Source organism: Haladaptatus sp. R4, assembly GCF_001625445.1.
In the GTDB taxonomy this organism is placed as follows: domain Archaea; phylum Halobacteriota; class Halobacteria; order Halobacteriales; family Haladaptataceae; genus Haladaptatus.
In genome coordinates, this window is record NZ_LWHG01000011.1 from 112957 (window position 1) to 170297 (window position 57341).

At 60.4% G+C, this 57341-nt stretch carries 53 protein-coding genes, 2 tRNA genes and 2 pseudogenes (2 of these 57 only partly in view); 29 read left to right on the top strand and 28 right to left on the bottom strand.

The annotated features are described in order from the left end of the window. From A4G99_RS04260 to A4G99_RS04280, 6 genes are all read right to left on the bottom strand, one after another. Window positions 1–274: the 5' portion of a hypothetical protein gene (locus A4G99_RS04260; RefSeq protein WP_066142302.1), read on the bottom strand. The gene continues 65 nt to the left of window position 1, outside the view; 274 of the gene's 339 nt are visible here — the first part of the coding sequence; its start codon is at window positions 272–274; the stop codon falls past the left edge of the window. 35 nt (window positions 275–309) lie between these two features. Continuing rightward, the gene (locus A4G99_RS04265) at window positions 310–915 is read right to left on the bottom strand and encodes a hypothetical protein (protein WP_066139838.1); all 606 of its coding nucleotides are present in this window, start codon (window positions 913–915) and stop codon (window positions 310–312) included. A 214-nt stretch (window positions 916–1129) separates the two neighbouring features. Next, window positions 1130–1417, bottom strand: a complete 288-nt coding sequence (locus tag A4G99_RS04270) for a hypothetical protein (RefSeq protein ID WP_066139841.1) — start codon at window positions 1415–1417, stop codon at window positions 1130–1132. Window position 1418: 1 nt separating this feature from the next. Continuing rightward, window positions 1419–2306, bottom strand: coding sequence for a minichromosome maintenance protein MCM (locus tag A4G99_RS28565; RefSeq protein WP_082837701.1), 888 nt, complete (start codon window positions 2304–2306; stop codon window positions 1419–1421). Further along, a complete protein-coding gene (locus A4G99_RS04275) occupies window positions 2270–5101 on the bottom strand; it encodes an LAGLIDADG family homing endonuclease (RefSeq protein ID WP_082837702.1) in 2832 nt (943 codons plus the stop codon). Before A4G99_RS04275 ends, A4G99_RS28565 begins: the two co-directional genes overlap by 37 nt. 48 nt (window positions 5102–5149) lie before the next feature. Further along, a complete protein-coding gene (locus A4G99_RS04280; protein WP_190303683.1) occupies window positions 5150–5470 on the bottom strand; it encodes a helix-turn-helix domain-containing protein in 321 nt (106 codons plus the stop codon). 233 nt (window positions 5471–5703) lie between these two features. On the opposite strand from A4G99_RS04280, the gene A4G99_RS04285 reads away from it, so the two are divergent. Continuing rightward, the gene (locus A4G99_RS04285) at window positions 5704–5937 is read left to right on the top strand and encodes a hypothetical protein (protein WP_223301715.1); all 234 of its coding nucleotides are present in this window, start codon (window positions 5704–5706) and stop codon (window positions 5935–5937) included. A gap of 94 nt (window positions 5938–6031) precedes the next feature. On the opposite strand, the gene A4G99_RS04290 is transcribed toward A4G99_RS04285, so the two are convergent. Beyond that, window positions 6032–6104 (bottom strand) — tRNA-Pro (locus A4G99_RS04290). Between the two features lie 51 nt (window positions 6105–6155). Further along, on the bottom strand, window positions 6156–8210 hold the full coding sequence (locus A4G99_RS04295; protein WP_066139849.1) for a DEAD/DEAH box helicase: 2055 nt from the start codon (window positions 8208–8210) through the stop codon (window positions 6156–6158). Window positions 8211–8450: 240 nt separating this feature from the next. Between A4G99_RS04295 and A4G99_RS25690 the strand changes: the two genes are divergently transcribed. Continuing rightward, window positions 8451–8627: a hypothetical protein gene (locus A4G99_RS25690; protein ID WP_190303684.1), complete on the top strand. Its 177-nt coding sequence runs from the start codon at window positions 8451–8453 to the stop codon at window positions 8625–8627. On the opposite strand, the gene A4G99_RS04300 is transcribed toward A4G99_RS25690, so the two are convergent. Both A4G99_RS04300 and A4G99_RS04305 read right to left on the bottom strand, forming a co-directional pair. Next, window positions 8624–8986 (bottom strand): cupin domain-containing protein, encoded by a 363-nt coding sequence (locus A4G99_RS04300; protein ID WP_066139852.1) that lies wholly within the window; start codon window positions 8984–8986, stop codon window positions 8624–8626. The two genes, A4G99_RS25690 and A4G99_RS04300, sit on opposite strands and share 4 nt — an antisense overlap. Window positions 8987–9010: 24 nt before the next feature. Further along, window positions 9011–10222, bottom strand: coding sequence for an RNA-guided endonuclease TnpB family protein (locus tag A4G99_RS04305; protein WP_066139854.1), 1212 nt, complete (start codon window positions 10220–10222; stop codon window positions 9011–9013). Window positions 10223–10317: 95 nt separating this feature from the next. Here A4G99_RS04305 and A4G99_RS04310 point away from each other — a divergent pair, with 95 nt between their 5' ends. Together A4G99_RS04310 and A4G99_RS04315 are read left to right on the top strand one after the other, a co-directional pair. Continuing rightward, window positions 10318–11484: a CBS domain-containing protein gene (locus A4G99_RS04310; protein ID WP_066139858.1), complete on the top strand. Its 1167-nt coding sequence runs from the start codon at window positions 10318–10320 to the stop codon at window positions 11482–11484. A gap of 67 nt (window positions 11485–11551) precedes the next feature. Next, window positions 11552–12232, top strand: coding sequence for an SOS response-associated peptidase (locus A4G99_RS04315; RefSeq protein WP_066139861.1), 681 nt, complete (start codon window positions 11552–11554; stop codon window positions 12230–12232). A gap of 31 nt (window positions 12233–12263) precedes the next feature. Here the strand turns inward: A4G99_RS04315 and A4G99_RS04320 are convergent, their stop codons facing one another. The 4 genes from A4G99_RS04320 to A4G99_RS04335 are packed head-to-tail and all read right to left on the bottom strand — an operon-like array spanning window position 12264 to window position 14840. After that, on the bottom strand, window positions 12264–12998 hold the full coding sequence (locus A4G99_RS04320) for a hypothetical protein (protein ID WP_066139863.1): 735 nt from the start codon (window positions 12996–12998) through the stop codon (window positions 12264–12266). A 44-nt stretch (window positions 12999–13042) separates the two neighbouring features. Then, window positions 13043–13786: a hypothetical protein gene (locus tag A4G99_RS04325; protein ID WP_066139867.1), complete on the bottom strand. Its 744-nt coding sequence runs from the start codon at window positions 13784–13786 to the stop codon at window positions 13043–13045. Beyond that, entirely contained in the window at window positions 13783–14121 is a 339-nt protein-coding gene (locus tag A4G99_RS04330; RefSeq protein WP_066139870.1) for a hypothetical protein, read from the bottom strand. Before A4G99_RS04330 ends, A4G99_RS04325 begins: the two co-directional genes overlap by 4 nt. After that, the gene (locus A4G99_RS04335; protein WP_066139873.1) at window positions 14118–14840 is read right to left on the bottom strand and encodes a hypothetical protein; all 723 of its coding nucleotides are present in this window, start codon (window positions 14838–14840) and stop codon (window positions 14118–14120) included. The genes A4G99_RS04330 and A4G99_RS04335 overlap by 4 nt, the downstream gene beginning before the upstream one ends. Window positions 14841–15142: 302 nt before the next feature. Here A4G99_RS04335 and A4G99_RS04340 point away from each other — a divergent pair, with 302 nt between their 5' ends. Beyond that, window positions 15143–16606, top strand: coding sequence for a glycosyltransferase (locus A4G99_RS04340; protein WP_066139876.1), 1464 nt, complete (start codon window positions 15143–15145; stop codon window positions 16604–16606). Here A4G99_RS04340 and A4G99_RS04345 read toward each other — a convergent pair. The 5 genes from A4G99_RS04345 to A4G99_RS04365 all read right to left on the bottom strand — a co-directional run bounded on the left by A4G99_RS04345 (window position 16603) and on the right by A4G99_RS04365 (window position 21546). Then, on the bottom strand, window positions 16603–17409 hold the full coding sequence (locus A4G99_RS04345) for a ZIP family metal transporter (protein WP_066139879.1): 807 nt from the start codon (window positions 17407–17409) through the stop codon (window positions 16603–16605). The genes A4G99_RS04340 and A4G99_RS04345 overlap by 4 nt on opposite strands. 146 nt (window positions 17410–17555) lie before the next feature. Continuing rightward, window positions 17556–19346: an asparagine synthase-related protein gene (locus A4G99_RS04350; RefSeq protein ID WP_082837704.1), complete on the bottom strand. Its 1791-nt coding sequence runs from the start codon at window positions 19344–19346 to the stop codon at window positions 17556–17558. A 639-nt stretch (window positions 19347–19985) separates the two neighbouring features. Then, window positions 19986–20058, bottom strand: a tRNA-His gene (locus A4G99_RS04355). A gap of 85 nt (window positions 20059–20143) precedes the next feature. Further along, the gene (locus A4G99_RS04360) at window positions 20144–20551 is read right to left on the bottom strand and encodes a hypothetical protein (RefSeq protein ID WP_066139883.1); all 408 of its coding nucleotides are present in this window, start codon (window positions 20549–20551) and stop codon (window positions 20144–20146) included. 197 nt (window positions 20552–20748) lie between these two features. After that, on the bottom strand, window positions 20749–21546 hold the full coding sequence (locus tag A4G99_RS04365) for a CHRD domain-containing protein (protein ID WP_082837705.1): 798 nt from the start codon (window positions 21544–21546) through the stop codon (window positions 20749–20751). A 238-nt stretch (window positions 21547–21784) separates the two neighbouring features. On the opposite strand from A4G99_RS04365, the gene A4G99_RS04370 reads away from it, so the two are divergent. After that, the gene (locus tag A4G99_RS04370) at window positions 21785–22846 is read left to right on the top strand and encodes an ATPase domain-containing protein (protein ID WP_066139889.1); all 1062 of its coding nucleotides are present in this window, start codon (window positions 21785–21787) and stop codon (window positions 22844–22846) included. A gap of 69 nt (window positions 22847–22915) precedes the next feature. Here A4G99_RS04370 and A4G99_RS04375 read toward each other — a convergent pair whose 3' ends face one another. Beyond that, window positions 22916–25255 carry a hypothetical protein gene (locus A4G99_RS04375; RefSeq protein ID WP_066139891.1) on the bottom strand — a complete coding sequence of 780 codons (2340 nt, stop codon included), beginning with the start codon at window positions 25253–25255 and terminating at the stop codon, window positions 22916–22918. A 227-nt stretch (window positions 25256–25482) separates the two neighbouring features. Between A4G99_RS04375 and A4G99_RS04380 the strand changes: the two genes are divergently transcribed. From A4G99_RS04380 to A4G99_RS04395, 4 genes and pseudogenes are all read left to right on the top strand, one after another. Continuing rightward, a complete protein-coding gene (locus A4G99_RS04380; RefSeq protein WP_223301716.1) occupies window positions 25483–27381 on the top strand; it encodes a PQQ-binding-like beta-propeller repeat protein in 1899 nt (632 codons plus the stop codon). 69 nt (window positions 27382–27450) lie between these two features. Further along, a pseudogene (locus A4G99_RS04385) lies at window positions 27451–28634 on the top strand (aspartate kinase). Between the two features lie 284 nt (window positions 28635–28918). Next, entirely contained in the window at window positions 28919–30385 is a 1467-nt protein-coding gene (locus tag A4G99_RS04390; RefSeq protein ID WP_066139894.1) for an ATP-binding protein, read from the top strand. Window positions 30386–30446: 61 nt separating this feature from the next. Beyond that, window positions 30447–31787, top strand: a complete 1341-nt coding sequence (locus tag A4G99_RS04395; protein ID WP_066139897.1) for a glutamate-1-semialdehyde 2,1-aminomutase — start codon at window positions 30447–30449, stop codon at window positions 31785–31787. 192 nt (window positions 31788–31979) lie between these two features. Here A4G99_RS04395 and A4G99_RS04400 read toward each other — a convergent pair whose 3' ends face one another. Further along, window positions 31980–32519 (bottom strand): NUDIX domain-containing protein, encoded by a 540-nt coding sequence (locus A4G99_RS04400; RefSeq protein WP_066139900.1) that lies wholly within the window; start codon window positions 32517–32519, stop codon window positions 31980–31982. Window positions 32520–33501: 982 nt separating this feature from the next. Between A4G99_RS04400 and A4G99_RS04410 the strand changes: the two genes are divergently transcribed. Continuing rightward, window positions 33502–34335 carry a TrmB family transcriptional regulator gene (locus A4G99_RS04410; protein WP_190303685.1) on the top strand — a complete coding sequence of 278 codons (834 nt, stop codon included), beginning with the start codon at window positions 33502–33504 and terminating at the stop codon, window positions 34333–34335. A 6-nt stretch (window positions 34336–34341) separates the two neighbouring features. On the opposite strand, the gene A4G99_RS04415 is transcribed toward A4G99_RS04410, so the two are convergent. Beyond that, window positions 34342–34665, bottom strand: a complete 324-nt coding sequence (locus A4G99_RS04415) for a HalOD1 output domain-containing protein (RefSeq protein WP_066139901.1) — start codon at window positions 34663–34665, stop codon at window positions 34342–34344. Window positions 34666–34920: 255 nt separating this feature from the next. Between A4G99_RS04415 and hemC the strand changes: the two genes are divergently transcribed. From hemC to A4G99_RS04435, 3 genes are read left to right on the top strand one after another with little or no spacing between them, the layout of a single operon-like run. After that, window positions 34921–36021: a hydroxymethylbilane synthase gene (gene hemC / locus A4G99_RS04425; RefSeq protein ID WP_066139905.1), complete on the top strand. Its 1101-nt coding sequence runs from the start codon at window positions 34921–34923 to the stop codon at window positions 36019–36021. 2 nt (window positions 36022–36023) lie between these two features. Continuing rightward, on the top strand, window positions 36024–36767 hold the full coding sequence (locus A4G99_RS04430; RefSeq protein WP_066139906.1) for a uroporphyrinogen-III synthase: 744 nt from the start codon (window positions 36024–36026) through the stop codon (window positions 36765–36767). A 27-nt stretch (window positions 36768–36794) separates the two neighbouring features. After that, window positions 36795–38207, top strand: coding sequence for a DHH family phosphoesterase (locus A4G99_RS04435; protein WP_066139910.1), 1413 nt, complete (start codon window positions 36795–36797; stop codon window positions 38205–38207). Between the two features lie 819 nt (window positions 38208–39026). Here the strand turns inward: A4G99_RS04435 and A4G99_RS04440 are convergent. After that, the gene (locus A4G99_RS04440) at window positions 39027–39815 is read right to left on the bottom strand and encodes an N-acyl homoserine lactonase family protein (RefSeq protein WP_066139913.1); all 789 of its coding nucleotides are present in this window, start codon (window positions 39813–39815) and stop codon (window positions 39027–39029) included. A gap of 99 nt (window positions 39816–39914) precedes the next feature. Here A4G99_RS04440 and A4G99_RS04445 point away from each other — a divergent pair, with 99 nt between their 5' ends. The 4 genes from A4G99_RS04445 (at window position 39915) to A4G99_RS04460 (ending at window position 43368) form a co-directional block, all read left to right on the top strand. Next, a complete protein-coding gene (locus A4G99_RS04445) occupies window positions 39915–40253 on the top strand; it encodes a DUF5783 family protein (RefSeq protein ID WP_066139916.1) in 339 nt (112 codons plus the stop codon). A gap of 123 nt (window positions 40254–40376) precedes the next feature. Continuing rightward, window positions 40377–40733 carry a NifU family protein gene (locus A4G99_RS04450; RefSeq protein WP_066139919.1) on the top strand — a complete coding sequence of 119 codons (357 nt, stop codon included), beginning with the start codon at window positions 40377–40379 and terminating at the stop codon, window positions 40731–40733. Window positions 40734–40814: 81 nt separating this feature from the next. After that, window positions 40815–42317, top strand: a complete 1503-nt coding sequence (locus A4G99_RS04455) for a sulfatase (protein ID WP_066139923.1) — start codon at window positions 40815–40817, stop codon at window positions 42315–42317. Window position 42318: 1 nt separating this feature from the next. Then, the gene (locus A4G99_RS04460) at window positions 42319–43368 is read left to right on the top strand and encodes a flippase-like domain-containing protein (RefSeq protein WP_066139925.1); all 1050 of its coding nucleotides are present in this window, start codon (window positions 42319–42321) and stop codon (window positions 43366–43368) included. Between the two features lie 3 nt (window positions 43369–43371). On the opposite strand, the gene A4G99_RS04465 is transcribed toward A4G99_RS04460, so the two are convergent. Together A4G99_RS04465 and A4G99_RS04470 are read right to left on the bottom strand one after the other, a co-directional pair. Further along, window positions 43372–44271 carry a ketopantoate reductase family protein gene (locus tag A4G99_RS04465; protein WP_066139928.1) on the bottom strand — a complete coding sequence of 300 codons (900 nt, stop codon included), beginning with the start codon at window positions 44269–44271 and terminating at the stop codon, window positions 43372–43374. A gap of 47 nt (window positions 44272–44318) precedes the next feature. Continuing rightward, window positions 44319–44642, bottom strand: a complete 324-nt coding sequence (locus A4G99_RS04470; protein WP_066142317.1) for a rubredoxin-like domain-containing protein — start codon at window positions 44640–44642, stop codon at window positions 44319–44321. Window positions 44643–44804: 162 nt separating this feature from the next. On the opposite strand from A4G99_RS04470, the gene A4G99_RS04475 reads away from it, so the two are divergent. From A4G99_RS04475 to A4G99_RS04495, 5 genes and pseudogenes are all read left to right on the top strand, one after another. Continuing rightward, window positions 44805–45116: a hypothetical protein gene (locus tag A4G99_RS04475; protein WP_066139930.1), complete on the top strand. Its 312-nt coding sequence runs from the start codon at window positions 44805–44807 to the stop codon at window positions 45114–45116. A gap of 94 nt (window positions 45117–45210) precedes the next feature. Further along, window positions 45211–46017: a prephenate dehydratase gene (pheA, locus tag A4G99_RS04480; protein WP_066139933.1), complete on the top strand. Its 807-nt coding sequence runs from the start codon at window positions 45211–45213 to the stop codon at window positions 46015–46017. Between the two features lie 56 nt (window positions 46018–46073). After that, window positions 46074–46510, top strand: a pseudogene (locus A4G99_RS29375) (Hsp20/alpha crystallin family protein). A 102-nt stretch (window positions 46511–46612) separates the two neighbouring features. Next, window positions 46613–47065, top strand: a complete 453-nt coding sequence (locus A4G99_RS04490) for a peroxiredoxin (RefSeq protein ID WP_066139936.1) — start codon at window positions 46613–46615, stop codon at window positions 47063–47065. Between the two features lie 65 nt (window positions 47066–47130). Next, complete coding sequence (locus tag A4G99_RS04495; protein WP_066139939.1) at window positions 47131–47571, top strand: hypothetical protein; 441 nt, start codon at window positions 47131–47133, stop codon at window positions 47569–47571. 39 nt (window positions 47572–47610) lie between these two features. Here the strand turns inward: A4G99_RS04495 and A4G99_RS04500 are convergent, their stop codons facing one another. After that, window positions 47611–48078, bottom strand: a complete 468-nt coding sequence (locus tag A4G99_RS04500) for a hypothetical protein (protein ID WP_066139942.1) — start codon at window positions 48076–48078, stop codon at window positions 47611–47613. Window positions 48079–48200: 122 nt separating this feature from the next. Between A4G99_RS04500 and leuS the strand changes: the two genes are divergently transcribed. The 5 genes from leuS (at window position 48201) to A4G99_RS04525 (ending at window position 54015) form a co-directional block, all read left to right on the top strand. Continuing rightward, window positions 48201–51053, top strand: a complete 2853-nt coding sequence (gene leuS / locus A4G99_RS04505) for a leucine--tRNA ligase (RefSeq protein WP_066139945.1) — start codon at window positions 48201–48203, stop codon at window positions 51051–51053. A 139-nt stretch (window positions 51054–51192) separates the two neighbouring features. Beyond that, window positions 51193–52056: a polysaccharide deacetylase gene (locus tag A4G99_RS04510; protein WP_066139947.1), complete on the top strand. Its 864-nt coding sequence runs from the start codon at window positions 51193–51195 to the stop codon at window positions 52054–52056. Between the two features lie 78 nt (window positions 52057–52134). Further along, window positions 52135–52416 carry a GYD domain-containing protein gene (locus A4G99_RS04515; RefSeq protein ID WP_066139951.1) on the top strand — a complete coding sequence of 94 codons (282 nt, stop codon included), beginning with the start codon at window positions 52135–52137 and terminating at the stop codon, window positions 52414–52416. Window positions 52417–52499: 83 nt separating this feature from the next. After that, window positions 52500–52910 (top strand): phosphoribosyl-AMP cyclohydrolase, encoded by a 411-nt coding sequence (hisI, locus tag A4G99_RS04520; RefSeq protein ID WP_066139955.1) that lies wholly within the window; start codon window positions 52500–52502, stop codon window positions 52908–52910. Continuing rightward, window positions 52903–54015, top strand: a complete 1113-nt coding sequence (locus A4G99_RS04525; RefSeq protein WP_066139958.1) for a hypothetical protein — start codon at window positions 52903–52905, stop codon at window positions 54013–54015. The genes hisI and A4G99_RS04525 overlap by 8 nt, the downstream gene beginning before the upstream one ends. A gap of 29 nt (window positions 54016–54044) precedes the next feature. Here the strand turns inward: A4G99_RS04525 and glmM are convergent, their stop codons facing one another. Both glmM and A4G99_RS04535 read right to left on the bottom strand, forming a co-directional pair. Next, window positions 54045–55409, bottom strand: coding sequence for a phosphoglucosamine mutase (gene glmM, locus A4G99_RS04530; protein ID WP_066139961.1), 1365 nt, complete (start codon window positions 55407–55409; stop codon window positions 54045–54047). 47 nt (window positions 55410–55456) lie between these two features. Further along, on the bottom strand, window positions 55457–56692 hold the full coding sequence (locus tag A4G99_RS04535) for an MFS transporter (RefSeq protein WP_066142320.1): 1236 nt from the start codon (window positions 56690–56692) through the stop codon (window positions 55457–55459). A gap of 108 nt (window positions 56693–56800) precedes the next feature. On the opposite strand from A4G99_RS04535, the gene A4G99_RS04540 reads away from it, so the two are divergent. Then, a protein-coding gene (locus A4G99_RS04540) for a hypothetical protein (RefSeq protein WP_066139965.1) crosses the window boundary here: on the top strand, window positions 56801–57341 show its 5' portion. Its footprint extends 332 nt past the window's final position; the window shows 541 of its 873 coding nt (coding positions 1–541); the start codon lies at window positions 56801–56803; its stop codon lies off the right edge, out of view.

The window sequence follows — 57341 nt, forward strand, 5'->3', positions numbered from 1 at the left end:
ACGGCGTACTCGATTTGTCGCGCTTTTCGTACGCGCTGGCTGCCGAACGGATTGTTTCCGGCACATCACGAAACTCGTTCAGCGGTTCGGTGCGTTCCAGTTGTACATCGGCCCCGTGCTTCTCGTACAACCGAAGCGCGAGGAATGCACCCAACTCCGTCGATTCCAGGAGCGCTGCCCGCCCAAACCGCCTGACAACGCACGTTTCATGCGTCGTACAGACGTTCCGGAGCGTCTGCCGAGCGGCACGGGAGTACGTAATTATCAGCAACACACCATTCATTGGTGGATGATATGTTTTAAAATTAACTACCGCGTTCTCACGTTCCACTCGTTGCCATCGAATTCGGCAACGGCGTCGAACAGTGTTTTCAGCGTATTGACGGTTTGTGAGTCGTGGGCGTCCGGGTCGAGATGGAAGTGTGCGGTCACGTCCGCGGTAGTGAATCGACCGGTGAGGACGTGTAGAAACTTGTAGACGGTTTGAACGTCGGAGTACTGGAGCAGTGCCGTCAACGAGTGAAAACAGGCTACGGTCTTGTTGCCGTCTCCGTGCCATTGTTGGAGCACTTCGCTGATTTTGATACCAAGCCCGGTCAAATCACCGGGATTCGAGAGCGTGTCGATGACTGCGTCGGTCGGCGTTTCTCCCATCGATGCCGACGTTGCAACCGATCGTACCGTCTCCCCGACACTGAGGAATCGGAGGTTCGCGGGACGACCACCCGCATGAGCGAGCCAATCCTGTAGACATGCATCCGGTGAGCGTGTAAAAGTAACCCAGAGGACGTCTTCCTGTTCCGGTGGTGTCTTCGTGAGCATGTCGATACATGCTTCGTCGGTTTCCGAACGCATGGAGGGAGCGAGAACGAGAATACTGGCTTCGTCATCGAGCGCTGCCGAAACCCTACTCATCTCGGGTTGTCCTCGACGACGTTGTGCGTGCTCGCTACGTTGTCCATCCCGTACCATCGCTCGTGTATCATAGAGCCACCTGCATTATTATGGATTTAATAAACTTCTCGACACCTGTCGACCATGTCTCATCTGATACACCCTCGCACACGCGCAGTTGTTACTGTTCTACTATATCCAGAGCATGTTTATCTAGTTTTCTATCTCTGCTATATTATCGTTTATTGATACCCTTGATATCGAATTCTACCGTCTCGTCGTCGAGCAGTTCGGCTACCCGCTCGGTTGCTTCCGTTTTCGATTCCGCGACGACGGTGATTCCCGTTGCCCGTTCGTCGCCACACGCTCGATACACGGACAGATCACGTTCCGCTTCGAATTCGGTAGCGTACGTTTGCAAGACCGTCAGTACTCGTCGCTGTGTCTCACGTAACTCGTCCTCTCCGGATTCGAAATCCGAAAGTGCATTCTCTATATTTCTGAGTGCGGAGATTCGATCCATCTTACGTCGTTCGAAGATGATTCGTCGATGGCTCGTAGACCTCCCCTTTCTGTTTCAGCTTGTCGATCTCGTGTTCCGCCTTCGACGGGTCCATGTTGATCTCTTCCGCCCGATCGAGGACGACATCGACCGGTGCGCCATCGTCGTACTCCTCCTCGATACTCGCAATGAGCTGTTTGATGTTCTTGATTCGATCCCGTTGCGTTTTCGAGGTTCCCGTTTCCACCACGTCGGCGTCGAACTGCCCGGTTTCGGGGTCCACGCCGATATCTTGCATACAGGACCGAGCGATTTCGATGACGCGATCGGCGTCCTCCTGTTCGACCGTATCCGAAAGTCGAACGCGTGCGCTCGCCTCGGCGAGGCGGACGAGTGCCTCCAGTTTTCGGGCCGTGACCGGAATCGGCGCGTCCTCGTCCACCCCTTTCGACCGTAAATCCACGTAGAAGTCTTGAATCGCCTGCTGGGCCTCCGTACTCATCGTCGGATAGACGTTCGATTTCGAATAGGCGATGTACTTCCGCAGGAGTTCGGCGTCGATGGCCGGAGCCACCTCCTCGGTCTGGCTGTTGACCTGCTCTTCCGTGATGTTCGGCGCGTTGATTTCGGTTCGCTGTGTGTTCAACTCGCCCGCGAAGTTGGTCTGAAGGATGTGTTCCGCGAGTTGTGAGTCGTGATCCGGGTCCGGTTTGTCCGTCACCGTAAAAATCAGGTCGAACCGTGAGATGAGCGCCGGTTCGAGGTTGATCTGTTCGGCGATGGATTCGTACTGGTCGAACCGCCCGTACTTCGGGTTCGCTGCGCCCAGAAGCGAACAACGGGATTTTAACGTCGCGTTGATCCCGGCTTTGCTCACGCTGATCTTCTGCTGTTCCAGTCCCTCGTGCATCGCGGAACGTCCTCCGGACGCATCTTGTCCAACTCGTCCACCGCCGCGATACCCTTGTCCGCGAGGACGAGCGCACCGGCTTCGAGCGTCCACTGCTGGCCGTCCCCGAAGTCGTCGCGGACCGCCGCCGCCGTCAGCCCTGCCGAGGACGAACCCTTCCCGGAGGTGTAGACGGAACGCGGCGCAATATGTTGTATATATGACAACATCTGGGAGTTATGTGAGACGATGTTGTTCGTGAGATAGTTGTGCGTCCCTTCGATTTCGAGGTCGTACACCCACTCGTACTCAGGTGTGAGTTCTTCGACGGATTCGATTTTGTCCCACGAGATATCGCTCTCGGCTAGCCGACGTAGCGCATTCACATCCCCCGTGACTTCCAGTGCTTCGTCGATTCGATCGAGAACGACTTCCTTCGCATCAGCAACGTGCCCGCCATCCGGAGCGACCGCGTTTCGTTCATAGTAACTGATGGCCGTCTGCGTAACAGACATCTCGTCGGACAATTCCTTCTGCGAGATATCTAACTCGTCACGGACGGCGCTGATTTCGTCCCAGTTCCCATTTTCGATCCGCCTTCTGACATCTGCAAGCCAATCGCACCTGGTTTCGAACGCCGTAACTACTTTTTCGAGACTGGTTCGACTGGGATTTCTATCGCCCCGTTCGTAGTGTTGATACGTCGTCCGCGGCACACCACAGTCAAACTGCGATAGTGCGAGTGACTCCCGTACTGTTTGAAGTTCGTCAGACGTAACTGGAATTACATCGCGGTTCGTATTACCGATCGTCCCGTCAAACTCCATTGCTGTGAGCGGTTTTCTATCGGTAACGAATCCGATGTTCTCGACGTACGTTTCGAACTGTTTTCCACCGATCCGAAGCCGATAGCTCCCGTTTTTGCGTTCTTGGAGCGATGTCTCGATTCCCTCCGCGAGTAACAGACTTCGAACGTTTTCCAGTAGTATCTCGCTTGTCGATGCGACTGTAATTTCCCTCTGTGTCACCGAAACGTGGCACTCCGAATCGATGTACGCTTTCAGGAACGCCTGTTTGACTTCCGAACTTGCTCGCATGAGCGCGTCCGGAACTCGTTGGTTCGAGGATGACTCTAGAATCGATGGTTCGAAGCTCCGGAGGAAACTCACGAACTCGCCGGAGGAACACATCACCTCTTTCGCCGACTTTCCGTCGTGTGACTCTCGGATCGTGTAATTCAGCTTTAGCCGGTCGAGTGCATCGCACGCATCCTCTAGTATCTCGGCGTCGTTGTTCGTGATCGACACGAATCCAGTGTTGTTCTCTCGAAGCTCGACGTACCCTTCTGCGATGATATAGCCGATCAGCCGTGCGAGAGATGGAGTCCATTTCTCCGGAGGATCGAGCCGAATTGCGTTATGCGATTTGGACCGGCGGTACTCGACATCGAGTTCATCGTTGGATTCGGTTGGTATCTTTCTCGGAGTTGCGATGAAATCTCCATCTTTCAATTGCTCCGCCCGCTCCGCTATGAACTCCCCATTGGATTGTACGAACAACGGATGTGAAGGAGTTATTTCGAGTTCCGTTCCGCTTTCGGTGCGAACTCGGTACATCGTTTCCGGCGCTTCTCGTTTCCACACCTTCGTTGCGTGCTGTTCCCCAACCGTCCCATCGTCTTGCATCGATGGCACCGTGATATCAACCTCATCGTAAACGCCGTCGTCTATCGGTTTCGGGTCACTCAGATTCTCTTCTACGAGTTCTCGAATCCGGACTTCACGACCGTCTGCAAGCGTGACGTTCGTGTCCCCTTTAACACATTTACCCGTACCAGGGTCACCGATTAAAAGCATGTGCAGGTCGCCGCGAATTCGCGACCCGTCGGGGAGGTGCTTGGTCACACCGGAGAACAACTGGAGGATCATCGCCAACTTCTCCTGCTCGTAGCCGTAGATGGCCGGGGCGATGGATTCGACCATCTGCTCGTAGATGTCACCCTCGTTCGAGAGTTCGATGATTTCCTGTTTGTCCTCGTCGGTGATGTCCATGTCCTCGAACTCCTCGTCCTCGATTTCGACCGAGACACCGTCCATGTAGACGTCGAAGACGGCGGACTTCTCCTGGCCGTTCCCTTGCTGTTCGAGGTGGAGTATTCCCGTCACGATGACGTGGTCTCCGGGGGAAACCTGTCCCGTGATGTCGTCCTCGATGTGGATGTCGATGCTCTGTGGAGTTTCACCGCCGCGAAGCCCTTCCGGACTCTCTTGGACGCGAATCTTCTGCGAGTCGATGAACTCGGACTGGTCGAAGTTGATGCGAAACGGTCCTTGCCGTTCACAGCCCTGACATTCGTGCGGTTCTTGAAAGTCTCCACCCGCCTGCGGGATGTGCGTTAGCGTTCCACAGCGTTGACATTCGAACGCTGCTTCCTGAATCTTCGGTCGCACGCCGGTCGCCTTGCGGACGATTCCTTGTACGCTCACCATCGTGTTGACGTGCCGGGCACGGATCGCGCGGATATCCGTGTGTTCCGGCAGTCCACGAAGGCGGACGTGCGCTTGCCCGAGACTCACGTCTACGGGAAGGTCGTACAGACGGAGCGCTTCCTCGGCGTACTCCTGTAACTGCTGTGGTTGGGCGAGATAGTCGTCGGCGATGTCCGCATCGTATCGGTAGAGGTCATCCCAATCGACGTGCAACGAACGCTTTTCGTTGGGATACTGCTGGGCCAGATCCCCGATCTGGTCGCTGTAGTATCGCCGATAGAACTGCTCGAACCGATCTATCAGTTCCGTATTTTCCGCGCGAGCCATTCATGGGTCTTTGGTGCTCGATCGGGTAAGAAGTTTCGCAAATTACCGTCAAGCGTGAGCCACCGGTACCGACTCGAAATCCCGGACTAGTTCCGGAATCGATCCGGGGAGATACACCACGTTTTCGGTCCCGAGTCGAACACGAACGACCTCTCCATCCGCCTCCATCCCGCACAGCAGTCGACTCACGCTCGACCGCGACCACCCCGTTTCGGTGATGATCTCCTGCTGGCGCATTTCGCCGTCCCGCGCCGCCAGCAACTCCGTGACGTGCACCTCCGGTGTCCGACCCGTTTCGAACGCGAACTCCTCCATCGTCCACCGTCCCTCTCGTTCTTCCTGTTCCGACTCCTCCCTCCGTTCACTCATTTCCCTCTCGTCGCTCGACAGCCTTCGCTTCAACCACTGCATGATTATTTCTCCGATTCCCTGTTTTGAACCAAGATTTCCCATCTCAGGACACTGTTACGTATTACCAAAGCATAAGTTATGTGGTGATTTTATAAACACCCGCCCGGGGATTATATCTCGCATACCTACCGCCGAAGAACACTCGATTTGCATAAACAACTTGCATATGCAACCACACGTGGCACCTCCCCATGAACGCAACCCCCACAGGCATGTTTGGACCACTCGGACCACTCACTGTCGGCAAGAAGGCCGCCAAGTTCGGCTATCGGCGCTTCGGTAAGAAAGGTGCCGTCGTGTTCGGTATCGGTGCCGTCGGCGGCTATCTCGTCCTCAGAAAGAAGGTCAAATCGATGCTGAAAGGAGAAGTGACTGATTCCAGTTCATCCGGCGAACAGACTGGAAAGAGCGAAGGGACAGCATAAGCTTCAACTCTTTTTCTTGCATCCCTCGCGGCGTTGCCGTTCGCATCGAGGCGCTTTGCGCCTCGCAGTCGCTCACGGTATAGTCGTCCAAGAATGGGATCGCCCGGATTTGAACCGGGGTTATCGGCACCCAAGGCCGAAAGGATACCAAGCTACCCCACGATCCCGTACCTTTCAGTAGCGCACTCCCCCTGTAAAACGTTTCGTTTGGCCTTCGATTATTCGTCCTCGCCGAACAGTTCGAGGTCGGCGACGATTTCGAACGGTTCCTTGTCCTTTCGGATACCGTCGAGGATTTTGAACGCCTCGTCGGGCGCGAGGAAGTGACTCGTGATGACCCGTCCGAGGTGGGTCGGCGAGAAGCCGTGGATGAACTCGTATTCGAGCAGTTTGCCGAGCGCGTGCTTCGTCGGCACGTCGCCGATCATTCGGTCGTTCAGACGCTTCGCGGCCTTCCCGCCGACCGTGATGTTCGCCAGCGTCTCCTCGATCGCGGAGCTCTCGTCGTAGAGCGTGTGTACGTCCTCCATCTCGCCCTTGAGGAGTTTGAACGCCACCTCGTCCTCGGACATCTCCATGCTGTTGTGATAGCTTCCGTCGGGTTCCACGAGGACGTAGACTTTCCCGCGGTCGTGGTAATCGGGCCGCCCCGCACGGCCGAGCATCTGGTGGAACTCCTGGACGGTGAGCCACTCGATTCCCATCGCCAGCGAGTCGAAGATGACCTGCGAGGCCGGGAAGTCGACCCCGGCGGCGAGTGCGGCCGTCGTAACGACCGCCGCGAGGTCCTGCTCCGCAAACATGCGCTCGACCTTCTTCCGCCGTCCGTAATCCAGTCCGGCGTGGTACGGCGCGGAGTTGTACTCCAACTTTCTGGAAATCTCGTGACAGCGCCGCCGCGAGTTGGTGAAGATGATGGTCTGGCCGCGATACCCCTGTGAGGATTCGCGGTCGAACTCGCGTTTGACGAGTTTGTTCTCCGTGACCGGTTTCTCCTGCCCGCTGGCGAACGTGACGTGGCGCTCCAGCGCGACCGGGCGCTCCTCGAACTCGACCAAGTTCGCTCGCAACCCCTGGGCCAAATCCTTTGGATTCCCCACGGTTGCGGAGAGATACACCCACTGTGCGCCGCCGTAGTCGTCGTGCTGTTCGGCTCGTTCCTCGCAGTAGTATTTCAGCCGCGAGATGAGGCCGTCGAGACGGTGACCGCGCTCCTGTTCCTGCAAGGTGTGGACTTCGTCGATGACGACGGTTCCGATGTCGCCCAGGTTCCGTCCGGTGCGGAGCGCATGGTCGATTCCTTCGTAGGTTCCGACGATGATGTCCGCGTTCGGATCGAAGTGGTTGCCGTCGTCACGCACCCGACTCGCACCGACGCGGATGGTGACGTTGGCGAGGTCGCCGTACTCCTCCTTGAAGTCCTCGTGCTTCTGGTTCGCCAGCGCGACGAGGGGCACGAGAAAGAGCATTTTGCCGTTCCCGTTCAGCATGCGGTCCAATCCCGTCATCTCGCCGACGAGCGTCTTTCCGGTCGCCGTCGCGCTGACGACGAGTTGGTCGTCGCCGTCGAGGAGGCCGTTTTGCACGGCCAGGCTCTGGACGGGGAGCAGGGTATCGAACCGCGATTCGAGCAGGTTCTGGATGCCGGGGTGGAGGCTGAGCGAATCGGTCCGCTCCAGTTCGATGTCCTCGACGTTCGCGCTTATCTCGTCGAACTTCGTCAGGTCCGGGTCGAGTCGTCCTTTGAGCAGGTTCGTAATCCGTTTCAGGTCCTGTACTTCCAGCAGGAGGTCTTCGAGTCGGTCCTGTGCGGCACCGGTCAGGTTCCCCCTGAACGAGAGTTCCCGCTCCAGTTCGCGGGTCGCACAGTCGGGACAGATGTACTCGTCGCCCGTATCGATGGCCGTCTCGCCGTTGATCGGCGAATAGCGTCCTTTGTTGGCACACAACCGACACGTCCGCACCGCCTTCGCGTCCAGTTGGTAGCCGTCGAGCATTTCCTTCAGTTCGTTCCGGGCTTCGGACGAGGTCTGTTGTGAGATTCGGATTCGGTTCGCGTTTCGCGCGAGTTCGACGAACTCGTCGGGACTGCGCGGCTTTTCGCTCGATCCGTCCTTCAACAGAAACCGGGCGGGCCGTGGCCCCGCATCCGTCTCCTTCAGTTCGAGGATGGCGCGGAACTGTCGCTCACCGTCCCGCCGGGCGACCACCTGATAGCCCCTATCCGTCTCGTGACAGAAGAGCGTCTCCACCTGCTGGGCCTGCTTCGACACGAGACATGCTACACACCGGAGCTATTTCAGCGATTCGAACGACACGGCGACACACGGTCGAAAAATCGGCGTGATAGACCGTGGCATCACTCGAAGAAACGTGACCCTACCGATCTTCAACCGGGCAATAACAGCACTGTAACGCCGTTATTCTCGCAATACCGTTTTACAACCGGCTCATAACAAAGCCGGTCCGACCGGTAGCCGTGGACAGAGCGCAGTAGCGCTACAAGGTAGCATATGAAAGGCACGCAAGAAGAAGAACTCCCACGGCGTTTCGACGAGGACGTTATCCTCGAAATCGAAGACGGTTCCGACAGAAAGCGACCGCTCGTTCGAATGACCGATACACGACGGGACGCCGCGTGGGTATCGGCGTCCATCGACGCCGTTATCTCGCTCTCCGAATATCGTTAGACGAGCTGAATTTCATCGTCCCCGTTCGGCACCGCACAGATGAACGCACCGGGTTCGTCGCTCTCGTTTCGATACCAGTGAACTACTCCCGCCGGAATCAACAGTGAATCCCCAGCGCTGACTTCGTACTCCTCGTCACCGATGCCGACGACGTACTCGCCTTCCAGCACGAACTGTTCGTGTTCGACTTCGTTCGTGTGTTCGGGCACTGTCGCGCCCGCTTCGAGCGTGAACCGCCGGATGGCGAAGTTCGGCGCGTCCTGTTCCTCGCCGATGAGCACTCCTTTCGCCATGCCGTCGGCGGCCCCGACGGGTTCGTAGTCGATGTCGTCCGCGTTTCGCACGATAGGTTCGGACATACTCGCCCGTTCGAAGGCGATGGGCTAAGGTTTTTGCACCGCTTCCAGTTCCTCGTTCGGCACGAACTCGCCGTCGGGCGTCACTCGACCGGATGCCAGCGCACAGTATTTCGCGCCGACGCCCCGCGAGGAGAGCGGCCCGCGTCGGATGCAACGGAAGCCGACGTTCTTCGCCGCGTTGTAATCGTCGTTGGCTTCGTTGCCGCATTTCAGACACTCGAACCGGTTGTTCTCCACGTCCCGATTCTGGGGGTGTGTGAATCCGCACGACGTACAACGCTGACTCGTGTATTCGGGATTCACCTGTACGACCGTGATGTCCCGCTCGGCCGCTCGATACGCGACGAACTCGAACAGCCGTTCGAACGTCCGGCGATGGAACCGGGTCGCCTTCTCCAGCGTCTCCTGTGTCCCTTCGAGTTCGCCGAACGCGATGACCGAACAACCGTGTTCCTCGGCTTCAGAGACGATACCGCCCGCGACCTCGTGGAGTTCGTTCCGGGCGAAGTTCCCCATGCGTTCGCTGGACCGTCTGAGCGTTCGTCGTGCGCTTCGGGTGTCCGTCTCGCGTAGATCGGCACGGAGGTCGGCGAACTCGGCGTGTCGGTGGGCGAGTTCTCCGCCCGAGAAAAAGTGCGCCGTGCTCGTCACGGCGAGGTTTTCGACGCCGAGGGAGACGCCGAGGACGGTCGAGTCCTCGGTCGGTAGTTCGACTTCGGGACGCGGGCGTCGGAAGCCGAGATGCAAATCGAAGTTCCCGTCGCGGTAGTGAAGCGTGCTCTTCGCCGGTTCCCATCGATCGTCGTTCAGATACTGCGACTGGTAGCTTCCCTCCGGCATCACGAGGCGACAGCGAACGCGGTCGCCGGTCGTGGTCAGACTGATGTTCCCGTCGTCGAACAGCGTCAGCGTCCGACTGTCGTAGACGACGGTCGGGCTGGTGAACTCCGGCTTCTCCGCGTCGTCACTGCGTTCGAGCGCGCGCTTGATGGCTTCGGCGGCGCGGTGGGTGGCGAGGACGGCGTGCTGGCTTCCCAACTCGGTACGCTCACGCAACGGTTCGTACGCCAGTTGCTGGACTTCGTTCCGCGTGTGACAGACACCCCATGCGACGTTGACCGCGATCTGGCACCCGCGTTTCCACTCGCGCACCATCGACAGCAGTCGCTCGTGGTCGTCTGCCTCGACCGCGAGGCGCGTTACCGCCGTTCGCCTGAAATACTCGGGACCGCTCACGCTATTTTCTCCCCAGAGCGCCCCCTTGAATACTTCGGGACGTCTCTCCCCGCTCCGAGACGAAGTTTAAGGCGTCTCAGATGCAATATTCCCCCATGAGAAGTTTCAAAATCGGGAGCGCGTTCGGCATTCCGATACAACTCGACCTCACTTTCCTGCTCATCCTCCCCATATTCGCGTGGCTCATCGGAACGCAGGTTTCGTACTGGGTCACCATCCTGAACGACCTCTGGGGCCTCGGATTAACCGCCAGTCCGCTCTCGTCGGGAATGATGCCGTGGTATCTCGGTATCGCCGCCGCGATCGGTCTGTTCGCGGGCGTCATCCTCCACGAACTCGGCCACTCCGTCGTTTCGATGCACTACGGCTATCCCATCGACTCCATCACGCTGTGGATCTTCGGCGGCATCGCGCGACTCACCGACCAACCGGAGGAGTGGTCCGAGGAGTTCTTCATCGCCATCGCCGGTCCGGTCGTCAGTATCATCCTCGGCGTTCTCTCGTTTGTCGCTCTCTTCGTCGTTCCGTCGGGCTTCGATGCCGTTCGGTTCGTCCTCGGCTACCTCGCGCTGATGAACATCGTCCTCGCCGCCTTCAACCTGCTTCCCGGCTTTCCGATGGACGGCGGACGCGTCCTGCGCGCGCTTCTCGCGCGAACGCGCCCGTTCGCTCAAGCGACGCAAATCGCGGCCGAGGTCGGCAAACTGTTCGCCATCCTGTTGGGCATATTTGGCCTGTTCGGCGGGAACATCATCCTCATCGGTATCGCCTTCTTCATCTACATCGGCGCGACCAGCGAGGCTCAGCAGTCGGTGCTCTCGGCGACGTTCCGCAACGTTCGGGTTCGTGACGTGATGACGACCGCGGACGACCTACACACGGTTTCGCCGGACACGTCCATCGCCGAACTCCTCGAAACCATGTTCCGCCAGCGCCACACCGGCTACCCGGTCATCGAGAACGGCGAACTCGTCGGCATGATAACGCTGGACGACGCCCGGAGCGTGCAGCAAGTCGAGCGCGACGCCTACACGGTTCGGGACGTGATGTCCACGGAAGTGAAGACGATTCCCGCCGACAGCGACGCGATGGACGCGTTCGAAACGATCCAGCAGAACAACATCGGTCGGCTTCCCGTCATCGGTACCGACGGCGACGTGGCCGGAATCATCTCTCGCACTGACCTGATGACCGCGTTCAACATCATCAACAAGAGCGGGCGTTCGGAGGACGAGTTCGCCCTCCGCGAACAGCCATCGTAGGCTTCGAACCTCTCGATAAACACTGTTTGCCGTCGCGTTTATCCCCGCTCCTCGCCGAGTAGTAGGTATGTGTGGACGCCTCTCACTCTTCGCGCCGCAGGACGAACTCAAAGACCGGTTCGACGCCACGCCGGTCCGGGAAATCCGTCCGCGGTACAACGTCGCGCCGGGGCAGGCACACCCCGTCGTCCGTAACGACGCGCCCGAGGAAATCAGCTTCCCGACCTGGGGATTGGTGCCCCAGTGGGCCGACGAGTTCGGCGGCGGACACATCAACGCCCGCGCCGAGACGCTTTCGGACAAACCGAGCTTCCGCGACGCCTACCGCGAACGTCGGTGTCTCGTGCTCGCCGACGGCTTTTACGACTGGAAGAAGACGCCGACGGGAAAGCAACCGTATCGAATGACCAGAACGGACGGGAAGCCGTTCGCGATGGCCGGGTTGTGGGAGCCATGGCAGAATGGGGAACACAAAACTTCGTTCACCGTCGTCACCACGGAACCCAACGACGTCGTCGGCGAAATCCACCACCGCATGCCTGTCATCCTCGCACCCGAGGAAGAGACGACGTGGCTCGACGGCGACGAGGACGAACTACGTTCCGTGCTAAATCCCTTCCCGGCCCGGAGAATGCGCTCCTATCCGGTCTCCACGAAAGTCAACAACCCGGCCAACGACTCGCCGGACGTCGTGGAGGAAGTCGTCGCCGACGAGGACGCACAGACGGGTCTCGGGGATTTCGCGTAACCGAGCCGAAAAAATCGCGTATCGCCCCGCCTCAGCTCTTTTTGCGAACCGTCGAGTGGCGCTTTCTGCTTCCCATGTCCGACCGGGAGGACGGCATCGTGGAGTACATGTCCGTCGCACCTCCTCGACCGGGGCCACCGTCGTCCTCTTCATCCTCCGCCCCGTCCTCATCGTCATCCACCTCGTCGGCGTCGTCCTCCGCCTCCTCATCCCCTTTGAGCCTGCCGAACAGGGAACTGAACTCCTCGACGGCGTCCTCGGTCGAGAGGAATTCGCTTTCGTCGCTCTCTTCCCCGTCGTCAGCCGTGCCGTCCGCGTTTTCTGTCTCGTCCGAACTCCCCAGCGAGAATACCGACGACAGCAGGTCGCTCACGCTCCTGTTGCCGTCGTCCTCCGTTTCGTCCTCCCCGATGCGTTCGAGGCGTTCGAGTCGCCCCTCGGCGTCGAGGTTCGACCATTCGTCCGAGAGGTCGGCCATCTCCAACAGGTGTCGAAGCGAGAGCACCGCGTCGGCGTCGGCGTCCTGCATCAGCATCGGGAGGTCCGCTGGCGTCACGTCTTCCGAGTCGTTCTCGAATCCGGACGCCGTGAGCAGTTCGCCGAGCGATGCATCGGACACCGCTTCGGCGACGGCATCGGCGCGCTCGCGAACGGATTCTCCCGCTTCATCCGACAACTCGTCACCGTCGGTGGCGTCGAGCGTCGACCGAATCTCCTCCATCCCGTCTTCGAGGCGTCGTTCGAGGTCTGGGTCGTCGTTTGTCATCGTTTCAGTGGGCGTTCGTGGGGTATCTTCGGCCGCAGTGCGTTCTATTCCTCATCGCCGGTGTCGTTCTCGTCCGTTCCATCTCCTTCTTCGCCGTCCTCCGCGTCCGCCGCTTCGTCTTCCTCCCCGTCATTGAACTGCTCGACGATGGCATCGACCATCTCGTCGCGGCCGAGATTGGCCTTCACGTCGACTTCCTTCGCGACGGACTGCAGTTCGGAGTAGTCCATCGTTTCGAGGAGTTCACGGTAGGTCTCCTCTCGAATGGCTTGCACGTCGTCGGGGTTCAAATCGACATCGGCGGCGTCGGTACCTCCCTCGTCGGACTCCTTTTCATCGGACTCCTTTTCATCGGACTCCTCGCCTTCGTCCTCGTCCTCGCCGAGCGATTCCACCACTTCCTCGGTGGTCTCCTTCGCATCGTCCAGCGTCTCGGTCGCTTCCCGCTTTTCGGCGTACTCTCGAAGCGAACTCTCGATGGGGTCTCGAAACTGCGGCTTGCGCAGCGTCTTGCCGAGGGCCACGACGAACGCGCTGGCGAGACGGCCGAGCAGTGACTGGCTTTCGTCGTCACCGCTCCGAAACGGTAGCTTGGAGCGAAGCCGACCGGCCGCGAGGCTGCCGAGTTTGCGCCCCGCGAGCGCGCCGACGGATTCGCCGAACGACCGCCCCAGCGATTCCCCGTCGACTTGGTCGCCGACGCTCTCGCCCTTCACCAGCGAACCGACGTCGACCTGGTCGGACAGTTCGTCGGTGATCGCTTCCTTCGGGTCGGGTGTGTCGCTCATTCGGTCTCACCACCATCGTCCGCGTCGTCTTCGCTCTCGGATTCCTCGCTCGTTTCGCCCTCGTCTTGGCTGCCCGACGAATCGCTTTCCTCGTCGTCGTCCGCTTCGCCTTCGGATGGGGTATCGAGAAGCGAGTCCAGTACCAGAGCGCCGAGAACTCCGCCGAGCCACGCGCCGAGGTTGCGACCGACGAACTCCCCGATGGTCGAACCGAGCGACTCAACGGAGGCGTCGTCTGCCACTCCCTCATCGAGCGACGTGTCCGCGAACACCTCGTCCATATCGATGTTCCGGATGGCGTCGCCGACGCCGAGCGACGAACTCTCGTCGCTCATGCTCCGGACTCGTCTCCGGACTCCTCCTCGGAGTCGTCGCCGAACATCTGGTCGATGATTTCCTTGAGGAGCGTCGTGAGCAGTTCGTCGAGCGGGATGTCGGACAACGCGTCGCGCATCGACTCACCGGCCGACTCCATCGCCGACGAAACGCGACCCGAACCGTCCTCGGACTCCTCGTCGGAGTCCTCGTCGCCGCCGAGTAGTCCCTCGAAGAGGCTCCCACCGATCAGGTTCTCCAGCAATCCTCCCGAGCCACCGCCGAGTAGATTCCCGACGCCGGAGAGCAAGTTCCCCAACAGCCGACCGGGACCGCTGACCGCGGAGACGTCCAACTCGACTTCGTTGAGGTCCACTTCGAGGCCGAGCAGGTCGAGAAACAGTCCTTCGAGGTCGAGATACAACACCGTCGTCCCCTCGTCCTCCCGATAGCCGTACTCGCCGCTCTCCCCGTCCCCTTCCGATTCTCCCTCGCTGTCCTCTTCGCCGTCCGCCTGTGTTTCTTCCGTCCCCTCCTGTGATTCTCCCGTCTCCTCCTGTGACTCCTCGGACTGCTCTTCTCCTTCCTCCGACGATTCCTCCTCGTTTCCTTCCTCGGTCGTTTCCTCCCCGTCTTCCTTCTCCCCACCGTCGGTCAACAATCGCCCTTCGTTCCGGACGTGCTCGTCGGCGTCTTCGTCAGCACGGAAAGTGTCATCCTGCTCAGCTATTTCTGTCATGGTAACCAACGTAAATTGAATCCCGATGGTTTTACTAAGCCATTCTGGCCTTTTGCCGAGGGGTTCGGACGCTCTCTGGCGGTTTTAGGTGCAAATTCGGACGCTCTCAGAATGATATATTCGAACGTTTTTTTGGAAAAATAAACACGAGCACTAATCTTGACCGGGATGTTCCTCGAATTCCCTACCTGTTCTGCGTTTCTCCGAACGAGCGCGCTCGATTCGGTAATTCCGACTGACAGATTTCGAACAAAACTCGTTTACGGTGTGCTGTCATCTCACATACTGCCCTGGCGGTACCAATGATTCAGCTCATCGACATCGACGTAGAACATACGATGGCGGAGTACGCGACGGATACGGTGTTGCGAAATTCCGTCGAAGCGATGCAGAACGCGGTCACCGACGACGTCGCCGCACTCGACGGGCGCACCGTTTGGATGGTGAATTCGACGGCCAGCGGCGGGGGTGTGGCGGAGATGATGCCGAAACTGGTTAGCCTGTCCCGTGCGCTCGGTGTCGATGCGAAGTGGGCGGTCATCGACGTCGACGAGCCCGTATTCTTCGAGTTCACGAAGGAGATTCACAACCTGCTCCACGGTGCGGGTGACCCCGAACTCGTGGACCACGAACGGGAGATTTACGAGGCGACGAGTCGGTCGGTGGCCGACGAACTCGCGGAGCGTATCGCTCCGGACGACGTCCTCGTCGTTCACGACCCACAACCGCTCGCGGCGGGTGCGATGGTCGTCGAAGAACTCGGCGTTCCCGCCGTCTGGCGCTGTCACATCGGATCCGAGGAGCACTCGGAGAAATCACGGACTGCGTGGGAGTTCTTGGAGCCGTGGATAAGCGACTACGATCGCACCGTCTTCACGCTTCCAGCGTACGTCCCCGACTTTTTGGCGACCGACGCGGACATCATTCCTCCCGCAATCGACCCGTTCAGCGCGAAAAACCGCCGTATGAAGCCCCAAGAAGTCGCCACGGTGCTGGCACGGGCGGACCTCATCGACACCGGTCACCCGGTCGAACAGTTCGGCCAACCCGCCCGGCGGTTGCAGGCCGACGGCTCGTTCGCTCCCGCGACAGAACCGGCCGATATCGGCTTGCTCTTCCGTCCAACCATCTGTCAGATTTCGCGATGGGACAGCCTTAAAGGGTTCGTCCCGCTGCTGCGTGGCTTCGCCGAACTGAAGCGCGACGCCCGGTCGGCGGCCGACTCCTCCCGCTCGGACGACCATCGGGAGCGAATCGAGAACGCACGACTCCTCCTCGTCGGTCCCGACCCGTCGTCGGTCGCCGACGACCCGGAAGGGCGGGCGGCGCTCGAAAACTTGGAGGAGGAGTGGCTCGCCCTCGATCCCGAACTACGGGACGATGCCGCCGTCATCGTCATGCCGCCCGACCAGCACGAGAGCGCGCTGGTCATCAACGCCCTCCAGCGGTGTTCGACGGTCGTCGCCCAGAACTCACTTCAGGAGGGATTCGGCCTCACGGTGACGGAAGCCATGTGGAAGCGGGCGGTACTGATGGGTTCCGACACCGGCGGCATCACCGCACAGATCCGCGACGGCAAGGACGGCCGATTGGTGCCGGACTCCGGCGACCCGGCATCGGTCGCCGAAACGCTCGATTCGGTGCTCGAAGCCGCCGACAAATGGGACGACTGGTCGTACAGCGCCCAGCGGCACGTCACGGACAACTACCTCGTGTTCGAGCAGGTGACTCGTTGGCTGGAAACCCTCGGACTGCTCGTCCGTTAGAGGACGAACACCAGCGGGATGAACACGACGAATCCGACGATGACGCCAGCCGACAGGTACCACGTCGGGTTCGAGAGGCTTTCACCGGCCTCCAGTCCTTCCGGCAGCACGTCGCCGATGACGAGGTACAGCATCGATCCTGCCGCGAATCCGTATCCGAAGCCGAGGAACTGCTGTGCCAATCGGACGAAGTAGAACGCGATGACTGCCCCGATCGGCTGTGGAAGACTCGTGAAGAACGCTGCCCCCCACATGCGTCCGTTTCCGATACCGTCCACGTCGTGTATCGGAATCGCTGTCGCCAACCCCTCCGGGAAGTTGTGAATCGCCAACGATCCCGTGATGGCGATGGCGACGAGGGGGACGGTAAACCCGAGGATGTGAATCCCGCCCGTGTGATTGAGTTCGGCGAAGGAGACGCCGATGGCGAGTCCCTCCGGGAAACTGTGGACGAACAGGACCAGCAGGATATTGAGGATGGTCTGGAAATCCCCCTGCGCGATGTCCTCCGGTTGGAAATCCGGTCCGTAGCGGTCCACCACGTAGTGTGCGAAAATCACGAGGAGGATTCCACAGACGATGCCCGCACCGACGAGCAGCCACCCGCTGTTTTTCTTGTACGCTTCGAACAGCAGTCCGAACACCGACGCGGACGCCATCAATCCCCCGGCGAACCCCCAGAGGCCAACATCGAGCTTGTCCCCGATGTCATCGACCCAAAACAACGGAACTGCCCCGAGACTCGTCCCGAACGCCGCGATCAGTCCTGCGACGAAGACGAGTACGTATGGTCCCCCATTCATGTACGTTCGTTTGAACTACGAACTTGTAGGGCTTTCTGCCGTTTTTGGCCGACCTAAGATTTCTACCGGACGATTAGGGATTTTCTGTGTGAGCGAGATTGAGGTGATTTTCGAGCGAACGGCGTCCAAAATCAGTTGCGAAACGATCACAGAATCGGTTCGGTCGTTCGCGTCACGACCCGGTCGTCCGCTATCGCGTGTAATATCGTCAGAAGCAGATGGAGTTGGTCGTCGGAATACTCCTCGTCGTCGTTGAGTAGATGACCGAGTTGTCGCTTCGAAATGACCGAGTCCTTTCCCAGATGGTCCTTATTCACGTCGGTGATCGAGCGTACGACGTCACGAGTACCCGGAGAACGGTTGTTGCGCCCTTTCAGGAGTGCTACCACGCCGTTTTTGAGTTTCGGGTAGTCGCCCAACCAGTTGTACGCGTATCGCTTCGCTCGATACTCGAACGACGTTATCGGGGCATCGAAATCCGCGTAATCGATTTCCACGGCCGTCGAAGAGAGTCCCGTCAAGAACTCCCGATACAGGCTCGTTCCCCGTTTTTGCTTCGGCGGGCACGCCATCGCTTCGAAAAAGAACGGCGTCGAGTAGAACGGCGTCGTCGACCAGAGGTGGTACCGGGTTCGGTCTTCTCCGTGGTTCAGCCAGTTGATTCCGCGCTCCCGAACGAGGAAGTGGGCGTATTTCTGGTCCAAATTCGTTTCCGGATAGGAGTCGACTCGCTCGCGCACCGAGGCGACGATTTCGCGTTCAGGGATGCCGGTCAATTCGGAAACGGTGTCGATGGGGAAGTAGCTCAACTCGTCGATGATGGCGGTAACGAGTTCGCCGGTGGTCGCGACCGACCGAGGACACGTCAAATCGGGTATCGCCTTGTCCCCACCATCGCCCGTGACGAGCATCGCGGTGTGGTGCGTGTGGTCGTCCGCCACCAGTTCGGCGAAGTGAAGCCCGTTCGCGATCCAAACGTTGTTCATTCCCTGCGTAAAGTCGAGGACGTCGTCGAGATGGCGATCACTCCGCTCCACCGAGTAGAAGTTCCAGTCCGTGTCTAACGCCTTCGCAACCTTCCGTGCGACGGTAACTTCTTTTCCTTCGTCGTTGGCTTTCATGGCGGAGGTTGCAGCGCTGAGGCGGTCGGTGACGTGATCGTATCCTGCGACGACGGCTCGGGAGTCCAGGCCGCCGCTCAACGCGACGACCGTTTCGTCGGCGACCGACGCACGGTTCGCACATGCTTCCAAGAACAGCTCCGTCAGCCGTCTCACATTTTCGCCGGTGCTGTGGCTTCGATTTTCGAACCAGTCGAATCGATGCTTGTACAGCGCCGTTATCGCGCCCGTTTCGACGTCGAGCAACGAACCGGGCGGAAGTCGTTCGACGCCTTCGAACAGCGTCCTCGTTCCCAACGAATATCTGAACAGCAAGGTTTGGCTCACCCCGAGACGGTCCGCTTCGAGGTTCACATCGAGTCGGCGAGCGAGTTCCCGGATAACCTTGAGTTCACGAGACACGACCGTGGTTTCGCCGACCGTAGCTCGATAGGTCGGGAGGCGACCGAAAACATCGTTGAGAACCCACAGTTTGCCCGACGTTCGGTCCGCGACGAGCAACAAGAAGTCGCCATCGCGGCCGTCGATCCACTGTCGGAGCTTCTCGTGTTCCCCATCGATGATGTACGTCGCGGCGTCGTCGATCGTTTCTTCTACGGCGTCAGTTCCGTAGAGGTAGCCTTCGAATGCCGCGGTGTACTCATCAGCCTCGAAGACGTCGACAGGATACGATTCGTAACCCGTGTAGCCGACGAACATATCGGTATCGCCGACGATCTCGTGCCGTCGATATCGGTCGTCGAAACAAACCGCTCGAAGTATCTCGTCGATGCTCGTGCATTCGCGCGGGTTCTCTATTGCAGTGATTCCGGGCATCGTTCGTCCCCTTTCGTAGATTCGTGTGGACCAACAATGCGAAACGCACCGCAGTCACGCATCGGCGCACTGCACTCGTTGACTGTCGATATCTGTTTCATATTAGTTATCCTGAGAATATATTTCTTTGTCACTAAATACTTTGTCACCGTTGCGCACGTGCTACTCTGTGCCAACTCATGAATCGGGTGATTTTACCGTTTTTCGGGGGGATGAGACAGAGATCTCACTCGGCGTTTGACTTTGTAAAAAAGACCGAAGTGCGAGAACCGAACCGGAGCCAGCGAGTCCTGCTGGCTTGCTCGCGATGTGCGAAGTGCCTCGCAGTCGCTGGACGGACTGGTTGCCACTGGCAGGATTCGATTCTCCTACGCGATTTTCTCTCACTTGCGGTCGCTCGCGGATGGTTCTGAAAAACCGTCCGTTCACGAGGTGATGTTCGCAAAAGGTCCAGGTGCGAGAATCGAACCGGAGCCAGCGGTTCCTGCTCGCCTGCTCACGGTGTTGCCGTTCGCATCGGCTGCGCGGGCTGCCGCTGGCAGGATTCGATCCTCTTCCAGGACTTTTCTTCGCTTGCCACTTGCTCGTGGCCGGTTTCGACCGCGAAACCGGGCACTCACGGTTTATCGCTCAGAAAAGGTCCAGGTGCGAGAATCGAACCCGCGTCCCAGCCTCCACAAGGCTGGAGGATAGTCCACTACCCCAACCCGGACACGCATATCGAGGTAAACGGGAGAGATTAAAATACGTTTCGGAAAGGAGGCCGCGTATGGTGGTTTCTGACGTGTTACTCGTACTCACTCTCGTTCGGTCGTCGGATTCTCCAGTCGAAATCGACGGGTACGGTGGCCGTCGAACCACGGACCGGGTTCCGTTTCCTCGAACCCGACCGCCTCGGCGACGGCGATAGTGTCGGATTCGGTTTCCGGTTCGGGGAGCAGGATTTCGACCGGCATGGTTTCCCGCTCCGCGAAGCGTATCGGTTCGTCGAGGAGGCGTTCACAGGCCGATTCCGCTCCGAAGAGATGGGTAACGTGGACCGTCTTCTCGTCGGCTTCGTATCCGACGAACCCGTCGATGTCCCCGTCCGATTCGGCCACGCGGACCGTCCGGTCGTGAACCACGTCGGCCATCACATCGGTCGGAACGTCGGCCAGTGCGGCGAGGCGGCCCCCGTCAGCCTCCACTGCGTCTCGGACGTTCATGTTGGATAGTTTCCGTCCCTCACATTAAACCCTTCAGCCGAACGCCCCCCATCTCCGACCGAACGACACCGGTCGCTGGTCGAACGGACCGTGATCGATGTACTATCGTCAATGCGTATCTCGTTCGTGGCGTTACCCGTCGGTACGGGGACTCGATCTCCGAAAAATCGCGGTGTACGTTCCCGAGCGAACTGTCGCTACTCGTCGTCCTTACCGTCTTTGCCGTGCTTCGGTTTGCAGTCGTCCCAACCGCCGTGACCGTCACCGCCGTGATGCCCGTCACCGCCGTGGTGACCGCGCTTTTTCTTCAGGTCCACGTCCAACGAGAGGTCGTACCAGATGCCGATCACCGAATCCCGCGAGACACCGGTGACGTCCCCTTCGAAGCTGACGTCGAGTTTCGAGGCTGTGCAGACCTGCCCCCTGATTTCGCCGTCCGCGTACTTTTCGGTATGAACGTTCACGTAGACGTTCCCCGCGCGAATTTCGCTGATCAGGTCCGCTATCGAGTCCCCTTCGAGCGGTCCGACGAGGTCCGAGGCTCGGATCGATCCCGTCGAGGCTACGTTGTTCAGGATGAGTAACTGCTGTGCGTCGACATCCTCGCCGATCAACGATGCCACGACCGGCCCGTTTTCACCCTTCTCCCCCAGGTGCAGGTGTGCACCCGTTATCTGCGACGTCGCGTTTATCGCGAGCAGTGCGAAGTCGAGTCGCTTCTTATCCGGCGTCGATCGGAACGCCGCGACACCTTCCCCGGGGCTCCTGTTTTTCGGCACCTCCTTTTTACCAGACATCGTGCTGGTACTGTAGAGTTGCCCTTTAAGGGCGATTTGCGGGTAGTTCTTTCCTTTCGACTTCTTGCCTTTCGAACCGTCTTTATCCATCGACGCTCCGTTACCGTTCAACATCGCGTTCCCCGAACTGATGCCGGCCAATCCGGTGAGTCCCATGCCAAGCACTTGCATCGTGCGGCGTTTTCGTTGATCAACCATTTGTGATCCAACTCTGCGTTATTCTCGTTTTCTATTTGTTATATGCTGCCTGAATATTGTACTATTCTTCCTGATACTCGAAATACATACCTTGTGGTCCGTAATACGGAGCCTGACTCTCGTAATGTTTGATTACTGCATTCTATAATATCTAAGAAACCTCCGGAGGGAACTGGGTTTCCAATTCTCCCGTTCCGTTGGGCGTAGTTTCATCTCGCTCGGATGCTAACATGTGACTATGAGTGATGTATCCGGGAACGCCGACCGGAGACCGTGCGATTTCTGTCGCCTGCCGTGTCTCGACGAGACGATAACGCTGGCCCACGGCGAGACGACCTACGAATTCTGTTCGGAGACGTGTCGGAACGAGATGGTAGCGAACGACCGCGTATTCACCACCTATCACGGATTTCGCCAGATAACCACGGGTATCTCGGCGCTCGACGACCATCTGCCGGAAGGGTTGCCACGCAACTCGTTCATCCTGCTGTCCGGGGAAGGTGGAACGCGCGACAACGCCATCGGGACCGAACTCGTCTGGCGGACGCTTCGGCGCGGTGAACCGGCAATCGTCGTCAGCTTCACCGAACCGCCGATTTCGGTCATCGAGCAGTTCCTCTCCTTGGAGTGGAACGTCCTACCGTATCTCGAATCCGGACAGCTACACGTTCTCGACTGCTTCACCTACCGGGTCGGCGACCGCGACCGGATGTTCACCCGGATGGACGAGTGGAACCACTTCCTGCACCACGTCACTGCGCCCGTCACGACGACGGTTCGTGACCCGAGCGATACGAGCGAACTGCAAAACAAACTCGACAACTGTCTCGAATCGCTGTCGATGAGCGATACGGGCATCGTCGCAATCGACTCGCTGACCGAGTTCGGGACGCTCGTTCAGCCCGTCCAAGCGTACGATTTCGTCAAGGACATTCGCGCGGACGTCTGCAAAGGAAGGTTCGTCACCGTCTTTGCGGGAGCGACGTTCACCGGGGAAGAGAACGCGTTTCCGCACGACATGAGCTACGTCATCGACGGCCTCGTCGAGTTGCAGTTGAACGGATCGCTCGTCGACGACGTGCTCATCAAACGGATCCGCATCCGCAAGATGAACGGCGTGTTGACGATTCCTGAGTGGGTCGCCTACGAGTACACGAGCGGAGACGGGTTGATATCGTTCGACCCGATCGAGGAAATGGAATCGGCCGAGGAAGCCATCGAATCCGACGAAACCATCGAATCCGACGAACAACCGAGTTCGGATCGGAACGCTCGGTCGGAATCAGACGCCGCCGAGTGAACGGTGACGGGGTCGCCGTCGAGTTTCAGTGATGTAGCGTGGTCTACAGGCGGAGCAGGCCGAGGCGGTTCACACGGACCCTTCGAAGACGGCGTATCCGACCGTCTCGGGAACGTGACTCGTTTCCGTATCGGCGCTCTCCTCCTCTTCGATCTTCACCTCGACACTACGTCCGGTGAGGTTTCGATACCGAAGTTCCGCGGTGTCGCCGCCGTTGAGCGTCTGTATGTCGGCGTAGAACAACGGCGAATCGTACCGATTGCCGAAGGATATCCGTTGCCACTCGTCGGTAATCTCCTCATCGGTTTGCCGTACTTCGAACACCCGTCCGTCGATTCGCCCGGACCTCCGTTGGAGCGCGATGTACCCGACCGTCTCGCTCACGTGCCCGTCTTGACCCTCTTCCTCCTGAAGTCTCACCCCGAACGAGTTGCCGGTGACTTTCGACAGCCGTGAGACGACCGGATCGGAACCGTTGGCCGTCTGTGGCTGTGCAAATACGACCGGTGCCGTCCCTCCGAAGAAATCCCCCATCGAAACGGTCGTCTTCGCGTCGGAAACCTCCGCTTGTCCGCCTTTTACCTTGAACGATTTGCCGTTGTCCAGTTGCAACACCTGTTCGTTCGTCCCGGCCGAAAGCGAATGGAACGTTTCGCTGATATGCGATCCATCGAGGTATTCCCACTCTTCGAGTTTGTATTCGAAATTCCCATCCGCCACGTTTCGGAGACGGACGTGCGCCGGGTTCCCGCCGTCGTACGACAGCGGTTTCGCGACGACGACGCCACTCGGTTGTACGGCCGAGGTGACCTGTTGCCACTGGTCTACGCTTTCCTGTTTTCCGCTGGTTATCGCTTTCGTCAACAGCGGTACTTCGCTGCCGGGGGTGTACGGTTCCCCATCGACCGTCCACACCGCGGGTCCACTCGACTCGGTCGAAACGATACCGCCGGTCACGTAGAACGAGTGGATCTTTCCCGCACGGACTGATCCCGTTGCGACCGACGAATCCCCGGGTCGGCTCGGACCCCCGTCCTCTCCCCAGGACATGGTCATCGTCGAACCTTCGTTGCCTGCGGGAAGGGCGTTCTCCCCGGCCGTAATCCGATACGTCGTCGGCGAGTCGTTGCCCGTATTGTCGATGCGAACGAGTTGCGCGGATTGCAGCGGAACGGTCCCGAGCGCCGGTGGATCGGGCAACGGCGGCGTCGTATTCGGTTCGTCGGGATTTCCGTTGACGGTCATCCGGTTGCTGATGTAGGTCGAGTTAGTCTGTGGACCGGACCCACCGAGTACGCCGGACACCGTTCCCCACTCGTCCGGTGCTTGGCCGATGTAGATCGCGTACTCGCTGTTGTGGTCGTTGCGTACCTGGACGTCATTGAGCTCCAGATATTCGAGGTTCGCTGGTGTCCCGTCGGACATCTGGTTGTCGTACGTGTAGATGGCGTCGTGGTTCTTCGTCGAATCGTAGCTGATTCGGACGTCGTCCACGACGATTCGTCGACACGTGACCTGTCCCGTGATCGGTCCGCCGCAACTTGACGACTGGTAGCGGTGATAGAAATCACTATCCGCGATGGTGAGCGTTCCGTCGTAACTGTTGATTCCGTCCGCCGAATCCGCGGGAACGTTGGCCTCACAGCTCACACCGCGTTGGAGCGACCCGCCCGACCACGCCGACCGTGGATGTTGTCCGTCCTTGATGGAGACGCAGTTTCTCACTTCCGTGTTCCCCCCGAGACGGAGACCGTTTTGCGTGTTGCGGACGAAGCAGTTCAGGATTTTGAGTTTTCCTTCGGGTTTCTTCGCGTAAATCGTGTTCTCTCCCCACAGTTCGAACCAACAACGGTTGAACGTGAGTGCCCCCTTCCCGGATTCGACGAGTATCGCACGCCGGTTGCTCGCCTCGTCCGCGGCACACGCCCCCTCGTTGAAATAGCAGTCCTGCAGGAGTCCGCGTTTTCCGCTCGCGGAGGATAACCGGAAGTACGTGCGTGCGTCGCTCGAATCGTTCGATCCGACGTTGGTATCGGTGGCCGCCCGCACTTTTCCACGGGTGATGAGTCGTCTGAGCTCCCAGTCGCCCGAATTGGAGTTCATGCGAACGAACGGCGGAATCGGCGTATTCCGCATATCGAGTTCGAACCCGTCGAGGACGAACCCGTTCGAGTACACGTCGAACCATCGAACGCTGTCGCCCGAAGTTCCGGGGACGAGTCGCGCTCCGTTCGGCGCGATGAGTTCGAGGTTGTCGGTTCCCGATTCGACGGTAATTCCCCTGAGCTTGTAGGTTCCCGACGGAAAAACGATCGTCGTATTGCTGCCGACGAGGTCGTCTAGAATCGGATCGATGGCCGTGTTCCCGTTTTTGTCTGCCCCCTGATCGACGATATTGTAGGTCGGCATCAGATCCCCTCCCCCGGAACCATTTCGCGGATTGCCCCCAAGACGGTCGGACGTCTGTTCCGATCGATTCGGTCGAGCAGCCGTGCGTCTTCGTTTCTGATTTCTCCTCTCACCATATTTCGCATAAGCACTATCGAATCTATTGTTATACTCTGCCTGAAGATGGAATATACCGTTCAGGCACCTCATAACAATTTGTGTGATCATTGAATTAACGTTCGAGACATATGCCTGGAGAATCCCACACGCGGACGGGAATCGACCGACGAACGATGTTGAAAACGATCGGTGCTACGGTGGGTGTCGCGGGGTTCGGAGGACACGCCTCCGCCAGGGGCGGTGGTTCCGAAATTCGACCGTACAACTGGACCGGACCTCGCTCCGGACCCAGTCGAACGGGAACGACCGACGACGACGGTCCGACACCGTACGCCACACTCGACTGGAAGATGGATTTGGACGGAAGTATGTTCCACGTCGAGCCGATCGTTACCGACGAACTGGTGTATATCGCCGTTACAACGGACAACACGCCCGGAGAGACCGCCGGATACCTCGGCGCATACGACCTCGAAACCGGCAAGCGACGGTGGAAACGAACCGACATTCCGAGTCCGAAGCCACCCACGACCGATGGCGACAAGGTGTACGTGGCGACGAAGACCTTCGAATCCTCAAAGTCGGGTGAGGGGGGGATGTACGCGCTCGATGTTGCGTCCGGGGAGACGGTGTGGACGCGGACGGACCACGACGTGTGGTCTCCCCCCATCGTGACCGACGACCGGATATTCAGTTCGAACCGACACGGGACGTACGCGTTCGACCCCGACACCGGGAATACCGCCTGGCAAACTGCTGGCGTCTCCGGGTTGTCGAAGGACGTCGGCGATGCACTAAGCTACATCGACGGAACCCTTTTCCTGAGCGATGGGAAGGCGTTGGACGCCGCAGACGGGTCGATGAAATGGAGTGTATCTCCGGACGACACGACGCTCGGCAACCCGTCGGCAACCGAACAAATGGTCTATTTCTCCCAAACCGACTATCTCACCGGAGAGGACGACAGCGTGGAGATACAAGCCCGGTCGCCGGACTCCGGACGGTTGGAGTGGAGCTACGAGTCGTCAAAACAGAACCAGTGGAACGGACAACCCGCAATCACCGACGAGCACGTGATATTCGTCGATTCCACCGAGGATTCCACCCTGAAAGCACTCGACAGGATGACGGGGGAGACGGCGTGGACGACGGACATGGTGGGGGAAACCTTCAGCAACCCGGTCGTGGGCAACGGAACGGTGTATCTCGGCGGAAACATCGCCGAACTGGGTCTCATACACGCTATCGACGATTCGACCGGCGAGTTACGGTGGACGTATCCGCTCGACAGCACCGACCTCCAAACGTCGCCCGAAAATCCCCCCGCCGCCGGGGTACCCGTGATTTCGAACGGTAAACTGTACGTCGCGACGTATCCCGCCGGTGCGACGCTCGACTACGAGTACACGTACTACTCGAACTTCTTCGTGCTGGGGTCGTCCGACCTGCAACCGGACGGGAGTTCCGGACTGCCGGACGGCAGCGAACCGGACGGCGGGACGACATCCCCGACACCCCTGACGAGGAAACCGAGTCCCCATCGTTGGATGCGTATATCGAAGTCACGCCGAGTCCCGACTCGACCGACCTCGACGGTGGCGACGTCCTCCAACTCGATGCGTCCGCTTCGACGGGGAACGAACTTCGGTTCGAGTGGGATATCGACGGGGATGGTGCGTACGAGAAGGGAGGACGTTCGATTCACGTGTCGCTTCCCTCCTGTGGGTCGCGGTCGATCACGGTTCGCGTCACGGACGGGGACGGTGAGACGGACACGGCGAGCGTTTCGATGGCGGCGAACTGATTCACGACGACGCGTCGCATCGATCACTGTTTTAGGCCAACCTAAAAATCGAAACTCCTTTATCGAATTAGACGAGCCTGAAAACATGGTTCGTGATCGTACAGAGCACCGGAGACCGACACAGGGCAATTCCCTCACACGCGGCGAATCGCGCGCTGGCTGTGCCGCCCGTCGTGACCTCTTCTCCCGTCATGTCAAAGGAGTAACTGGCAGAAATGCTTGACATGCAAGCAGTTATCTGCCCACCGTGGCTATGCCCGCGCATGAATAACCGACCACAAGAGGTGGTTCGGTGCGCGTAGTCGCCAAGTTCGGGGGCACCAGCCTCGGAAGCGGAGACCGCATCAACCGTGCCGCAGACTCAGTCGCAGCAGCCGTCGAAGCAGGACACGAAATCGCCGTCGTCGCCAGCGCGATGGGCAACACGACCGACGAACTGCTCGACGAAATCCACTTCGACGCGGACGAACCGGACCGCGCGGAAATCGTCAGCATGGGCGAGCGCACGAGCGTCAGGATGCTCAAAGCCGCCCTCTCCGCGCGCGGTGTAAACGCCATCTTCCTCGAACCCGGAAGCGAGCAGTGGCCGGTCATCACCAACACGCGCGGGGAGGTCAACGTCGAGGAGACGAAAGCGCGCGCCACCGAACTCGCGGCGGAGATGGATGGAGTCGTCCCGATCATCACGGGCTTCCTCGCGGAGAACGAGGAAGGAGGCGTAACGACGCTCGGACGCGGCGGCAGCGACACGACGGCGTGATGCTCGGCACGTACATGGACGCCGACGAAGTCGTCATCGTCACCGACGTGGAAGGCGTCATGACCGGCGACCCGAGCGTCGTGGAAGGCGCGCGGAACGTCGGCGAGATTACGGTGGACGAACTTCGAAACCTCTCGTTCCGCGGGGCCGAAGTCGTCGCGCCGTCGGCGCTCTCGTACAAGGACGACAACCTCCACGTCCGCGTCGTCCACTACCAGCACGGCGACCTGCTGGCTGGCGGAACGAACGTCACCGGCCAGTTCGAGAACCTCATCGACATGCGCGAGTCGCCGCTCGCCTGCATGACCCTGGCGGGGCGTGCGATCCGAAACCGTCCGGGTATCCTCGCCGACCTCTCCACCGCGCTCGGTACCGGCAACATCAACATCGACGCCGTGGCGAGCGGCATGGACAGCATCACGTTCTACGTGGACACCGAGGAAGCCGAACGCGCCGAGAACATCCTCCATCAGGAGGTCATCGACGAGGAATCGCTCTCCAGCGTGACGGTCGACGACCCGATCGCCGTGATTCGGGTGACGGGCGGCGAACTCCCCAACGAACCGGGAATCATCCACGAACTCGTTAATCCCATCGCGGAAGCGCACATCAACATCCACGACCTCATCACCAGCGCGACCAGCGTCGCCCTGTTCGTGGACTGGGACGACCGCGAACGGACGCTGGAAATCCTCCAAAATCACTTCCAGCAGTAGGTCTGCAGTAGGCCAGCAGTAGGAGCGGCTTCGAAGCCGTTCCCACCGAATCCCATCCACCTCCCGTATCCAATAATCCCATCCGCCTCACGTATCCAATTCGTGTTCACGACACGCGCACGAGTATCGACCGACAGCAATCGTCTGACAGCACGTATTTTCATCCGATCGTGAATCCGTAAATCCCGTCAATCGGGGGTAAATCGCGCCAGACCGCCCGATATTTCGTCTTCTCGACGTGCATACCACAACGGTAATTACCCAGTTCCATCACACTTCTCACAATGGTGCTCGAATCGTGGTCAATCTCCGGCCGCGCAGGGCGGCGTCTCATCGTGGCCCTCGGAGGGCTGTACGTCGTTTCCGGTCTCGGAATGCCGTTTTCGCCGTTTGCCCACGATTGGACAGCCGGTATCGTCTCGATATTCCTCCTCCTCGTCGTCGGCCCGGGGCTCATCCTCCTCTACGCCAGCTATCGATTGCCCCGAACCGAGGTTCGTCCCGACCTCTTCGGCTCCGTCGCCAAGTGGTGTCTCAGCGGCATCGTCGTGATGCTCGCTATCGTCGCACTCATCGCGCTCCTCATCGACCTCCTGCGACCGGGTAACGTCCTCATCCTCACGGCGCTCGCCAGCGTCTCGGGTCTCGGAATGGGATTCACCGACGCGCGGGCCGAAACCCGCGCGCTCAACGCCGAGGAACAACGGCTCGAAGCCGAACGGTACAGCAAGGAACTGAAACGCTACGAGACCATCGTCGAAACCATCAACGACGGTATTTTCGTCATCGACGAGGACGACCGTTTCACGCTGGTCAACGAAACCTACGCCGAGATGGTCGGCTACGACCGCGAGGAACTCCTCGGCACCCACACGTCGCTGGTCGTCGAAAAGGGAATCGACGACCTTCCTATCGATGCCCAACGCGAGGTTCTCAGGGACCGCGGCGGGAAGAAGACGTACGATGCCGTTCTGAAAACCTCGTCCGAGGAACTACTCGAAGTAGAAGCGACCGTCGGGGGACTTCCAGAAGGGGAGAACGCTCGACACGACCTCGCCGGTGTCGTCCGCGACGTGACCGAGCGAAACGAGCGCGAACAGCAACTCGAACGGCAGAACAAGCGCCTCGACAGCTTTGCGAGCATGATCGCCCACGAACTCCGCAATCCGCTGATGATCGGACAGATGTACTGCAACGAACTTCCGGCAGAGGCGGCGCCACTGGCGGTCGAATACATCACGGAATCGTTCGACCGCATCGAGGACATCATCGACGTGCTGTTGGTCATCACGCAGGGTCACGAGGCGATTCCCGAGAGTACGCCGGTCGAACTCGCTACCGTGGCGGAGAGCGCGTGGGCGAAGGTGGAAACGTCGAACGCGTCGCTCGACGTTCTCATCGACGCCACGATATCGGCGGACGAGACGTACCTCGAACACCTGTTTCGGAACCTGTTCGAAAACGCCATCGAACACGGGGGGAGGGACGTGACCGTCACGGTCGGCGAGCTAGCGACCGGATTTTACGTGGCCGACGACGGTGCCGGAATCTCGGCCGAGGACGAAGAAACCGTGTTCGAGATGGGGTACACGACGGCGTCGGACTACGGCGGCATGGGTCTCGGACTGGCGTTCGTCCGGGAACTGTCCGACGTGTACGGGTGGACCTGCTCGCTGACCGACAGCGAGACGGGCGGGGCGCAGTTCGAATTCTCCGACGTCACGAAAACGGCGGCGGCGAAGAGCGAGTGAACGACGGACTTCCACGCACCTCTCGACACAAACTTTACGGGGGAGTCCGAACCGGCCGAACATGAACCGCGAGCGCTCTCGAAACCTGTACGACCGTGCGCTGTCAGTAACGCCGGGCGGCGTCAATTCGCCCGTTCGGGCCGTCAGACCGTATCCATTCTTCGTGCAACGCGGCGACGGGGCACACGTCGTCGACGCGGACGGGAACAAGTACATCGACTACGTGATGGGCTACGGACCGCTGCTGCTGGGCCACGACATGCCCGACCCCGTGCAGTCGGCGGTGCAATCCCAACTCGCCGACGGGCCGATGTACGGCGCACCGACGGAGGTCGAGGTGGAACTCGCGGAGTTCGTCACCCGGCACGTCCCGAGCGTCGAGATGATCCGCTTCGTCAACAGCGGGACGGAAGCGACCAGTTCGGCTGTGCGCCTCGCCCGCGGCTACACCGGCCGCGACAAAATCGTCGTCATGCAGGGGGGCTACCACGGCGCACAGGAATCGACGCTCGTGCAGGGCAACGCGGGGATGGCCTCCGAACCGAGTTCGAACGGGATTCCGGCGGTGTTCGCCGAGGAGACGATCACGCTCCCGTTCAACGACGTCGAAGCGGCGCGCGAACTGTTCGAAGAGAAGGGTGACGAAATCGCCTGCGTCCTCACCGAACCGCTTCTCGGCAACTGCGCCAGCGTCCCGCCGGTGGATGGCTATCTGGAGACCCTCCGCGAGTTGACCGAGGACCACGGCTCCCTCCTGATTTTCGACGAGGTGATGACCGGGTTCCGAATCGGCGGGTTGCAGTGTGCACAGGGCAAGTTCGGCATCACGCCCGACCTGACGACGCTGGCGAAGGTCATCGGCGGCGGCTTTCCCGTCGGAGCCATCGGCGGCCGGGCCGAAATCATGGAGCAGTTCACACCGACCGGCGACGTGTTCCAAGCGGGCACCTACTCCGGCCATCCCCTCTCGTTGACCGCCGGACTCGAAACCCTTCGCTACGCCGCGAAACACGACGTGTACGACCACCTCAGCGGACTGGGCGACCAACTTCGCTCGGGGTTGACCGACATCCTCGCGGACCGTGCGCCCGAGTACACCGTCGTCGGGATGGACAGCATGTTCAAGGTCATCTTCACCCGCGACGGGCCGCGCGACCTGTCGGGGCAGTGCGAAGCGGGATGCGTGCAGGACCCCGACTGTCCCCGGTTCGACTACTGCCCGAAGGACAAGGGCGACGTGAACCGCGCCGAAACCGAGCGCTGGGAACGCCTCTTCTGGCCCGCGATGCTCGACGAGGGCGTCTTTTTGACGGCCAACCAGTTCGAATCCCAGTTCCTCAGTTACGCTCACACCGAGGAGGACGTCGAGGCGACGCTGGAAGCGTACAAGGAAGCGTTGTAATCTACCGATATTTTCCCAATCTCCTATCAGTCAGAAGGTTACTCAGTACTCTCTGTACTACCTCCTGTATGGCAGTTTTCAGATCCCTCGTCTTCGCGCTGATTTCGGGCGTGCTCAGCGGTTTCCTGGTGACGTTTTCGGTCGCCTTCTACCGAACCATCCGGTTCCGGTTTCGACCTGAATCGCCGTGCCCTACTCCCTCTCTTGTTCGCGTGGGTCTGAAGCACGTGCGGCGGCGAGTGCTTCCAACACGTCCGTCTTCGACAGTTCCGTTCCCGCATACGGGTCGGTGACCGCTTCGAAGGGCTCGGTACCGTCGAATGCGCTCGCCCGTTCGACCGCACGAGCCATCCGTGCGGAAAACGTCGCTTCCAACCGCTCGGCGGCCGTCTCGGGCGAGACCCACTCGTAGTCGTCGTGCTCGTGATTCGGGTTCACGTCCGTCTCGTCGGTTTCACATCGGTAGACGAGCGTCACCATCGGATTCCCGGTCTCGGCATCCATCCACCCGCCGTACGCCGCATCAACCGGCGGCCCGACCCTGGCGTCTACGGCTAACTCTTCCCGCAGTTCGCGGCACAGACCCCCGACGAGCGTTTCCCCGTATTCGAACCGGCCACCCGGTGGCTCCCAGTGATCCCCGGATTTCGTCACCAGTACGTTCCCGTCGGGACCGAAGAGGATCGCTTTCTGCGTGATTTGGCCGACGTACTGCTCGCGCTTGTCAGTCATATGTTGTTTACTCGCTCCCTGGAATTTCAATCTAATGCTCGATGAAATCAACTCAAAAGGTGAACGAATACTCCCTATTTACTACTATTATTGCTGTGGTTTTGGAAACGCTGTCACTCGTTTAATCATTCGAACAAATTCCGTGAAATTCTAGACCGCTTATTCTCGACGAAATAGTAGGATACCTCGCGTGATAATGTTGGACGAACAATTGGATATTCTCTCGGACGCTCGACGGCGCGACCTGTTGCTCGCTTTGTCGAACGAGACGCCACGGACCGTTCGGACGAATACGGCCGCTATTCAGCGAACCGAGGAACGACGAGATGCGACACGGATGTATCACATACATCTCCCTAAACTGGAAGATTGCGGGTATATATGTTGGAATAAGGAGACCGAACGTGTGACGAAAGGGCCGAAGTTTGCGGAAATACAACCACTACTTGAACTCGTAACCGAGTACGAGGAAGAATATCTGGATTCTGTCTCACCTTGTGACTCCCTCTGACTGTTGATCACAGGCGTCACAGAGACAGCACGGAGTGACGATTGGTTGGGACCCTGTCGTACTCCGTGCCAACTACTTATTCGTACTACCTTGGTATAACCTTACTGTGATTATCCGGGTGAACAATCTGAGATTTGATGTGTGCGGTGATGTAATTTTACTTCGAATGAGGGCGTGCTAGCCTTCAATTCATATTTATTGTGGCGTATTACTGTCTTGTTATTAAAATCACATCCCCGTTCCATCTTGTCTCCCCCAATCTCGTTTCTCACGGTGCGATTACATGTGATGGATGTTTGATGACATTTGTGTGCGAGATGTTCATACATACTGAACTACTACTATACCCCTGTTAACCGAACGACGACGATTCTGTCAGGTGGGTTCGTCTTATTGGACAGGAACTGACTTGTGAGGGGCGGTAAAACAATGAGAGCAGAGCCGGAAACCCCGGTCACATGGTTGGGACCCATGAAGGACGAATCAAATCATCAGCAGGCAGTCGAATTGTTACAGCAGCTTGGGTTGAAAGAGTACGAGGCAAGGTGTCTCGTGGCGTTGTCACGCCTTCCAAAGGGAACGGCCAAGGAGATCAGCGACATTTCGGACGTTCCTCGAACGCGTGTTTACGACGCGATTCGAGTGTTGGAGAGCAAGGGACTCGTCGAAATCCAGCACTCGAACCCACAGAGATTCCGTGCCGTTCCTATCGAGGAGGCGGCCGAAACGCTCCGCCAGGAGTACGAATCGCGAACGGAGACGCTGGTCGAGTCGATAAACGAAATCGAACCCGTGCAGTCGGACGAGGACGACCAAACGACTCACGAGGTTTGGTCGCTGGACGGAACGTCGGCCGTTCGAAATCGCACACAGCAACTCATCGACACTGCTGACGAAGAACTCGTCCTCGTCATCGGTCACGAAGCCGCCATCACGCCTGACTTGATCGAACAGCTACAAGAGACGTACACGAGTGGCATTCATGTTCTCGTCGGTACGCCGAACGACGCGATACGCGACAGAATCCGGCAAGAGATTCCGGACGCTACCGTCTTCGTTTCGGGGTTGGAGTGGATCGACAGTTCGTCGATTCGGGAATCCGACGATACGGTCATCACGAGTATGCTGCTGGTCGATGGGGAGACGATTCTGGTCAGTTCGGCTCACGAAACGGATACCGGCACGGTCACCGAAGAGAAGGCCGTGTTCGGTCGTGGATTCGACAACGGAATCGTCGTCATCGCTCGGCGACTGATGGCAACTGGGCTGTTCTCGACCGAAGAGCCGAAAATCGCGGACGAATAACTGATCTCATTCCGACGGCTCGGAACCGTCCGACCGCACGCAAATTCCCCCGTCACTTCGAATGGTTACGTGGTACCCATAGTACTCGAAGGAGACGGTACTTTCCCCGCCAAACTCCGACGTTCGCGGTCGAACTATCGAATCCAGTGAATCCGGGTCGACGTGCTCGTACAACGGTTCGAGTTCGCTTTGCGGACGATTTTCTATCGTCGCTATCGTTTCTGCGATGGCGATACTGGGTGACGTGGAGGACCAATCGTACTGAACGCGTGTCGTATTCGAATCGGCTTCCGAATCGTCCTCGTCGATTGGTGACTCCTCTCCACTCATGGTATTCACTTCATACGAACCTAAGAGACATAAGAGTAGTGTGATTATGTGAGTTAACTACCACCTTCGAACAACGCATTTGGGCCGCGATTCGGACGTATCGAAGGTAGTTCGGACGCTCGTCGGCATCGTCGACCGAAGAGACGTTCGAATCATCGTCCCGCTTCATATTCGTGCAACCCTCATCAACTTCGACAGACGACCGCCGAAACGGGTTGCGAAGGTGGTTTCAATGTCGGGGTCTCACTGTCGGATATGAGCCATCGAGGAAAGGAACTCCGTCTCGCTACACGAGGGTCCGACCTCGCCATTCGACAATCGGGAGAGGTAAAGGCGGCACTGGAAGACCGCCGGTACTCCGTCGAACTGGTGGAAGTAGCAACCACGGGGGACCAACTGGACGACGCACTCATCACGGAACTGGGAAAGACCGGCGCGTTCGTCCGTGATCTGGACCAACAGGTGTTGGACGGCGACGTGGACGGCGCGATTCATTCGATGAAGGACATGCCGACCGAGCATCCGAACGAACTCATCGTCGCGGCCGTCCCCGAGCGTGCGAGCGCGAACGACGTCCTCGTGACGCCCGACGGCAAGCCGATCGACGCGCTTCCCGACGGTGCGGTCGTCGGCACGTCGAGTCTCCGGCGGAAGGCCCAACTGCTGAATTTCCGTCCCGACTTGACCGTCGAACCGCTCCGCGGCAACGTCGATACGCGAATCGAGAAGCTCCTCGCGCCGGTTCTTCAAGCGGAACACGAGGAGCGAACCGAGGAGGAAAAGGAACGAAAGGGCCACGTCGGCAAGAAGGACAGCTACGAATTCCCGTACGACAAGAACATAGACGAGTGGTTCAACGACCTCTCGGAGGTCGGACGCGGCGCGCTCGAACGCGACGTCGAAACGGAGTACGACGCCATCGTCCTCGCCGAAGCGGGACTCCAGCGCAGCGGTCTCGCCCATCACGTCGAGTACGACAGACTGCCGCCGAAGCAGTTTGTCCCCGCGCCGGGACAGGGTGCGCTGGCGGTCATGACGTTGGACTCGGAACTCGCTCACGACCTTCATACCGTCCTCGATCACCCACGGACGCGGGTCGAGACGACCGTCGAGCGAACGATCCTCCGTGAGTTGAACGGCGGTTGCATCGCCCCGATCGGCGTCCACAGCATCATTCAAGGCGAAAACGTCCACGTGGACGTACAGGTGTTCAGTCAGGACGGCTCCGAGGCCATCTCCCTCAAACGCGACGTGCCGGTCGAAACGCACGTCACCGGTGCGAAGCAGGTGGCGAACGAACTCGCCGAGCGTGGCGCCCGCGACCTCATCACGGAAGCCCGCGAAGGGAGCGAGTGACGATGAAGGTCGCCGTATTCCGGCCGGACGACGAACGCCTCGACGAGGCGGTGGAACTGTTGGAATCGCTCGACGTGAACCCCGTTCCGGACCCAATGCTGGCAGTTCATCCGACGGACGAAACGCCGCGCCACGCCGATTTCGTCGTTCTGACGAGCAAGACGGGTGTCGAACTCGCCGACAAGAACGGCTGGAATCCCGGCGATACGACCGTCTGTGCCATCGGCGAACGTACCGCCGCGACGCTCCGCGAGTACGGTTACGACGTCGACATCGTCCCGGACGAGTACTCCTCGCGGGGACTCGTCGCGGCGCTCGCCGACCGCGTCGATGGAAAGTCCGTCGAAGTCGCCCGCAGCGACCACGGCAGCGACGTGTTGACCGACGGCTTGGCGGACGCCGGTGCCGATGTCCACGAGACGGTGCTGTACGAACTCGTCCGGCCGAACGAGGCCGGTCGTTCGGCGGAACTCGCCGCCGACGGTGACCTCGACGCCGCCTTGTTCACGTCATCGCTCACGGTCGAACACTTCCTCGCCGCCGCCGGAGACCGGGGCGTCCGGGACGAGGTAATGAACGCGCTGGACGACGTTCTCGTCGGTGCCATCGGTGCTCCGACGAACGACACCGCCCGCGAGCACGGTGTTCGCGTCGATGTCGTCCCCGACACTGCTTCCTTCGACCGATTAGCGGAGGAGGCCGTCGCCCGCCTCCACGACGAACCGAACGACGAGGCCCAAGTTTAAATCCGAGAACGTGACAAGGATGTTCCCATGAGTAGCCCGGTTCCCGAGTTGGAAGCCCGCGCGACGGCCTGTGCGGACAGAGTACGCGAAGCGGACGAGATACTGCTCGCCTCGCACATCGACGCCGACGGTTTGACGAGCGCCGCTATCGCGTCGTCCGCCCTCGAACGCGCCGGGGTGCCGTTCGAGACGGTGTTCTGCAAGCAACTCGGTGCCGATGAACTGGCCGCAATCGCGGCAACCGACTACGACACCGTCCTCTTCACCGACTTCGGGAGCGGCCAACTCGACATCATCACGGAACACGAGTCGGCGGGCGACTTCGACCCGGTCATCGCCGACCACCACCAGCCAGCGGACGCGGACACGGAATTCCACCTCAACCCGCTTCTATTCGGTCTGGACGGCTCCTCGGAACTCTCCGGTGCTGGCGCGAGTTACGTCCTCGCGCGGGCGCTCGAACCCGACGGCGGCGACAACCGCGACCTCGCCGCCCTCGCCGTCGTCGGTGCGGTCGGCGACATGCAGATTTCCGACGGTGAACTCGTCGGCGCGAACACGGGTATCGTCGAGGAAGGACTCGACGCGGGCGTGGTCGAAACCGGTACCGACCTCGCGCTGTACGGCAAGCAAACTCGCCCGCTTCCGAAACTCCTGGAGTACGCGACGGACGTGTACATCCCCGGTATCTCGAACGACCAGAACGGCGCCCTCCGATTTCTCAACGGCGTCGGTATCGACTTGAAGGAAAACGGCGACTGGCGTCGCTGGGTCGATTTGACCGCCGACGAACGCCAGACCGTCGCCAGCGCGCTGGTGAAGCGAGCCATGCGAAAGGGCGTCTCGGCGACCAAAATCGACGGATTGGTCGGTACCACCTACACGCTCGCCGCGGAACCCGAGGGAACCGAACTCCGGGACGTGAGCGAGTTCTCCACCCTGCTCAACGCGACGGCGCGTTACGACCGCGCGGACGTCGGTCTCGCGGTCTGTCTCGGCAACCGCGACGCCGCGTTGGAGCGGGCCAGAACGCTCCTGAAGAACCACCGACGAAACCTCTCGGAGGCCATCAGTTGGGTGCAGTCCGAGGGCGTGACGAAGGAGGAGAACGTCCAGTGGTTCCACGCGGAGGACCGGATTCGCGAGACCATCGTCGGCATCGTCGCCGGAATGGCCGTCGGCGCGAACGGCATCGACCGAAACGTTCCCATCATCGCGTTCGCCGACGAGGACGACGAAAACGTGAAAGTCTCCTCGCGCGGCACGCCCCACCTCACCCGAAAAGGACTCGACCTCTCGGTCGTCATGAAAACCGCCTCGCAGGCGGTCGGCGGCGACGGCGGCGGCCACAACGTCGCCGCCGGTGCGACGGTGCCGAAAGGCACGGAAAAAGAGTTCATCGAGCGCGCCGACGAACTGGTCGGCGAGCAGTTGGGATAGTCGGTCAAACTCGGTAGGGAGTATCGTAACCAGCCATCGTTTTGTCTCGTTCCGGAATCGAATGGTCTCGCTCGGAGGTATTCCAAAACTTCGAGTGGTTTCGATACTCCCGATGAGAAGGCGACCTCGCTACGCTCGCTACGAACAGTATTTGGTGGCGTTGTGGTTTGAGCAGTTACCGAGAACATGTCCTCGAAACCTCGAAAGCCCCCGCCCGCTCGCTACGACGAGAAGACGTGTTTGGAACTTTTGCGATTGCAGTTACTGAGAAAACGACGCCGAAAGCCCCCGCCCGCTCGCGGCCGCTGTGCAGGATATCCGCGCTCTCCGCGCCGGAAGAGCGAAGCTCTTCCGAGCAGCCCCTCGCTCCTGCGTCGCTCGTGGCGACACAGCCCGCGCAGATAGGGCCTGCACAAGCGACCACGGTAAACGCGACCGGGCGGCCCCTTTCATCCCCGCGAGGAACGAGCGGGGAGTTGAAAGACTTCGTCTTTCAGAAGTCCCACCCAAACGACAGCACCGCGCCACAAGCCTCCCCAGCCGACTGCGTTTCTCGGCCTTCGGCCTGCGATACTCATCCCTCGCACGATAGCCAGCAAGCCCTCGTATGACCGCTATCTTCGGGCTTGCTGTCCCGCGCGCCGTGTGGCATTGGGTCGATATCGGCCACCCCGTCCAGCCGAATGGCACGCGCGAGGGCTTTCGAAGGTTGCTTCTCAGAGGGTGTATCGTCGCCAACTGGTCGATTTGTCATCCGGGAGCGAACGACGCATTCCGATACCGGAACGGGAAACCTATGGACTGCTACAAGAATCCATATCAGTACTTCCCCACCAACTCCTCGAACAGTCCGAGGTCGTGGCCGTGCAACACGTCGCAGTCGTACACCCGCTCCAACTCCTTCAGCGTGTACAGGCTCTCGCGCCACGCGAGTTCGCTCCACAACAGGCCGGGACCGAGCGGCACCTCGTCGGTGTAGTTCGCATCGACGTACGCTTCGTCACCCGCAATGAGCAGGGTTCCCTCGTCCGACTCGATTCGCGCGCCGAGGACGCCGGGGGTGTGTCCCGGCAAGTGGTGGAGTTCGAAGCCGTCGGCAATCGTGTGCGTGTCGCGGTGGACGATTTCCCAGTTCAAATCGCGGTCGAAGTCGGGTGCCAGATAGGCGATCGACCCGTCGTCCGTCTTCGCCGAGTAGTAGGCGAACTTGAGTTCCTCCTCGTGAACGTACACCGGAACGTCCCTCCCCTCGAACCTGTCGAGTTGCCCCGCGTGGTCGAGGTGGAGGTGACTCATCACGACGCCGTCGATGTCGTCGAGTTCGTATCCGTTCTCCTGCAGGTCGTCTTCGAGCGCGTGCTCCTCGGCGTCGTAGGCTTCGAACGCGCCGTACAGCGGGTCCGGCCAGTACTCGGCGGCGTTCTCGGGACAGCCAGTGTCCCAGAGGAACGTTCCGGCGTCCGTCTCGATGACGGCGTTCCAGACGACGAAGTCGATTAGCTCGTGGTCCGGATTCGGATTCTCCGCGCTCGCCATCGAGTAGCCGTCGATGACGTAGGCAGTGTCGGCACGGACTCGGCCACGGTCGATGAGTGTGACTTCGGGCATACCATGACCTTTGTTCCGTGTGACATAACCCCTCTCGGTTCGGGAACTGCGGCACCCGAATCGCCCGCATTTTTACTTCCTGCTCCCCACGGTTCAGCCATGACCGAATTCGACGCCGAGAAGTTCGAGGACAAGTACGCCCACTACTTCAACGAACTCCAGCGCGGGTACAAGAACGCCTTCAGCTACATGAACGAGCGGTACGACTCTCAACTCATCCACGCCATCGATCAGGAGGTACTGAACGAGAGCGAGCCGTTTTATGAGGGTAATGGCGAGTTTCGTATCGACCTCCCCGAGAACCCGACCGACCGCGTACAAAGCGTCGTCGTGGAGGACGAGAAACTCGAAGAGACGCTTTCGGTGTACGTAGAGCGGTTGGAGTACGAACTGGCACGCGTCTTTGGATTCGATCCGACCAACCCGGACGAGAACTGACGGCGCTGCGGTTTTCTACCTCGTTTAAAACCCCGAAAAGTCACGGTTCAGCGGTGATTCCTGCCGGATTCGGTTTATCAGACAGTGGAAAGGCCTAAGGAGGCTCACCCCATATCCGGATACATGAGCACCGAAACTCAGGAAGACGGGGACGACCTCGAAGAACGGGTCACGAACTTCCTGCGCCGCAACTTCCCGCAGATTCAGATGCACGGCGGTAGCGCTGCGATCCAGCACATCGACCGCGAGTCCGGCGAAGTTACGATCATGCTCGGCGGCGCATGCAGTGGCTGTGGTATCTCCCCGATGACGATTCAGGCTATCAAGAGCCGAATGATCAAGGAGATTCCGGAAATCAACAAAGTCATCGCCGAAACCGGCATGGGCGGTGGCGACGGAATGGGTGGCGGCATGAGTCCATCCTTCCCCGGCGAGTCCAGCGACGACGACGATGACGAAGGCCCGCAGGCTCCGTTCTAATCCCGCTATTTTTAGTTTTCGGCCGATTCCATGGGCTGAATCACGATATTTATCCCACCGGACGCTGTAGCAGGCGATAGTATGACGAACGACGACGCCACGGCGCAAAACGTCGTATTCGTTGTGATGGATACGGTGCGTAAAGACCACCTTTCCGTCTACGGATACGATCGCCCGACAACGCCGGGCCTCGAACGGTTCGCGGAGGAAGCGACCGTCTTCGAGCAGGCGGTTTCCCCCGCTCCTTGGACCCTTCCGGTGCATGCCTCTTTGTTCACTGGAATGTATCCCAGCGAACACGGCGCTAGCCAGGAGAACCCGTATCTGGAAGGTGCGACGACGCTCGCACAGACCCTCTCCGCTGCGGGGTACGATACCTCGTGTTACTCCTCGAACGCGTGGATCACGCCGTACACCCATCTGACGGATGGTTTCGACGACCAAGACAACTTCTTCGAAGTGATGCCCGGCGACTTCCTCTCCGGGCCGATGGCGAAGGCGTGGAAGACGATGAACGACAACGAGTCGCTTCGGAAGGTCGCGGACAAACTGGTCAGTCTCGGCAACGTGGCTCACGAGTACCTCGCCAGCGGCGACGGTGCGGACTCGAAAACCCCACAGGTCATCGACCAGACCATCGAGTTCATCGACGACTCCGACGGCCCGTACTTCTCGTTCATCAACCTGATGGACGCTCACCTTCCGTACCACCCGCCGAAGGAGTACCGAAAGGAGTTCGCTCCCAACGTCGATTCCACCAAGGTGTGCCAGAACTCGAAGGAGTACAACTGCGGCGCACGCGACATCAGCGACAAGGAGTGGGACGCGATTGGCGGCCTTTACGACGCCGAAATTCGCCACATCGACGACCAACTCCAACGGCTGTTCTCGTGGATGCAGGAGAATGACGAGTGGGACGACACCATGGTCGTCGTCTGTGCCGACCACGGGGAACTGCACGGTGAACACGACCTGTACGGTCACGAGTTCTGTATCTACGACCCGCTCATCAACGTCCCGCTGATGGTCAAACACCCCGAGATGGAGTCGGGTGTCAGCGACCAACAGGTCGAACTCATCGACGTGTACCACACGATTCTCGACCACACCGGCGTCTCCGGATCGAACTCGACGCGGCCGCTCGAAGAAGCACGGTCGCTCCTCAACGAGGACTACCGCGCGTTCGCCGAGGACGTGCCGGGCGACGGCGAGTGTGCGTTCGTGGAGTACTACCGACCGGTGGTCGAACTGAAACAGCTAGAGGAGAAAGCGAAGAGCGCGAACATCACGCTGGACGAGGACTCGCGCTTTTACTCGCGGATGCGTGCTGCTCGCAGACCCGACGCCAAATACATCCGCAACGAGCGCATCGAGGACGAGTTCTACAAACTCGACGACGACCCCGGCGAGTTGAACGACCTCCGGGGCGAGGGAACCGAGGAAGAGGTCGAACTCGAAGCCGCGCTCTCCGCGTTCGAGGAGACGGTCGGCGGCGAGTGGAACGAGGTCTCCGACGACGACGTCCTCGGCGATATGAGCGACGACGCCAAGGACCGCCTCCAAGACCTCGGTTACATCGACTAACGTGACCGACAAGTCGGCTCCGGACGGCGGAAGTGCGCTGTCCGCAGGACTGTCGGAGCGATTCGGGACCGGCAAGCTACTGCTGGGCTTCGTCGTCGCAGTCGTCCTCATCTACCTGATCGTCGTCGCCTCCGGGTGGCGACGAGTGCTTCATGCCCTCCAGGGGGCGGACTACACGTGGATGTGGATCGCCTGCCTTTCGACGTTCATCGGTCTCGCCGCGTGGGGCAAGGCGTGGCAGATCGTTCTCGCCGTGCTCGACATCAAGGTGGAGTTCAAACGCCTCGTCGTCACCTACCTCGCGGCGACGTTCGCCAACTACGTCACCCCGTTGGGACAGGCTGGCGGCGAACCGTTCATCGCCTACATCCTCTCGCGGGATACGGAGGCGAACTACGAGGACAGCCTCGCGAGCGTCGTGACGGCGGACCTGCTCAACCTCCTGCCGTTCTTCAACTTCGCGGCGCTCGGGTTGAGTTATCTGCTCATCCGCGCGTCGCTTCCGGACGACGCGAAGACGCTGGCGCAGGGACTCGTGATACTGGCGTTCGGAATTCCGGCTCTCGCCTACGCCGGTTGGCGGTATCGAGAGCGCGTCGAAGACCTCGTGATCCGCTTCATTGCCCCCATCGCCACCCGCACGTCACGGATCACGGTCGACGGGATTCGACAGCGTATCGACCGGTTCTATCACTCGCTGGAGCGCATCGCGAGCGAACCGCGTCAACTGCTGTTCGCGCTGGTGTTCTCGTACACCGGTTGGATTTTCTTCGCCCTGCCGCTGTATTTCGCGGGACGGGCGCTCGGCCTGCCACTTCCACTGGTGCTCGTGCTGTTCATCGTTCCGGCGAGTACGCTGGCCGGACTGACGCCGACGCCGGGCGGACTGGCGGGCGTCGAGGCGGCGCTCACGGTCCTCATGGTCGGACTCGTTCCGGCGATTTCGTGGAGTTCGGGCGTGGCTGCCGCTATGGTCTACCGGTTTGCGAGTTACTGGTTCGTGCTCCTCATCGGCGGCATCGCGTCGCTGTTCGTCATCATGCGGTCGTGACGTTCAGTTTCCGTCGTTTCTCCCTTCCCACGTTTTCACCAAACCGACGAGCGTTCGGTTGACGGGCGTCTCGATACCGTGTTCCCGTCCGCGAGCGACGACGTAGCCGTTTATCGCGTCGATTTCGGTCCGCTTCCCGCCGTCCACGTCCTGGCGCATCGAGGAGGTGTTCGCGGCGGTCGCGGCCGCGACCGCTGCGACCGCACCGACCGCGTCCTCGTCCGTCAACTCGACGTCTTCGGCACGCGCGACGGCGGCCGTTTCACGGGCCGCCGTCGCCGCGATAGCTTCGGCGTCCCCACGGAGCAACGCGCCGTTTTCGACCCGCGCGAGCGCGGTGGTCGGGTTGATTCCCGCGTTGACGGCGAGCTTCTCCCACAGCCTTCGGGGCATGTCTTCGGCAATCGTCGTCTCGATGCCCGCCGCGGAAAACGCCTCCCCGACCCTGTCCGCCGCGTTCGAACATCCGCCGTGGCGTGCGCCGAGTACCACGTCGCCGATACCGGTACACTCGACGTGACCGGGTTCGGACAGCACCGCGCCGTAGGTCGCGGTTCCGGCCAGGACTGGGCAGTCGAGGCGGTCGGCGAGGATGGTCTCGTTCCCCATTCCGTTCTGCAACGAGAGGACGGCCCCGAACTCGCCGGACACCAACTGCTCCGCGGCGGTGGCGGTGTGAAAGGCCTTGACCGTCACGACGGCGCAGTCGGCGCGGAGACCGGTCCCGTCGGTGGTCGCGTCGGGCCGAACTCGAAAATCGAACTCGCCGCCCACCGTCAGTCCGGCGTCGCGCACCGCGCTCGCGTGCGGGTCGCGGGCGACGAGCGTCACCGCGTGCTCACGGGCGAGCAACCCGCCGATGAGACTACCGAGACTCCCCGCCCCGAACACGACCACGTTCATACCCGACCGAGGAATCCGAGGTGAAAAATTCAGCCGTCTTTCGACTCTCAGTCTTCCGTCCAGTAGTAGAGGTCTTCCTTCGGGACGCCGCAGTTGGGACAGGTATCCGGTAAGTTGTCGTCCAGATGACCCATCTCGCCGCAGTTCGAGCAGCGCCACATCAGTTCCGCTTCGCCGAGTTCGTGGCCCGCACGGGCGTGCTCCACCGAGAGTGCTTCGAAGCCCTCCCGCATGGTGACGTAAAAGCCGGAGTCGTCGAAGCCCCGGATGTCGCCCAATCGGTTTCCGTCGTCGTCGTAGACGGTTTGTCCGAGTTCGAGTCGGTCCACATCGATCTCCACGTCCGGATCTTCACCTGAATCGCTCACCATGTGCGTGCGTTCGCCGCTCATCATCTTAAAAGCGACCGCCGTCACGCGTTCCGCCTGTTCGTTTCTCATCGTGATATGACGATCAAGATTAAGGTTGCCCTGCGTATGCAAGCCCGGAACTGACACGGAAACGTCCCCAACGAACGACCGACACGAGGACTCATGCTCAACGAGACGATAGACACGAACCATGGAACGGTAACGACGAATCACGACGCGATAATGCAGTGGGTCGAAAAACACGACGGTCACCCGGCGACGGACGAGATGACTCCCCACAGCATCGAATACCTCCGAATCGAATTCCCGAACATGGACGACACCGACGCGCTGGCGACCGTCGGGTGGCGCGAATGGTTCGAGGAGTTCGAAGCCCAGGAACTGGCCTTCGTGTATCCGGATCAGGACGAATACGACGACCCGAGTCAGGCATACAAACTCGTGGATCGGACGACTGCCGCCGAGCACACGTGATCCCGCCACGCTCGTGATCCCCGATCATTCGCTGTTGCCGACATAATTGTCCGTCCCCGACGCGTTTTTGCCTCCCCACTCGAAACCCCTGGCCATGCAAGCAGTAACCCTCGGCCCCGCGGGTACCTACTCGCATCGGGCCGCCAGCGCAGTCGAGGACGACGTCGAATTCCTGGAATCCGTCACCGACATCGTGAAAGCGGTCGCCGGTGGCGAGTACGCCCGCGGCGTCGTCCCCATCGAGAACAGTATCGAAGGAAGCGTCACGGCGACGCTGGACGCCCTCGCGGACAACGATGTCGCGGTCGTCCGCGAACTCGTGACGCCGATCCGTCACGCCCTGATGGCTCAGAGTACCGACTTCGAAACGGTCGCCAGCCACGCACAGGCGCTCGCCCAATGTCGTCCGTACCTCGAACGCGAGTACCCCGACGTGAAACGGGAGGCCGTCACGAGCACCGCTCGTGGCGTCGAACGCGCCCGCGCCGACTCGTCAGTGGCCGGTATCGCCCACCCCGACAACGCCGGGGAACTGACCATCCTCGCGGAGGACATCCAGGAACGCACGTCGAACGCGACCCGGTTTTTCGTCCTCGCGCCCGCGGACGAACGCTCCGACGCGGGCGGTAAATCCTCGCTCGTCGTGTATCCCGGTTCGAACTATCCCGGTCTCCTGCTCTCGCTCCTCGAACCGTTCGCCGACCGCGCCATCAACCTCACCCGCGTCGAATCACGACCGAGCGGGGAACGACTCGGCGACTACGTCTTCCATCTCGACTTCGAGGCGGGTCTGTACGAGAAACGCGCCAAAGACGCGCTCGCCGAAGTCGAGTCGCTCGCGGAGAACGGATGGGTGCGGCGACTCGGATCCTACGACACGCAACACGTCATCGACGGGTGACGTAACTTTCAGCGTGAATTTTTAAGCCGTCGTACGTCGAACGGTGAGACGGAATCATGGCCGGACGAAAGAATCCCTTCGATGAGTTAGAGGAACTGTTCGAACGAATGGGCCGCCAGTTCGAGAGCATGGGTGACCAGTTCGGCGGGGGCGGCGTGGGGTGGCAACCCGGCGGCATGTCGCTCGACCTGGCCGACCGCGGCGACGAGTTCGTCGTCACCGCCGACCTGCCTGGCTTCGAGAAGGACGACATCGACATCTCGCTCCGCGGGGACCGCCTTCGCATCTCGCCGAGAGTTCGGCCGAAACCGAGGCCGGGGACGAGGACTTCCTCCGGAAGGAACGCCGCCAGCAGTCGATGAGTCGAACGCTCACCGTTCCGGAACCAGTGGACGAGACGGGCGTCTCGGCGGAGTACAAAAACGGCGTGTTGACCGTCACGCTCCCGAAGGAAATGGACGAGGACGATTCACACGACATCGAGGTCAACTGATCGTCCACCGCGACTGCCCGTCCCGGTAGTCGTGACCCATCGTAAACGGCGGGACTTACAGCAACCACAACTCCCTTGCTATCTCGGGCATAATCGCCGCACATGACGCTCGACGCAGGCGACGACGCGCCCGACGTGACCGCGCAGAATCAGCACGGCGAGACGGTGTCCCCGTCCTTCGAAGCGCCGACGGTCGTGTACTTCTACCCGCGTGACGACACGCCGGGATGCACCATCGAGGCGAAGCAGTTCAACGCGGAACTGGAGAGTTACCGCGAGGCCGGTGCGACCGTCTACGGCGTCTCGACCGACGACGTGGACAGCCACGACGAGTTCGCCGACAAGTTCGACCTCGAATTCGACCTGCTGGCCGACCCGGACGGTGAAATCGCCGACTCGTTCGGCGTCGAAGTCGAGGACAACTTCACCCAGCGAACCACGTTCGTCCTCGCGGACGGCGAAGTCCAGGCCGTCTACCCCGGCGTGGACCCCGACGGCCACGCGCGCGAAGTGTTGCAGGAAATGCTCGACGACGAACTCGTCGTACTGGACTGATCGGACCAGTTTCGGATTCGGGTTCGGTTGTTAGTTTTTTTGTCCCCGCTCAGTGACGTTCGCATATGGAATTTCGCTCGAACCTCCCCGAAGGAGTCGTTGGTGCAATTCAGTGGGGTGTGACGGGATTCTTCTGCTTTCTGATCGGCTTCGCGTCCGTCGCGTGGTATCTCTCCTCGACACGGGCGACGTACTCCATCGACAGCAAGCCCGCTGCAATCGCATTTCTCCTCTTCATGATCATCGCGGGGTTTCTCTGGGGGCTTCGAAACCCGGACGGGCAGCGAAAACGCATCGAGGTTACCATCTGGCTGCTCGTCCTCGGGTTCGCTCTCCCGATGCTGACCAACCTGCTTTCCGTCTCTTCGGGTCTCGCGGATACCGTGACGACGTTTTCAGTTCTTCAAATCCTCGCACACCTCCTGGTCATTTTCGTCGCTTACGGCTCGGTGTACGGACTCGGGTTGGTGGTTTTTCTGCCAGAGGAAGGTTGGGAAGAAGGATGACGAGATACGTACGAACGGACGTGTTTGGGACTCTCGCCGTCAAATCCTCCGAACGATTTCCTCGACGGTCTCCTCCGCGACTCCCTCCCACTCGTCCGGCCACTCACCGCCTCGTTTCGGCGGCGTCAGCCCGAACGTCACGGGCGAGAACGACACCTGTTCGAACGAATTCGCCGTCACGGTGCCGACGAACTCGGCGACTTCGCGTTTCGAGGAGACGCCGCCGGATGCCAACGCGTAGTAGTCCGTAAACACCTGAACGACGGAAATTCGGTCGTACTCCGCCAACTCTCCTTCATTTACGTAGTAGAATAGCTTCGCGGTGTTGTTGACTGGGTCGGCTCTGCGCCACTCCAGTTCGACGGCGACGAACCGGTCGTCAGTGTGGCCGACCACGTCCACGGGCGTTCGCTGGATTCGGTATTCGGTCTCCCACTCGAAGCGCGGCAGTCGCTTGGCGAGGCTGTCGCGGATGGAGTCCCGAACGGTTTCGGCGAACGCGCCCACGAGCTGGTCTCACTCAGGGGTGTCGTATCAGCGTTTCGACTTGCTGCAATTATTGCCGAAACCTGACAGGGAGCCCAGTCAGGTATGGTAGTTCTTTTAATCGCCAGTCTGAAAGTACGGGTATGGACTACAACCCACGGGAAATCGAGTCGAAGTGGCAGTCTCGATGGGCGGAGGAGGGCCAGTACGAGGTCGACCCGTCGAACGAAGAGGCCACTTTCGTCACGGTTCCGTATCCGTATCCGAGCGGGGGAATGCACATCGGCCACGCACGAACGTACACCGTGCCGGACGTGTGGGCGCGGTACCGCCGTCTACAGGGGGACAACGTCCTGTTCCCCATCGCGTGGCACGTCACCGGCACGCCCATCGTCGGCGCAGTCGAGCGTCTGAAGAAGCGCGAACCCGCGCAGATGTCGGTGTTGCAGGACACCTACAACGTCTCGGACGAGGACCTGTCCGAGATGGAGACGCCGATGGGGTTCGCCCGCCACTTCATCGAGGACAGTTACAAGAAGAACATGCAATCGTTGGGGCTGTCCATCGACTGGCGGCGCGAGTTCACGACGAACGACGAGCGCTACTCGAAGTTCATCACGTGGCAGTACGAGACGCTCAAAGAACGCGGCCTGCTGGAGAAGGGCCTGCACCCCGTCAAATACTGTACGAACGAGCAGAACCCCGTCACGACCCACGACCTGCTGGAGGGTGAGGAAGCCGAATTCCAAGAGTACACCCTCGTGAAATTCGGATGGAGAACAGGTGATTCGGAAATCACCGTTCCGATGGCGACCCTGCGCCCCGAGACGGTCTACGGCGTGACGAACGCCTACATCGACCCGGACGCTGAGTACGTCGAGGCGAGCGTGGACGGCGAAACGTGGCTCGTCTCCGAATCCGCCGCCGAGAAACTGGAACTGCAGGCCCACGACGTGGAAGTTCGAGACCGATTTACCGGCGAGCGACTCGTCGGCGAGCACGTCACGAACCCCATCACGGGCGACGACGTACTGGTCCTGCCCGCGAACTTCGTGGACGCCGAGAACGCCACGGGCGTCGTGATGTCCGTTCCGGCCCACAGTCCCGACGATTGGGTTGCCCTGCAAGAAGCGAAAGAAGATGATGCCCGGATGGAGAAATACGATATCGACCCCGCGGAAGTCGCCGCCATCGAACCGAAGGCCATCATCGACGTGGAAGGCTACGGCGAGTTCCCGGCGGAGGACGCCGTGGCGGAACACGGTATCGAGGATTCATCTGACCCTGCCTTGGAGGACGCCACCCAAGAGGTGTACAACCGCGAGTTCCACAGCGGGAAGTTGGGTCCGATGTACGGCGACTACGCCGGGAAAATCGTGGAGGACGTGCGCGACGACCTCAAAGCGGAATTCCAACAGCAGGGGTCGTTCGGCACGATGCACGAGTTCAGCGAAGAAGTCGTCTGTCGCTGTGGCGGGGCCGTCGAGGTCGCCGAGCAGGATACGTGGTTCCTCCGCTACAACGACGAGGCGTGGAAGGCGAAGGCCCACGAGGCCGTCGCCGGACTGGACGCGATTCCGGAGAACACCGGGGAGCAGTATGACCATACCATCGACTGGTTGAACGAGTGGCCGTGCATCCGCAACTACGGATTGGGTACTCGTCTGCCGTGGGACGAGGACTTCGTCATCGAACCGCTGTCGGATTCGACCATCTACATGGCCTACTACACCATCGCCCACCGGATTTCCGACGTTCCGGTCGAGGAGATGGACAAGGGGTTCTTCGACACGCTGTTTTTCGGCGGTGAGGCCGTCGAAGACTCGAACGAAACCGCGCTCTCGCTGCGCGAGGAGTGGGATTACTGGTATCCCGTCGATTACCGCTGTTCGGGCAACGACTTGGTCAGTAATCACCTGACCTTCTTCCTGTTCCACCACGCCGAACTGTTCGAACCGGCGAACTGGCCGCAGGGCATTACCGTGATGGGCATGGGTCTGTTGGAAGGACAAAAGATGTCCTCATCGAAGGGCCACGTCGTCCTCCCCGAGAACGCCATCGAGAAGTACGGTGCCGACACGGTGCGCTTCTTCCTGATGAACAGCGCCGAACCGTGGCAGGATTACGACTGGCGGAGCGACCAAGTCGAGAGCACGCAGAACCAACTGCGTCGATTCTGGACTCGTGCGAACGAGATAATTTCGGCACCAGAGGGCGAGCGCGACCTGCAACGCATCGACCGCTGGTTGCTGTCGAAACTGCAGACCACGGTTCGAGATGCCACCGACGCGATGGACCGCTTCGAGACGCGGACAGCGAGTCAGGCCGCCTTCTACAGTTTCGAGGAGCACCTGAAGTGGTACCGAAAGCGCACCGACACCGACCGACCGGGTGCACGCTGGACGCTCCGAAAAGTGCTCGACACCCGTCTGCGCCTGTTGGCTCCGTTCGTCCCGTTCATGGCGACCGAACTCCACGAACGCTTGACGGGCGAACCCATCGACGAGGCCGAGTGGCCGAATCCAGACGCCGACTTCGAGAGCACCGTCACGGAGATAGAGGAGTCGTTGGTCTCCGGGTTGACCGACGACATCCGCGACATCGTGGACGTGACGAACACCGACCCCGAGACGATCCGGGTGTACGTCGCCGCCGACTGGAAGCGCAAAGTGCTCTCGGCCGTGGTCGAGAACGGCCCGAACGTCGGTGCGGTGATGGGTGAAGTCATGCAGAACGCGGACCTGCGCGAGAAGGGCGACGACGTGAATCGACTCGCCCAGACACTGGTCGAGGACGTACGCGAGCGTCCCGACGACCAGGTCGAGGTGCTGGCGAACGTGGACGAGGGTGCCGTCTACGACGACGCCCGCGACTTCTTCGAACGCGAGTTCGACGCTGACGTCGAGGTCTACCGCGAGGGCGACGACGTGCCCGACCCCGAGGACAAAGCCCGCCACGCCACGCCACTGCGACCGGCCATCCATCTGGAAGGATAAGTCGGTACGCTCGACCGAATTTCTCTGTGCGGTGGTCGTCTTCTGCCGTCCGTTCTCCGCTCACGTCGCTAATCCAATCGCCCACAAAAATTCACAAATGAGCTACAGGTAAGACGCTACCCGGCGTTATGTCTCTTCTATGGCCCGAGCGACCGTCTGCCTGACCTACGACTTCGACGCCGTCTCCGTCTGGATTCACACCTTTGGGGCCGGTGACGCCCCTACACAGCTTTCACGCGGGGTGTACGGTGCCTGGGTCGGCGCACCCAGAATCCTCGACCTACACGACAAACACGGGATTCCGGCGACGTGGTTCGTCCCCGGTCACACCATCGAGAGCTTTCCCGAACGCGTCGGCGAGGTGCACGACCGGGGATACGACGTCCAGTGCCACGGGTGGCGACACGTCAACCCGAGCACGTTCGACAGCAAGGAGGACGAAAAGGACGAGTACGAGCGGGCGATGACGAACATCGAGGACATCACCGGAGACGCGCCGGTCGGGTTCCGGTCGCCCGCGTGGGAGTTCTCCGAGAACACGCTCTCCATCCTCGACGAACTGGGGTTCGAATGGGATTCGAGCGCGATGGGCAACGACTTTCACCCGTACTATCTCCGAAAAAACTGGAGCGCCCCCCAGAAGAAACCGTTCCAAATCGGCGACAAAAGCGACGTCATCGAAATCCCGATTTCGTGGAAACGGGCGGACTTCCCGGCGCTGATGTTCGTCTGGGAACAGTCGATCCTGTGGGGATTCGCCGACGAGCGATCCGTGTTCGACCTCTGGAAGGCCCAGTTCGACTGGATGTACGAGAACATGGAGGACGGAATCTTCACGCTGGCGATGCACCCGCAGGTCATCGGACAACCACCCCGAACGACGCGACTGGAGGAACTGATCCAGCACATGCGGACGAAACCCGACGTCGAGTTCGCGGACGTGAGCACGGTTGCGGCGGAGGTTCGGAGCGGCGACCGGGCGGCGATGCCGATGATCGGGTAGCGATTTCCCGGTGGACCGTTTCGCCGTTTTGAGACATTGGCTATAACCGTTTTTCTAACCCACACCGTCCGCTCAGGTATGGCAAAGTACGTTGCACTCGTTGACATCCGGACGAGCGTCCAAAACGCGCAGGAACTCGCGTCGACGTGGGGCGACATCCGGTTGGAGTTCGAGGAGTTCGGCGTCGAACTCGACGGAAGTTTTGCCGTGCTCGGCGAGTACGACTTCCTCCTCATCTTCGAGGCACCCGACCGCGATACGGCCTTCCGTGCGGGCATCGCGGTGGAGAGCTACGGAATGGACATGCAGACCATGGAAATCATTCCGATGGACGACTTCGCCCAGTTGGTCGAAGACTGACAGCAGGATTCGAGGATCTATCACCGATGATCACTCTTCCCCGAGAGAAAAAGCCTATTCCCCGTCGAACCGTTCGTGGAGCCATGAGCCAGTCGTCCGAAGTCGCCCTCGCGTTCGACGAGAACGAATTACTTCCCGCAATCGCACAGGATGCGGACACCGGAGATGTTCTGATGTTGGCATACGTTTCCCCCGAAGCCGTCGAGAAAAGCCTCGAAACCGGGTTCGCTCACTACTATTCCCGCAGTCGGGACGAACTCTGGAAGAAGGGCGGAACCAGCGGTCACCTCCAGCACGTGAAGGACGTTCGCGTCGATTGTGACGCCGACACGCTGCTCTACCTCGTCGAGCAGGACGGCGGTGCCTGCCACGTGGGCTACGAATCCTGTTTCTACCGCAGTATCGAATCCGTCGACCGGGACGGAGACGAACCGACCGCGGAAACCGAAATCGTCGCCGAACGGGTGTACGATCCCGACGAAGTGTATGAGTGATCCACTGACCGAACTCCGAAACGCGGACGAGGTGTGTCGGGAGAAAAACGCCGCCATCGCCGAATACGGCGAAGCGGAGATGAACGCCGTCGCCGACGCCTACCACCGGGCGACACACCTGTTCGACCGCTACGAGTCGCGTGCGACCGGTACCGGCGATTTCGAGGCGTTCTTGGAGTTCCAAGGGAAGTTCGGCGATTTCGTGGACGGGTTGCCCGACGACCTGCCCGCACGCGAGGCGTTCGAACGGGCGGAGACGTCCATCGACAAACGCCGATTGAGCGAGCGCGATTTCGAAAAGGCGCGAAACGCGCTCACACCCGCGAAGGAAATCGTCGCCCTGTCGGACGAACGCCAGGCGGCACGCGAGCGATACAGAGATACGCGACACACGGTTTCACAGCGGGTAGCGGAACTGAACGAACGAATCGCGTCCCTCGAACGGTTACGGGAACTCGGCGACGCCGATTTGGACGCCCCGACGGGACTACTCCGGGAGCCAATCGACGCCGCCAACGATGCCATCACCGAAGCGTTCTCGGAGTTTACACACGATGCGACATCCCGCGAAATGGTCGAGTTCCTCACCGCGACCGAACATTATCCCCTCATCGAGTTCCGGCCGCCGCCGGAAACCCTTCGGGAGTATCTGCTCGGTCGGGACGGCGGGGACCTCACCGTCCCCGAACTGCTCGAATACGCTCACTACTCCCAGTCCAAGCTCGACCACTACGTCACCGACCCCGCCGCGTTGAAACGCGCCATCGCCACGAACGAGACGTATCTCGACCGAATCGATTCGGAACCGCTCACCATCGACTGGCCACCCGCCTCCGCGAACGAACTCCGCTGGTGGTGTGAGGAGGCGATTCGCGTCGCGGACCGATTCGCACCGCCAGAAACCATCGCACGGCTCCGTGAAGTGGAGGACCTCACCCGTCGGGACGATTTCGAACGGCTCCGAACGGCAGCAGAAGCACGCTCCGAGTTGACGGACGACGAACGCGACAAACTCGCCAGTGGCGAGGTCGAGGACGAACTCGCGCGGCTACGGGACGAACGGGAAAAACTGAGCGACGCTCTCGATACGTATCCGTCGCGGTAGCGCTTCGAGTTCGAACGATCGAACGAAGTTCAGGCGTCCGCTTTGGCCGTACGAAGGGCGTCTTCCATCTCCGTCGCCAGTTCCTCGGCGCGATGGCGTTCGTGCGCCTCGGCGTAGATTCTCATCATCGGTTCCGTTCCGCTGGGGCGGGCCAGCACCCACGCATCACCGAAATCCAAGCGGTAGCCGTCGCGGGTGTTCAGTTCGGCGTTCGAATCCGTCGCCGCCTTCTCCGCGGCGGCGAGCAGCGCGTCGTGTTCGGCGTCCGTCGTGTACTTGATGTTCGTCCGAACGTTGTGGTAGCCGCCGTACGGTGCCACTACCTCGCTCACGCTTGCGTCGACCAGCAGTTCGAGGAATTTCGCGGCGGTGTACGCGCCGTCGCGGGTGAGACGATAGTTCGGGAAGAAGATGCCGCCGTTGCCCTCTCCTGCGACCGGTACCGACACGTTCTGGTCCCGTAATTCTCGAATTCGGGTGATGATGTTCGTGCTCCCGATGGGCGTCAGTTCGAGGGTCGCACCCGTCTCGTGGGCGACGTCAACCAGCCGCTGGGAGACGTTGACGGCGGAGACCACGGCGTCGCCGGGTTCGAGTTGAGCGGCCGAGAGCGCGGCGAGCGTCGCGTCGCCTTCGATGTACTCGCCGTTCTCGTCGTAGAAGATGGCTCGGTCGGCGTCACCGTCGTGGGCGATACCGACGTCAGCGCCGCTCGCTTCGACCAATCGGCCGAGGTCACGGAGGTTTCCGGGGACGGGTTCGGGGTTGCGGCCGGGAAAGTGGCCGTCGGGTTGGCTGTTCGTCGTGACGACGCGGCAGCCGAGTTGGCGGAAGAATTCGGGGGAGGTGAGCGAACCGGCACCGTGACCGGGGTCGAGGGCGACGGTGAGGTTCGCGTCGGCGATTTTGTTCGTGTCTATCGAATCGAGCAGTTGGGAGACGTATCGTTCGCGGGCGTCGTCGATGACGTGGCTGTGGCCCGTCTCGCTCCAGCGAACTTCCTCGAACGCTTCGGTGAGAAACTTCCTTTCGACTCGTTCGAGGTCGTCGACCGAGAGTTCGATGCCGTCGTCGCCGATGAGCTTCACGCCGTTGTACTCCGGCGGGTTGTGGCTCGCGGTTATCATCAACGCGGGAACACCCTCGCTTTCGGCGTACGACTGTGCGCCGGGCGTCGGCACGATGCCGAGACGGTCCACGTCCACCCCGACGCTCGCCAATCCGCTGGCCGCGGCGTCGGCGAGCATGTCGCCTGTCGCTCGTGTATCCCGTGCGAGTGCGATGCGGTCGGTGCGCCAGACCGTTCCCGCAGCCTTCGCGATCTTGAGCACGAACTCGGGAGTCAGTTCGTCGTTGGCGACCCCTCTCGTCCCGCTCGACCCGAACACCTTCATGTGGGGGCATGGGATTTCTGCCTTCAAAGAGATTCCGAATACGGGTGCTACTCCGCCTCTGCACGGTGTCCGGTGGCCGATTTCACCGGCGTTTCCCAGCCGATGACGACGAGCGACCCGACGATGAGGAAGCCGCCAGCCACCGCCAGCGCCGTGAGCGGGGACGCCACGTCCGAGAGCACGCCGCTTCCGAGTTGGAAGGGAATCACCGCCAGCGAACTCACCATCGCCAGCGACGAGAGGACCGTAGCCCGACCCAATGTCTCGATACGGTCGTTCACGTACTGGGACGCGAGCGACCGCGTCGTCTCCGCGATACCCCGAGCGAACAGGAACGCCGGAATCGCCAACACCGGCATCATACGGAGCGCAACGAGCGCGATGCCGACCACGAACGGAATCGTGAGGAACCACGTTCGTAGACCGATCCGCTCCCGAATCGCACCGGTGTAGTAGCTCAATCCCGCCGAGAGCAGGCTGATGGCCGCGTAGAACCAGCCCAAAATAGGCTCGACGTTCCCGGGGACGACACCGACCTGTGGCAGGACGGTTTTCAGGACGGGTTGGACGTACATGAACACGAGATATGACACCGCCGAGAAGAGGACGAAGTAGTAGACGACGAACGCCCGCAGTCGCTCCTCGGAGAGCGTTTCGCGGATGACACCGGCAGCCTCCCGGACGCCGAGTTCGTCCGACTCGCTCTCCTCGTAGCTCGCGGGTTCGTCCATCCCGAGGAGGACGGGAACTCCGACTCCCGTCACGCCCGCCGCGACGAAAAACGGATACGCGAGGTCGATTTGGGCGAGATAGCCCCCCAACACCGACCCGACGACGCCGACCAGCAGCGCGGCCGACTGCCCGCGCCCCCGGACGTGTGCGAACTGGTCCTCGGACAGGTCGTCGGTCAGGGTATCGTACAGCCACGCGTCGCTGGTGCCCGACCGGAACGTGTAGCCGAACGACCAGCAGGCGTACAGGGCCGCGAGATGGACGAAGTTTTCGGCGAAGCCGATGCCGACGAGCGTCAGCGTGATGATTCCGGTTCCGATGAGCAGGCTGTTCCGGCGGCCGACCCGGTCACCGACGTAGCCAGTCGGAATTTCGGAAACGAGCGTCGTGACGTTGTAAATCCCTTCGAGAACGGCTATCGCGGTAAAATCGAGGCCGAGCGAGAGGAAGTAGAGGTACATGATGGGTCGATAGAACTCCACCGCTTTCGTGGACTTGTAGACGTAGTAGAGTCCGATATTCCATCCGACGGTGCGACGCGCCCGACCCATATCGATTCGCTCGTCCGCGAGCACCCTGTTCGTTCCGCGCAACCGATTGCACATAGATGGTTGACATCTTTCGTCGGGATTTTATCGCCGCTGGTGCAACGCCCGTCCATGGACGACGAGCGACCCGACCCCGCCGACGCGCTCGCCGCAATCGGCAACGAACGCCGCGTCTCGATGCTGTACGAGCTTCAACAGGCGTTCCGCGACGGCGAGTCCGCGCTCCCCTACGCCGACCTCAAGCGACGGGTCGGCATCCGCGACAGCGGCAACTTCAACTATCACCTTCAGCGCCTCGTCGGGCAGTTCGTCCGCAAAACCTCGGACGGCTACGCGTTGACCTACGCGGGTCGAAAGGTCGTGAGCGCACTGACGGCGGGCGTGTTCACCGAGCAGGCCAACGGAGCCACCTTCGACGCGCCGGGAACGTGCTACGAGTGCGGCGAGGCATCGCTTTCGGCCCGTTACGAGCAGGAACGGGTTCGTATCGTCTGTGAAAACTGCGAGGAGGAAATCCTCCACAACCCCTTCCCGCCCGCGCCGACGACACGCCGTGACGACCTCCTCGACGCGTTCGAGGCGTGGACCCGCCGTTGGAACGCCCTCGCCGCCACCGGAACGTGCCCCGAATGCGGGTCGAAAATGGCCGGAC

Coding starts and splice junctions, on each gene's coding strand:
- A4G99_RS04265 (WP_066139838.1), bottom strand. CDS start 915: ATGAGTAGGGTTTCGGCAGCGCTCGATGACGAAGCCAGTATTCTCGTT.
- A4G99_RS04270 (WP_066139841.1), bottom strand. CDS start 1,417: ATGGATCGAATCTCCGCACTCAGAAATATAGAGAATGCACTTTCGGAT.
- A4G99_RS28565 (WP_082837701.1), bottom strand. CDS start 2,306: ATGCACGAGGGACTGGAACAGCAGAAGATCAGCGTGAGCAAAGCCGGG.
- A4G99_RS04275 (WP_082837702.1), bottom strand. CDS start 5,101: ATGGCTCGCGCGGAAAATACGGAACTGATAGATCGGTTCGAGCAGTTC.
- A4G99_RS04280 (WP_190303683.1), bottom strand. CDS start 5,470: ATGAGTGAACGGAGGGAGGAGTCGGAACAGGAAGAACGAGAGGGACGG.
- A4G99_RS04285 (WP_223301715.1), top strand. CDS start 5,704: ATGAACGCAACCCCCACAGGCATGTTTGGACCACTCGGACCACTCACT.
- A4G99_RS25690 (WP_190303684.1), top strand. CDS start 8,451: ATGAAAGGCACGCAAGAAGAAGAACTCCCACGGCGTTTCGACGAGGAC.
- A4G99_RS04300 (WP_066139852.1), bottom strand. CDS start 8,986: ATGTCCGAACCTATCGTGCGAAACGCGGACGACATCGACTACGAACCC.
- A4G99_RS04310 (WP_066139858.1), top strand. CDS start 10,318: ATGAGAAGTTTCAAAATCGGGAGCGCGTTCGGCATTCCGATACAACTC.
- A4G99_RS04315 (WP_066139861.1), top strand. CDS start 11,552: ATGTGTGGACGCCTCTCACTCTTCGCGCCGCAGGACGAACTCAAAGAC.
- A4G99_RS04320 (WP_066139863.1), bottom strand. CDS start 12,998: ATGACAAACGACGACCCAGACCTCGAACGACGCCTCGAAGACGGGATG.
- A4G99_RS04325 (WP_066139867.1), bottom strand. CDS start 13,786: ATGAGCGACACACCCGACCCGAAGGAAGCGATCACCGACGAACTGTCC.
- A4G99_RS04330 (WP_066139870.1), bottom strand. CDS start 14,121: ATGAGCGACGAGAGTTCGTCGCTCGGCGTCGGCGACGCCATCCGGAAC.
- A4G99_RS04335 (WP_066139873.1), bottom strand. CDS start 14,840: ATGACAGAAATAGCTGAGCAGGATGACACTTTCCGTGCTGACGAAGAC.
- A4G99_RS04340 (WP_066139876.1), top strand. CDS start 15,143: ATGATTCAGCTCATCGACATCGACGTAGAACATACGATGGCGGAGTAC.
- A4G99_RS04345 (WP_066139879.1), bottom strand. CDS start 17,409: ATGAATGGGGGACCATACGTACTCGTCTTCGTCGCAGGACTGATCGCG.
- A4G99_RS04350 (WP_082837704.1), bottom strand. CDS start 19,346: ATGCCCGGAATCACTGCAATAGAGAACCCGCGCGAATGCACGAGCATC.
- A4G99_RS04360 (WP_066139883.1), bottom strand. CDS start 20,551: ATGAACGTCCGAGACGCAGTGGAGGCTGACGGGGGCCGCCTCGCCGCA.
- A4G99_RS04365 (WP_082837705.1), bottom strand. CDS start 21,546: ATGGTTGATCAACGAAAACGCCGCACGATGCAAGTGCTTGGCATGGGA.
- A4G99_RS04370 (WP_066139889.1), top strand. CDS start 21,785: ATGAGTGATGTATCCGGGAACGCCGACCGGAGACCGTGCGATTTCTGT.
- A4G99_RS04375 (WP_066139891.1), bottom strand. CDS start 25,255: ATGCCGACCTACAATATCGTCGATCAGGGGGCAGACAAAAACGGGAAC.
- A4G99_RS04380 (WP_223301716.1), top strand. CDS start 25,483: ATGCCTGGAGAATCCCACACGCGGACGGGAATCGACCGACGAACGATG.
- A4G99_RS04390 (WP_066139894.1), top strand. CDS start 28,919: ATGGTGCTCGAATCGTGGTCAATCTCCGGCCGCGCAGGGCGGCGTCTC.
- A4G99_RS04395 (WP_066139897.1), top strand. CDS start 30,447: ATGAACCGCGAGCGCTCTCGAAACCTGTACGACCGTGCGCTGTCAGTA.
- A4G99_RS04400 (WP_066139900.1), bottom strand. CDS start 32,519: ATGACTGACAAGCGCGAGCAGTACGTCGGCCAAATCACGCAGAAAGCG.
- A4G99_RS04410 (WP_190303685.1), top strand. CDS start 33,502: ATGAAGGACGAATCAAATCATCAGCAGGCAGTCGAATTGTTACAGCAG.
- A4G99_RS04415 (WP_066139901.1), bottom strand. CDS start 34,665: ATGAGTGGAGAGGAGTCACCAATCGACGAGGACGATTCGGAAGCCGAT.
- hemC (WP_066139905.1), top strand. CDS start 34,921: ATGAGCCATCGAGGAAAGGAACTCCGTCTCGCTACACGAGGGTCCGAC.
- A4G99_RS04430 (WP_066139906.1), top strand. CDS start 36,024: ATGAAGGTCGCCGTATTCCGGCCGGACGACGAACGCCTCGACGAGGCG.
- A4G99_RS04435 (WP_066139910.1), top strand. CDS start 36,795: ATGAGTAGCCCGGTTCCCGAGTTGGAAGCCCGCGCGACGGCCTGTGCG.
- A4G99_RS04440 (WP_066139913.1), bottom strand. CDS start 39,815: ATGCCCGAAGTCACACTCATCGACCGTGGCCGAGTCCGTGCCGACACT.
- A4G99_RS04445 (WP_066139916.1), top strand. CDS start 39,915: ATGACCGAATTCGACGCCGAGAAGTTCGAGGACAAGTACGCCCACTAC.
- A4G99_RS04450 (WP_066139919.1), top strand. CDS start 40,377: ATGAGCACCGAAACTCAGGAAGACGGGGACGACCTCGAAGAACGGGTC.
- A4G99_RS04455 (WP_066139923.1), top strand. CDS start 40,815: ATGACGAACGACGACGCCACGGCGCAAAACGTCGTATTCGTTGTGATG.
- A4G99_RS04465 (WP_066139928.1), bottom strand. CDS start 44,271: ATGAACGTGGTCGTGTTCGGGGCGGGGAGTCTCGGTAGTCTCATCGGC.
- A4G99_RS04470 (WP_066142317.1), bottom strand. CDS start 44,642: ATGGTGAGCGATTCAGGTGAAGATCCGGACGTGGAGATCGATGTGGAC.
- A4G99_RS04475 (WP_066139930.1), top strand. CDS start 44,805: ATGCTCAACGAGACGATAGACACGAACCATGGAACGGTAACGACGAAT.
- pheA (WP_066139933.1), top strand. CDS start 45,211: ATGCAAGCAGTAACCCTCGGCCCCGCGGGTACCTACTCGCATCGGGCC.
- A4G99_RS04490 (WP_066139936.1), top strand. CDS start 46,613: ATGACGCTCGACGCAGGCGACGACGCGCCCGACGTGACCGCGCAGAAT.
- A4G99_RS04495 (WP_066139939.1), top strand. CDS start 47,131: ATGGAATTTCGCTCGAACCTCCCCGAAGGAGTCGTTGGTGCAATTCAG.
- leuS (WP_066139945.1), top strand. CDS start 48,201: ATGGACTACAACCCACGGGAAATCGAGTCGAAGTGGCAGTCTCGATGG.
- A4G99_RS04510 (WP_066139947.1), top strand. CDS start 51,193: ATGGCCCGAGCGACCGTCTGCCTGACCTACGACTTCGACGCCGTCTCC.
- A4G99_RS04515 (WP_066139951.1), top strand. CDS start 52,135: ATGGCAAAGTACGTTGCACTCGTTGACATCCGGACGAGCGTCCAAAAC.
- hisI (WP_066139955.1), top strand. CDS start 52,500: ATGAGCCAGTCGTCCGAAGTCGCCCTCGCGTTCGACGAGAACGAATTA.
- A4G99_RS04525 (WP_066139958.1), top strand. CDS start 52,903: ATGAGTGATCCACTGACCGAACTCCGAAACGCGGACGAGGTGTGTCGG.
- glmM (WP_066139961.1), bottom strand. CDS start 55,409: ATGAAGGTGTTCGGGTCGAGCGGGACGAGAGGGGTCGCCAACGACGAA.
- A4G99_RS04535 (WP_066142320.1), bottom strand. CDS start 56,692: ATGGGTCGGGCGCGTCGCACCGTCGGATGGAATATCGGACTCTACTAC.